40 protein-coding genes, 3 tRNA genes, 1 riboswitch and 1 other annotated feature (2 of these 45 only partly in view) are annotated in these 57,671 nt (G+C 44.4%); of the genes, 39 read left to right on the top strand and 4 right to left on the bottom strand.

Annotated elements, in window-relative coordinates; translation table 11 throughout:
• The 6 genes from CS898_RS09820 to CS898_RS03645 form a co-directional block, all read left to right on the top strand.
• Positions 1 to 2,007: the final stretch of a hypothetical protein gene (locus CS898_RS09820; RefSeq protein ID WP_099208136.1), read on the top strand. The gene continues 5,475 nt to the left of window position 1, outside the view; 2,007 of the gene's 7,482 nt are visible here — the last part of the coding sequence; its start codon lies beyond the left edge, outside the window; the stop codon is at positions 2,005 to 2,007.
• 11 nt (positions 2,008 to 2,018) lie between these two features.
• Positions 2,019 to 2,732 carry a class B sortase gene (locus CS898_RS03665; RefSeq protein ID WP_099208135.1) on the top strand — a complete coding sequence of 238 codons (714 nt, stop codon included), beginning with the start codon at positions 2,019 to 2,021 and terminating at the stop codon, positions 2,730 to 2,732.
• Positions 2,733 to 2,870: 138 nt separating this feature from the next.
• Positions 2,871 to 3,842, top strand: coding sequence for a phosphate acetyltransferase (gene pta / locus CS898_RS03660; protein ID WP_099208134.1), 972 nt, complete (start codon positions 2,871 to 2,873; stop codon positions 3,840 to 3,842).
• A gap of 63 nt (positions 3,843 to 3,905) precedes the next feature.
• A complete protein-coding gene (larE, locus tag CS898_RS03655) occupies positions 3,906 to 4,694 on the top strand; it encodes an ATP-dependent sacrificial sulfur transferase LarE (protein ID WP_099208133.1) in 789 nt (262 codons plus the stop codon).
• Positions 4,691 to 5,860, top strand: a complete 1,170-nt coding sequence (gene larC / locus CS898_RS03650) for a nickel pincer cofactor biosynthesis protein LarC (protein WP_099208132.1) — start codon at positions 4,691 to 4,693, stop codon at positions 5,858 to 5,860. The genes larE and larC overlap by 4 nt, the downstream gene beginning before the upstream one ends.
• Positions 5,853 to 6,482, top strand: a complete 630-nt coding sequence (locus tag CS898_RS03645) for a ribonuclease H1 domain-containing protein (protein WP_099208131.1) — start codon at positions 5,853 to 5,855, stop codon at positions 6,480 to 6,482. Before larC ends, CS898_RS03645 begins: the two co-directional genes overlap by 8 nt.
• Here the strand turns inward: CS898_RS03645 and CS898_RS03640 are convergent.
• Complete coding sequence (locus CS898_RS03640; RefSeq protein WP_034437570.1) at positions 6,460 to 6,897, bottom strand: deoxycytidylate deaminase; 438 nt, start codon at positions 6,895 to 6,897, stop codon at positions 6,460 to 6,462. The two genes, CS898_RS03645 and CS898_RS03640, sit on opposite strands and share 23 nt — an antisense overlap.
• A gap of 78 nt (positions 6,898 to 6,975) precedes the next feature.
• Here CS898_RS03640 and mscL point away from each other — a divergent pair, with 78 nt between their 5' ends.
• The 4 genes from mscL to CS898_RS03620 all read left to right on the top strand — a co-directional run bounded on the left by mscL (position 6,976) and on the right by CS898_RS03620 (position 9,807).
• Complete coding sequence (mscL, locus tag CS898_RS03635; RefSeq protein ID WP_099208130.1) at positions 6,976 to 7,443, top strand: large-conductance mechanosensitive channel protein MscL; 468 nt, start codon at positions 6,976 to 6,978, stop codon at positions 7,441 to 7,443.
• A 37-nt stretch (positions 7,444 to 7,480) separates the two neighbouring features.
• Entirely contained in the window at positions 7,481 to 8,068 is a 588-nt protein-coding gene (locus tag CS898_RS03630; RefSeq protein ID WP_159459115.1) for an NUDIX hydrolase, read from the top strand.
• Positions 8,069 to 8,267: 199 nt separating this feature from the next.
• Complete coding sequence (locus tag CS898_RS03625; RefSeq protein ID WP_234976013.1) at positions 8,268 to 9,269, top strand: resuscitation-promoting factor; 1,002 nt, start codon at positions 8,268 to 8,270, stop codon at positions 9,267 to 9,269.
• A gap of 94 nt (positions 9,270 to 9,363) precedes the next feature.
• Positions 9,364 to 9,807, top strand: coding sequence for a universal stress protein (locus tag CS898_RS03620; RefSeq protein WP_009430124.1), 444 nt, complete (start codon positions 9,364 to 9,366; stop codon positions 9,805 to 9,807).
• A gap of 85 nt (positions 9,808 to 9,892) precedes the next feature.
• On the opposite strand, the gene rpsD is transcribed toward CS898_RS03620, so the two are convergent.
• The gene (gene rpsD, locus CS898_RS03615) at positions 9,893 to 10,489 is read right to left on the bottom strand and encodes a 30S ribosomal protein S4 (protein ID WP_009431533.1); all 597 of its coding nucleotides are present in this window, start codon (positions 10,487 to 10,489) and stop codon (positions 9,893 to 9,895) included.
• Positions 10,490 to 10,663: 174 nt separating this feature from the next.
• On the opposite strand from rpsD, the gene CS898_RS03610 reads away from it, so the two are divergent.
• On the top strand, positions 10,664 to 11,944 hold the full coding sequence (locus CS898_RS03610) for an amidohydrolase (RefSeq protein WP_099208128.1): 1,281 nt from the start codon (positions 10,664 to 10,666) through the stop codon (positions 11,942 to 11,944).
• On the opposite strand, the gene CS898_RS03605 is transcribed toward CS898_RS03610, so the two are convergent.
• Positions 11,930 to 12,925: a P1 family peptidase gene (locus CS898_RS03605; protein WP_009430814.1), complete on the bottom strand. Its 996-nt coding sequence runs from the start codon at positions 12,923 to 12,925 to the stop codon at positions 11,930 to 11,932. The two genes, CS898_RS03610 and CS898_RS03605, sit on opposite strands and share 15 nt — an antisense overlap.
• An 84-nt stretch (positions 12,926 to 13,009) precedes the next feature.
• Here CS898_RS03605 and trpS point away from each other — a divergent pair, with 84 nt between their 5' ends.
• The 7 genes from trpS to CS898_RS09815 all read left to right on the top strand — a co-directional run bounded on the left by trpS (position 13,010) and on the right by CS898_RS09815 (position 23,636).
• The gene (trpS, locus tag CS898_RS03600) at positions 13,010 to 13,999 is read left to right on the top strand and encodes a tryptophan--tRNA ligase (protein ID WP_009431795.1); all 990 of its coding nucleotides are present in this window, start codon (positions 13,010 to 13,012) and stop codon (positions 13,997 to 13,999) included.
• 118 nt (positions 14,000 to 14,117) lie between these two features.
• Positions 14,118 to 14,306 (top strand) — a binding site (T-box leader).
• A gap of 39 nt (positions 14,307 to 14,345) precedes the next feature.
• Positions 14,346 to 16,985 (top strand): valine--tRNA ligase, encoded by a 2,640-nt coding sequence (locus CS898_RS03595; protein ID WP_099208126.1) that lies wholly within the window; start codon positions 14,346 to 14,348, stop codon positions 16,983 to 16,985.
• A gap of 53 nt (positions 16,986 to 17,038) precedes the next feature.
• Positions 17,039 to 17,566 (top strand): hypothetical protein, encoded by a 528-nt coding sequence (locus tag CS898_RS03590; RefSeq protein WP_099208125.1) that lies wholly within the window; start codon positions 17,039 to 17,041, stop codon positions 17,564 to 17,566.
• A 195-nt stretch (positions 17,567 to 17,761) separates the two neighbouring features.
• Positions 17,762 to 19,228 (top strand): MBOAT family O-acyltransferase, encoded by a 1,467-nt coding sequence (locus tag CS898_RS03585; protein WP_200807605.1) that lies wholly within the window; start codon positions 17,762 to 17,764, stop codon positions 19,226 to 19,228.
• A gap of 11 nt (positions 19,229 to 19,239) precedes the next feature.
• Positions 19,240 to 20,253 (top strand): hypothetical protein, encoded by a 1,014-nt coding sequence (locus CS898_RS03580; protein WP_099208124.1) that lies wholly within the window; start codon positions 19,240 to 19,242, stop codon positions 20,251 to 20,253.
• Positions 20,254 to 20,262: 9 nt separating this feature from the next.
• Positions 20,263 to 20,991, top strand: coding sequence for a class B sortase (gene srtB, locus CS898_RS03575; protein WP_009430306.1), 729 nt, complete (start codon positions 20,263 to 20,265; stop codon positions 20,989 to 20,991).
• A 239-nt stretch (positions 20,992 to 21,230) separates the two neighbouring features.
• The gene (locus CS898_RS09815; RefSeq protein WP_159459114.1) at positions 21,231 to 23,636 is read left to right on the top strand and encodes a VaFE repeat-containing surface-anchored protein; all 2,406 of its coding nucleotides are present in this window, start codon (positions 21,231 to 21,233) and stop codon (positions 23,634 to 23,636) included.
• 96 nt (positions 23,637 to 23,732) lie between these two features.
• Here CS898_RS09815 and CS898_RS03565 read toward each other — a convergent pair whose 3' ends face one another.
• Positions 23,733 to 24,248, bottom strand: a complete 516-nt coding sequence (locus CS898_RS03565) for a DUF4364 family protein (protein ID WP_009431674.1) — start codon at positions 24,246 to 24,248, stop codon at positions 23,733 to 23,735.
• Positions 24,249 to 24,372: 124 nt separating this feature from the next.
• Between CS898_RS03565 and hpt the strand changes: the two genes are divergently transcribed.
• The 21 genes from hpt to CS898_RS03460 form a co-directional block, all read left to right on the top strand.
• On the top strand, positions 24,373 to 24,891 hold the full coding sequence (gene hpt / locus CS898_RS03560) for a hypoxanthine phosphoribosyltransferase (protein ID WP_099208123.1): 519 nt from the start codon (positions 24,373 to 24,375) through the stop codon (positions 24,889 to 24,891).
• The gene (locus CS898_RS03555) at positions 24,881 to 25,747 is read left to right on the top strand and encodes a CPBP family glutamic-type intramembrane protease (RefSeq protein ID WP_159459113.1); all 867 of its coding nucleotides are present in this window, start codon (positions 24,881 to 24,883) and stop codon (positions 25,745 to 25,747) included. The genes hpt and CS898_RS03555 overlap by 11 nt, the downstream gene beginning before the upstream one ends.
• Before the next feature lie 9 nt (positions 25,748 to 25,756).
• The gene (locus CS898_RS03550) at positions 25,757 to 26,500 is read left to right on the top strand and encodes an SIR2 family NAD-dependent protein deacylase (RefSeq protein ID WP_099208121.1); all 744 of its coding nucleotides are present in this window, start codon (positions 25,757 to 25,759) and stop codon (positions 26,498 to 26,500) included.
• Positions 26,497 to 27,225 (top strand): class I SAM-dependent DNA methyltransferase, encoded by a 729-nt coding sequence (locus CS898_RS03545; protein ID WP_099208120.1) that lies wholly within the window; start codon positions 26,497 to 26,499, stop codon positions 27,223 to 27,225. Before CS898_RS03550 ends, CS898_RS03545 begins: the two co-directional genes overlap by 4 nt.
• Before the next feature lies 1 nt (position 27,226).
• Positions 27,227 to 28,123, top strand: a complete 897-nt coding sequence (gene hslO, locus CS898_RS03540; RefSeq protein WP_099208119.1) for an Hsp33 family molecular chaperone HslO — start codon at positions 27,227 to 27,229, stop codon at positions 28,121 to 28,123.
• A 103-nt stretch (positions 28,124 to 28,226) separates the two neighbouring features.
• Positions 28,227 to 28,302: transfer RNA gene (locus CS898_RS03535), tRNA-Phe, on the top strand.
• A 49-nt stretch (positions 28,303 to 28,351) separates the two neighbouring features.
• Positions 28,352 to 28,442 (top strand) — tRNA-Ser (locus CS898_RS03530).
• Positions 28,443 to 28,453: 11 nt separating this feature from the next.
• Positions 28,454 to 28,527, top strand: a tRNA-Cys gene (locus CS898_RS03525).
• A 113-nt stretch (positions 28,528 to 28,640) separates the two neighbouring features.
• On the top strand, positions 28,641 to 29,663 hold the full coding sequence (gene pheS, locus CS898_RS03520; protein WP_099208118.1) for a phenylalanine--tRNA ligase subunit alpha: 1,023 nt from the start codon (positions 28,641 to 28,643) through the stop codon (positions 29,661 to 29,663).
• A gap of 13 nt (positions 29,664 to 29,676) precedes the next feature.
• A complete protein-coding gene (pheT, locus tag CS898_RS03515; RefSeq protein ID WP_099208117.1) occupies positions 29,677 to 32,067 on the top strand; it encodes a phenylalanine--tRNA ligase subunit beta in 2,391 nt (796 codons plus the stop codon).
• 21 nt (positions 32,068 to 32,088) lie between these two features.
• Positions 32,089 to 32,637 carry a cell division protein ZapA gene (locus CS898_RS03510; protein WP_099208116.1) on the top strand — a complete coding sequence of 183 codons (549 nt, stop codon included), beginning with the start codon at positions 32,089 to 32,091 and terminating at the stop codon, positions 32,635 to 32,637.
• The gene (locus tag CS898_RS03505; protein WP_099208115.1) at positions 32,634 to 34,952 is read left to right on the top strand and encodes a peptidase U32 family protein; all 2,319 of its coding nucleotides are present in this window, start codon (positions 32,634 to 32,636) and stop codon (positions 34,950 to 34,952) included. The genes CS898_RS03510 and CS898_RS03505 overlap by 4 nt, the downstream gene beginning before the upstream one ends.
• Positions 34,949 to 37,309, top strand: a complete 2,361-nt coding sequence (locus CS898_RS03500) for an endonuclease MutS2 (RefSeq protein ID WP_099208114.1) — start codon at positions 34,949 to 34,951, stop codon at positions 37,307 to 37,309. Before CS898_RS03505 ends, CS898_RS03500 begins: the two co-directional genes overlap by 4 nt.
• 11 nt (positions 37,310 to 37,320) lie before the next feature.
• On the top strand, positions 37,321 to 39,027 hold the full coding sequence (gene argS / locus CS898_RS03495) for an arginine--tRNA ligase (RefSeq protein WP_099208113.1): 1,707 nt from the start codon (positions 37,321 to 37,323) through the stop codon (positions 39,025 to 39,027).
• Positions 39,027 to 40,700 (top strand): B12-binding domain-containing radical SAM protein, encoded by a 1,674-nt coding sequence (locus tag CS898_RS03490; protein WP_099208112.1) that lies wholly within the window; start codon positions 39,027 to 39,029, stop codon positions 40,698 to 40,700. Before argS ends, CS898_RS03490 begins: the two co-directional genes overlap by 1 nt.
• Positions 40,693 to 41,460: a hypothetical protein gene (locus CS898_RS03485; protein ID WP_009431049.1), complete on the top strand. Its 768-nt coding sequence runs from the start codon at positions 40,693 to 40,695 to the stop codon at positions 41,458 to 41,460. The genes CS898_RS03490 and CS898_RS03485 overlap by 8 nt, the downstream gene beginning before the upstream one ends.
• Positions 41,444 to 42,544: a hypothetical protein gene (locus tag CS898_RS03480; RefSeq protein ID WP_159459112.1), complete on the top strand. Its 1,101-nt coding sequence runs from the start codon at positions 41,444 to 41,446 to the stop codon at positions 42,542 to 42,544. Before CS898_RS03485 ends, CS898_RS03480 begins: the two co-directional genes overlap by 17 nt.
• A gap of 291 nt (positions 42,545 to 42,835) precedes the next feature.
• Entirely contained in the window at positions 42,836 to 43,066 is a 231-nt protein-coding gene (locus CS898_RS10090; protein ID WP_099208111.1) for an S-layer homology domain-containing protein, read from the top strand.
• A 65-nt stretch (positions 43,067 to 43,131) separates the two neighbouring features.
• Complete coding sequence (locus CS898_RS03470) at positions 43,132 to 47,496, top strand: S-layer homology domain-containing protein (RefSeq protein ID WP_099208110.1); 4,365 nt, start codon at positions 43,132 to 43,134, stop codon at positions 47,494 to 47,496.
• Between the two features lie 65 nt (positions 47,497 to 47,561).
• Positions 47,562 to 52,247, top strand: coding sequence for an S-layer homology domain-containing protein (locus tag CS898_RS03465; RefSeq protein WP_099208109.1), 4,686 nt, complete (start codon positions 47,562 to 47,564; stop codon positions 52,245 to 52,247).
• A 393-nt stretch (positions 52,248 to 52,640) separates the two neighbouring features.
• Positions 52,641 to 52,823: riboswitch (cobalamin riboswitch) on the top strand.
• A gap of 155 nt (positions 52,824 to 52,978) precedes the next feature.
• On the top strand, positions 52,979 to 57,671 hold the 5' portion of the coding sequence (locus CS898_RS03460) for an S-layer homology domain-containing protein (protein ID WP_099208108.1). 293 nt of this gene lie beyond the right edge of the window; only the first 4,693 of its 4,986 coding nucleotides appear in the window; the start codon lies at positions 52,979 to 52,981; the stop codon falls past the right edge of the window.

Raw genomic sequence — 57,671 nt, 5'->3', positions numbered from 1 at the left:
GATAAGAATTCTAACAAGGATGATGCTATTGATATTAGTGAAAAAGATAAAGATGGTAAGGAAAAAGATCAAAAGATTGATTTCACAATTGATGTCAGCGTCAACCAAATGACAAAGACAGATAAGGATCTTTATGATATCAAGCAAGGTAAAACACCTAGTACTAAACCAGAGGACTATGAAAACGGTCACTATAAGTACAAGAAAGATACCTTGATTATGGATATTCTGCCAAATATCTTTAAGCTAGCTGGTGGTACAAAACTTAATCTAACAGTTAATGCAGAAGCCTTAAAGAAGGGCGGAGTCAACGCTGAAATCTTTAAAGATGAAAATGCTGTTAATGCATGGAAAAAAGGCATTGAATACAAGTATGTTGAAGACTTAGAAGCTTATCTAAAAACTTTAACTGGCGACAGACAAAAAGTTTTACAAAAAGCATATGATGAAGCTCTTAAAGAAGGCAGAATTAAAAAAGGCGAAAAGGTTCAAGCTGTTCTTGCTTGGCTACCAGAATTCCTTGCTCCAAGGGGAAGTGCAAAACATTTCACATTTGAACTAAAAGATGTTTTAGTTGACAAGAAAGAATTTAAAGACTACCTTGACAATGGTCACGGTGAAACTTACACCAACCATGCTGTCTTTGGGGACAAGGGAAAAGTTTACTTTGCAAGTACCAATGTTACTATCAAAAAAGACAAGAGTGGTAAAGTTGATAAATTCTTAAGAATCTATGATAAAGATGGCAAACCTGTTAACGAAGGTAATGCAAAAGAATGGTTTGAAGGTAATGCAGAGCTTAAGTTTGGTGACAAATTTGATTATAAGTTAAGATACAATAATCATATTCCAACCCAAGAAACAGGTAAAACAGGCTTGATGGTTTCAGAATTTAGTATTGCTGACCAATTTGCTGGAGTAGAAAAAGGTTTAAGGCCCGTGTTAAATGGTTTTGTTCAAGTACAAAAAGGTTATGAAGGTAAATACACCATCAAGTACACTATAAACGGAGAAGATTATACGAAAGAGCAAATCGAGCAACAAGGACTTAAACTAAAAGACGTTACTAAGATTAGTATTGAAACTGATAAGGATCGTTTGGCTAGTGGTGATCATCGTGACTTTATTCTACCAATGATGATTCCAGAACTTGATGCAAAAATCAAAGATGGAAAAGTTGTTTATATTGGCACAGATGGTAAAGAACATGAGCTTGGGGATGCAGATAAATTCTTTAATTTAAAGAGTTTAGTCGACCCAAGTGCAGAAATGGCTTTTGAAAACAAGGTTGGAGATTCTAACACAGTTACTGTCTATCTTGAAAAGAACCGTTTCATCAGATTATTCAAAGAATTCTTTGATGCCAATGGTGAGGAAATCAAGAAAGACCGGCCTGAAATGAAGTTTGACATCTATCAATATCAAACAGATAAAGATGGCAATCCGATAAAGGATGAAAATGGAAATATCATAAAGGTAAAGGTTCTTGACAAAGACGGCAAACCTCTACAACTTGTGGTCAATGAAAAGAACAATTTTACAGATATGAAGAGTAACCTACCATTATTCAAGAAAACAATAAGTTTTAATGAAAATGGAGAGGCCATCGAAACAGTTACAAACTACAAGTATGAACTGGTAGAAAATGATGCTAGTGGTTATGATGTTAAATTTGAAGTTCTTGACAATGGTAAGGATCAATTAGGTTTTGTCATCAAGGCTAAGAATACTGAAAAGCCTGAAAGACCACCCCACAATCCACCGGAAGAACCGGAAACTCCACCGGAAACACCACCGGAAGAACCGGAAACTCCACCAGAAACTCCACCAGAAAGGCCTGAAAAGCCAGATTATCCTCAAGATAATCCACCCCATAGTCCTAACAAACCTTGGGGTCCCAACAACCTGCCCAAGACAGGTCTTGTGGAAGATTTAGGCCTTGTATACTTGAGTGGACTGGCTCTTGTGGGTCTAGTTCTCTTGAGAAAAAGATATTTTCTAGACTAGGAGGATGAGCTATGAAAGGGAAAAGACTGATAATCAATAGTTTAATCATTCTTGTGGCGATCTTTTTTGCCTACAAGACCCTTTCCTACCTGCGACTCCAAGTAGATGAAAAAAAGTCAATGGAGGCCTATTCTGGTCTTCGGACCCAAGCTCTTTCCAAGGGCTCGGGATCTCAAGACGGGGGCTTGGACTTAACCAGCCTCCGGGCCATAAATCCAGACATTTTTGCCTGGATCCGGTCCCAGGATGGGGCCATTGACTATCCCCTGGTCCAAGCTGGAGATAACGACCGTTACCTCCACACTGGGGCCAACGGGGAGAGAAATGCCCTAGGGGCGATTTTTATGGACTATCGGAATGGGTCTTTAGAGGATCCCTTTATTCTGATCTATGGCCATATGATGAAAAATGACTTGATGTTTGGGTCCTTGAAGTCTTTCAAGACCCAGCCCAAGAGTCTGGAATTTTACCTGGACACGGGGGACAAGACCATCAAGACCAGGGCGGTTTTGGCCGGGATTCTTTCCGGGGAAACCATCCTGGACCCCAGGGATTTCTCTACATATGAAAAAAGACAAGATTTTTACCGGCTCTTGCAAAAAGAAGCGGTCTATGACCCGGGCTATGACTTGCAGCCCCAGGACCAAATCATCAACCTGGTAACCTGCACCTATGAAAGGGCCAACCTCCGGCTTTTTATCTTGACGGTAGTGGAGGAATCTTAAACCATCCCTTGAGGGATGGTTTTCTTTTGCCTTTGGGGGCCTTGAAAATATGTGGATTAAGTGGTAGTATTATTAGTGGTTTAAAGACTGGCCCCTAGGGGGCCTTGTATGAAACGATAGAAAAAAATGGAGGGAAAAATGGGTTTTATTGAAGAATTAAAAAGTAAAGTTTCTGCACAATGTCCAAGCATTGTCTTCCCAGAAGGTGAAGATGAACGGATTTTAGGTGCTTGTGTTCGTTTAAAAGAAGAAAAAATTCTGGCACCTGTTGTTTTAGGAAACATTGACGAAATTAAAAAAACAGCCCAAGAAAAGGGCTTAAACATTGATGACCTTGCTGTGATTGATCCCCTAAACTATGACGACATTGACGCCTTGGCAGATGCCTTTGTAGAACGTCGTAAGGGAAAAATCGACAAGGAAGGCGCCTTGGAAATGTTAAAGAATCCAAACTATTTTGGAACTCTTTTGGTTTACACTGGCCGGGCTGCCGGTATGGTTTCCGGTGCTGTTCACACAACTGGGGAAACAGTAAAACCTGCCCTTCAAATTATTAAGACCAAGGAAGGTTTTAAACGGACCAGCGGTCTTTTCGTCATGCTTAGAGGGGACGAACAATACCTGATGAGTGACTGTGCCATCAACCTGGAAATGGATGCTCCAACCATGGCTGAAGTGGCTGTCATTACAGACATGACTGGAAAACAATTTGGCATGGATCCCCATGTTGCTATGTTGTCTTTCTCCACTAAGGGATCTGCTAAGTCAGATGAAGTAACTATGGTTCAAGAAGCAACTGCCCTAGTGAAAGAAAACCATCCTGAAATCAAGATTGATGGGGAACTTCAATTTGATGCAGCTTTTGTTGATACAGTTGCCAAGAAAAAAGCACCGGGCAGCCCAGTTGCAGGCCGTGCAAATACCTTTATTTTCCCAAATCTTGCAGCTGGAAACATTGGCTACAAAATCGCCCAAAGATTTGGTGGATTTGAAGCCATTGGGCCAATCCTTCAAGGTTTGAACCATCCTGTAAATGACTTGTCCAGAGGATGTAACGAAGACGAAGTTTACTCCTTAAGTATTATTACAGCTGCCCAAGCAATCCTATAAGTATTTGCGATTGAAAAGGCCTTCAGCTTTCTGAAGGTCTTTTTTTAATAGAAGGGAGGATCAATGGAAAAGATAGTGGATTATTTAAGGGGGTATCCCTCTGTCCTGGTGGCTTTTTCCGGGGGAGTGGATTCCAGCCTTTTGATGGACCTGGCTGTAGAGGCCCTGGGCCGGGACCGGGTCCTGGGGGTTTTTATGGAGATGGCCTTCCAAAGTCAAGAGGACAGGCACTTTGTCCTGGAGGAGGCGAAAAAAAGACAGTGGCCCCTGGAAGTGGTCCAAGTGGATTTTCAGGACCTTCCAGACCGGGTCTTGGCCAATCCGGAAAATCGCTGCTATTGGTGCAAAAAAATGATCTTCGAGAAGTTTTTGGACTTGGCCCGGGAAAGGAATCTGGCCCTTGTATGTGACGGGAGCAACCTGGATGACTTGGGAGACTACCGACCTGGCCGCCAAGCCTTAAAAGAACTAGGGGTGGTCAGTCCCTTTTTGGCCTGTGGCTGGACCAAGGCCCAAATCAGGCAAGAGGCCAAGGCCCGGGGGCTGGTGGCTTGGAACCGGCCCAGCGATGCCTGCCTGGCCAGTCGGATCTATCCCAACCAGCCCATTAAAGCTGGGGACCTAAGACGGATTGAAGCCGGGGAGGCTTATTTAAGGGGCCTGGGTTTTAACCATGTCCGGCTCAGGACTTTAGGGGCCAAGGCTTCTTTGGAAGTGGAGGCCAGTCAAGTGGCCCGGGCCCAGGACTTATTGGGCTCCATCAGGGAAGACTTAAAAAAGTATGGCTATGACCAAGTGGATATCGACCCCAGGGGTTACCGGCAGGGGTCTTTAAACAAGGAGAAGAAATGAACTTACAATTGGAAGCTTTTGCGGGAATTAGTGGAAATATGTTTTTGGCCCTGCTCTTGGACCTAGGCGCCCGGGAGGAGGTCCTTCGGCAGGAATTGGCCAAGGTGGACTTTGACGGCTATGACATCCGGGTCAGCCACTTGGAAAAAAAGGGGATTTATTCCTGCTATCTAGATGTGGTCTGCTTAGACCAGCACCATGACCACCATCACGACCATGACCACCACCATGGTCATCGGAGCCTAAAAACCATCCTGGACCTAATTGACCGGTCGGACCTTAAGGACCGGGTCAAGGAGGATGCCAAAAACCTCTTTATCCTTTTAGGGAAAAGTGAGGCCAAGATCCACCACAAGCCCTTGGAGGAGGTCCACTTCCATGAAGTGGGGGCCACGGATTCTTTGGTGGATATGATTGGGGCGGCTATTTTAATGGATGACCTGGGTCTTGAGTCTTTTTCCTTTACCAAGCCCAATGTAGGGGATGGTTTTGTTCCCTGTGCCCATGGCCTCTATCCTGTGCCAGCTCCAGCCACCCAAGATATTCTCTTACAGGCCGGCATTCCCTTTCAAAAGGGGCCTGTAGAGGCTGAGTTGGTGACGCCTACTGGAGCCTGTATCCTGGCCTACTATGGCCGCTATAGGTCCTCTGGGTCCTTTCAAGGGGGCCGGGTGGGCTATGGAGCCGGTAGCCGGGACCTGGACATCCCCAATGTTTTAAGGGGGATCTTGGGGGCCCAAGAAGGGTCTGGGACCATCTACCAGCTGGACTGTAACCTGGATGATATGATGGGAGAGGACCTGGCCTATTGTATGGACAAGCTCTTTGACTTGGGGGCCTTGGATGTTTGGTTTAGCCCCATCTATATGAAGAAAAACCGGCCGGGCCATTTGCTTTCTGTCTTGGTGAAGGAGGACCTCTTAGAGGGGGCCCGGGACCTGGTCTGGACCCACACCACCAGCCTGGGTTTGCGCTACTATCCTGTGGACCGCTATGAGAGGGAAAGAAAGCTGGAGACTTTTGCCAGTTCTTTTGGTCCTTTAGGGGTCAAGGTCTTTGACGGGGGCTATAGTTTCGAGTATGAGGATTTGAAGAAAATTGCAGACCGGGAGGGCATGAGTCTTTTGGACCTGCGAAAGAGAGTGGAAAGGGAATACCATGGCTAAATATTATGCAGTACGCCAGGGCCGGGTCCCTGGGATTTACAGGTCTTGGCCTGACTGCCAGGACCAGGTCCGGGGCTTTAAGGGGGCCCAGTTTAAGAGTTTTAAAACAGAGGAGGATGCCCAGGCCTACCTGGCTGGGGGGCCCCAGGGCAATCCAGGCCGGGAGGCTCTGACCCAGGCTCCAGATCCGGACACCCTAGTGGCCTATGTAGACGGGTCCTACCGTCAGGAGGATGCCTCCTATTCTTTTGGGGTCTATTGCCTTTTCGGAGATGGGGACCAGGCGGAGTGGTCTGGACGTTTTCACAAGGACGAGGCATCTTCTATGCGGAATGTGGCTGGAGAAATTTACGGGGCCATGGAGGCCATGAAGTTTGCACAAAAAAAGGGGATGAGTAAACTCATCCTCCATTATGACTATGCCGGGATTTGCCATTGGGCCCTGGGAGATTGGAAAAGGAACAAGGTCCAAACCCAGGCCTACCACGATTTTTACCAGTCCATCAAGGACCAGGTCCAGGTGGACTTTGTCAAGGTAGAGGCCCATACCGGGGTAGCCGGCAATGAACGAGCCGACCAATTGGCCAAGGAAGCGGACTTTATCCTTCCTGACCAGGATTGATTTGTTCCAAGTGGACCCCATTTTTTTCAAAAAGGTCCAGGGCGTAGTCGTCCACCCGGTAGGCATTTTTATAGTAAATTTTTTCGATGCCAGCCTGGATTAGGGCCTTGGAACAGTTGAGACAGGGGAAGTGGGTGACATAGGCGGTGCAACCCTTGACGGGGATTCCCTCCTTGGCACAGTACAAGAGGGCATTCATTTCTGCGTGGATGGTGGCAATACAGTGACCATCTCGCATGGTATGGCCCACTTCGGAGCAGTGGGGGTTGCCGGCAACAGACCCGTTATAGCCTGTAGAGACAATCCGGTGGTCCTTGTTGACCAAGACGCAGCCCACAAAGGCTCGGTCACAGGTGGACCGACTGGCCACCATTTCGGTAATTTCCATAAAATATTCATTCCAACTCTTACGCATAATATCCTCTCCTTTTAGGAATATTATAACAGAAAATGGGTATGATTATAGGGAAAGAAAGAATAGAAAGGAGACAAAATGAAAAAAACAATGCAAGAATTTAAAGAGTTTATTGCTCAAGGCAATGTCATAGACATGGCCATCGGGGTTATCATAGGAGGGGCCTTTGGTAAGATTGTGGCCTCTTTAGTTGATGACATTATCATGCCTCTAGTGGGCTTGCTTATTGGAGGGATTGACTTTAGCAATCTCTATGTGGCTTTAGACGGGAAGTCCTATCCAAATATTGAAGCTGCCAAGGAGGCTACAGCAGTCTTGGCCTATGGAAGTTTCATCCAAAATATTGTCAACTTCCTTATTATTGCCTTTGTTATCTTTATTACCTTAAAGAAAATCCTGGCTGCACCGAAACGCTTTAAAAAGGAAGAAGTGGCAGAGCCTACAACAAAAACCTGTCCTTATTGCTTAAGCGAAGTCCCCTTAAAAGCTAGCCGTTGTCCCCACTGTACCAGCCAATTAACAGCTGATGAGGTCCATGAGGGCTAGGGATATTTTTCAAAATCGGCAGGCGGAGCCCCTATTTTTGGAAAACCGACATGCCGTTTTGATTCCCATCATCCAGGTCCAGGGGGAACCCCGGATCTTATTTGAAAAAAGGGCGGCAAGCTTAAAGACCCAACCTGGAGAAATTTCCTTTCCCGGTGGCTCCATCGAAGAAGGGGAAAGTGCCCAAGAGGCTGCCCTAAGAGAATGTATGGAGGAGTTAAACCTGGATGAGTCCCACTTGGAAATTTACGGAGAAACAGACTATGTCATCCGGCGGGATGGTCGGTCTGTTCGGGCTTTTGTAGGGGAAATCCAAGGGATTGACCTAGAGGATATTCGGCCCAATCCCCGGGAGGTGGACCATGTTTTTGCGGTTCCTCTGGACTTTTTCTTCAAGGAAAAACCCCGGGCCTATGACCTGGGAACTTACTTGGAAGTTCCGGAATCCTTTCCCTTCCAGGCCATTCCAGGAGGTAGGGACTATCCCTGGACCTTGACTAAGGAGAGGATTTATTTTTACTATTGGCAGGACTATGTCATCTGGGGGATGACGGCGGGCCTAACCCTAGGTCTTGTGCAAATCTTAAAAGCCAATGGAAATATAGGGTCTGTCACTAAATTGTAATAATTAAATAAGAAGCTTCAAATCTGCATGGATACTAGGTTTAGCCATGCAGATTTTCTTTTTCATCTTAAAAAATAGATCTTTCATTGACAAAAAGAAACAAAAAGGTTACAATAAGACTTGTGAAAATTACAAAAGTAACAAATTAGTAACAAATTATACAAGATTGTAATCAAATTATTGGAGGTGTCTATAAAACATGAATTGGCGCAAAAGACTCAGCCTGGTATCCATGGCTGGCCTATTAACTGTTACGCCATTGTTAACAGGTTTTATTGATGAAAAAGTAAATATACAATTTAACGGAAGCCAAAAAGAAATTAGCCTAAAGGGCCAAACTTTGGCAGATGCTTTAAAAGAAGAGGGAATTCTAGTAGATGACAAGACTTGGGTAAGTCCTGAACTTACAACTTCTCTGGAAGACCTAGACGACAAGGAAATTGTGGTTTCTCAAGAAAGAGACCGGGTTTTAATTGTCGACGGACAAATTAAACGAGTTCGGGTTGCTGGAGATACAGCTCTAGGAATTTTAGGTGCAGCAGGTGTCTACATAGAAGACCAAGACCAAGTTCTTCCAGCAAGAGACCAAGTGGTTCCCCTGGGAACAGTGATCCAAGTCACTACCCACCGGACCAGCAAGAGTGTCCAAACTAGAGAAATTCCTTTCACTAAGGAAACAGTGGAAACCGACCAACTCTACAAGGGAGAAAGCAAGGTCATCCAAAAGGGGATTAACGGAATCATTAATGACCAAGTGGAAGTGACAAAAATTGCTGGTCAAGTTACAGGAACCATGGTAACAGCTAGTCAAGTGGTTCAAGAAATGCGTCCTGAAATTAGCCAAGTAGGGACCAAGGAAAGACCAAAAACATCCACTTATTCCAAGGTGAATTTTGAAGGAAAAAAAGTCCTTAAGAAGATAGTTATGCAGGCAACAGCCTATGACCCTACAGCTGGTTCTAAAACAGCCATGGGAACCCGGGCAAGAATTGGTGCCGTAGCTGTAGACCCCAGAGTGATTCCTCTTGGAAGCAAGCTCTACATTGAAAGTGCTGATGGTTTTCCAACCTACGGTTATGCTGTAGCAGAAGATACTGGTGGAGCCATTAAGGGAAGAAGAATCGACCTTTTCTACGGGTCCAATGCTGAGGCTAGACGCTTCGGTCGTAGAAATGTTGTTGTTTATGTATTAGAAAATTAAGAAGCGGTGGGAAACCACCGTTTTTTTTATGGAAAGATTTTACCTATTGAAATCTAGGAAATGGGGTATAAGTAGACTAGAAAGAGGTGAGTCTATGTTTAAACGTATTTTGATTCCCATCGATGGGTCTAAGGCATCTGAAAAGAGCATCCAGGCGGCTCGGGAACTAGGGGAAAAGTTCCAGTCCGACCTTATTGTCCTGACGGTTATTCCGGAAGTCAGTATTTTTGAGCAATATCCATCTAACTTTCCCTATAGCATGGAAGTGTCCAAGGCCAACCAGGAAAGGGCAGACTTTATCCTTGAAGATGTGGAAAAAAGCTTAAAGGACTACCCCTATGGTCTTGAAACCCTCTACACCACCGGTAGTGCCTCTCAAGAAATTGAAGAAGTGGCCATGGAAAAAGAAGTGGACTTGATTGTCATGGGGAACCGGGGCCTAGGGGCCTTTTCCAGGACCCTCCTGGGCAGTGTTTCCTCCAAGGTTCTGAACCAATCCAAGGTTTCTGTCCTGGTGGTTAAGTCAAAAGAAGATTAAATGAAAAAAGTGCTGGATTCAGATCCAAGCACTTTTTTAATGGGCGGGCATAAAAAAAGAGAGCCCATGGGCTCTCTTTGCCGAATTACATATTCTTAGAATAGAATTCAACGATTAATTGGTCTTCAATTTCTACTGGAATGTCTTCACGGTTGATTTCAGCAGAGAAGGTTGCTTTTAGGTCCTTGTCCTTGCTGATGTAAGGATAGGAAGTTACGAAGTTAGTTTCGTAGTTGTCTTTAAATAAGTCAACTTTTTTTCCTCTTGGTGCTAAAGCAACTTCGTCGCCAACGCTTAAACGGTAGGATGGAATATCTACTTTTTTACCATTTACAAGCATGTGTCCATGAGTTACCATTTGACGAGCTTGACGGATGGAAGAAGCAAATCCCATGCGGTAGGTCATGTTGTCTAAACGAGTTTCAAGGATTTTAACCAGGGCTGGACCTGTTTGTTCCTTGGATTTCTTTGCTTCTAGGAAGTAGTTAACAAATTGTTTTTCCATAACGCCGTAGTAAGCACGAAGACGTTGTTTTTCTAGTAATTGCTTACCATATTCAGTTAATTTCTTGTCTGAACGAGCAGTTCCCTTTACGGCACGTTTCATAGCCTTTGGATGCCCGCATACATTTAACCCCAATCTTCTAGATTCTTTAAAACGGGGTCCCATCATCTTTGCCATTAAATTTTCATCTCCTATAAATTTTCTGCCGCGATAATTTATAAGCCATGAAGCATTATACACTATTTGGGGCCTGGGGTAAAGGGTTTAGGGAAATTTTTGCCAAAAAGACCGGAAAAATCTTTATGTAAAAGGCCCCATCTTTTGATATACTAGAAGAAAAGGGGGATGACTATGTCACTATTGATTAAAAATACACGCTTTTTAGATGTAATTGGAGAAAAAATCCAGGAGGATATGGACATCTATATTGAAGGAAGCCGGATTGCCAAGATTGGGAAAAATTTAGATATCCAGGCAGACGAGGTCTTGGACGGCCGGAGAAAATTAGTGACTCCGGGCTTTATCAACGGCCACACTCACCTGGGCATGAGCCTTTTACGGAACTATGCCGACGATTTGGAATTGCAAACTTGGTTGGAAGATGCTATTTGGCCTATTGAAGCCAAGTTGGACCGGGAGGACATCTACTGGGGGTCTCTCTTGTCTATGGCTGAAATGATCCGGTCTGGGGCCACTTGTTTTTGTGACCAATACTATGAAATGGACCGGGTGGGAGATGCCGCCTTGGAAATTGGGATGAGGGGTATCTTGACCCGGGGCTTGATTGAAGACGGGGATAAGGACTTGAAGTTGGACCAAACCCGGGCCCTTTATCAAAAATACCACAAAAAAGGCAATGGCCGTCTCCGGGTGGTGCCTTCCCCCCATGCCATCTACACCTGTGGCGAGGACTATTTAAAGGAAATTATTGACCTGGCCAAGGAAATGGACGGGGTCATTAACATCCACATGTCCGAAACCATCAAGGAAGTGGAAGACTGTAAACGGGACCACTACATGACCCCCATTCAATATATTGAATCTTTGGGCATGCTGGATCTCCATGTCATTGCGGCCCACTGTGTCCACATTACTGAGGAAGAGATGGACCTGGTAAAGAATCGACGCTTTTATCCCATCTACAACCCCTCCAGCAACCTAAAATTGGCTTCGGGCTTTACCCCGGTGCAAAAGATGCTGGACAAGGGGATTGTTATGGGGATTGGAACCGATGGAGATTCCTCCAACAACAATCAAAATATATTGGAAGAAATCCATATTGGATCCATTGTCAACAAGGCTGTCAACATGGACCCCAAGGCCCTACCGGCTATGGAAATCTTAAAGATGGCTACCATTAACGGGGCCAAGGCCCTGGGCTTGGAGGACCAAGTAGGGTCCATTGAAGAGGGCAAGGCGGCCGATTTAACCATCTTCAACTTAAATTCAGCCTCCTTTACCCCCAAGAACAACCTAATCTCCGCCCTTTGCTATTCGGCCCAGGCGGAAGATGTGGAATCAGTTTTAATTGATGGGGAATTTGTCTTAAGGGACCGTCAATTGACTAAGATTGACTATGACAATCTTTTAAAAACAGTCCAAGACCGGATGGACCAACTAGTCCGCCGCTAGGTCTGGTAGGGTGACTCCATGGTCCCGGGCCCGGTCCTTTAAGGACTGGAAGACCTTGCCTGAATAGGCCCTCTTGGACTGGTTGAGGTAGAGGCTCTTTAGGATGCTTTCCTCCACCACTTCCACAGTGGCTCGAAAGATGGGGTTTAGGTCTGGGTCTTGGATGGAAGGATTAGGGCAGGTGCTAAAGGCCAGGGCGAATTCTCCACTGCCGTGACCGCTAAAGGACCCGGTTCGGGCGATGCCGGATTGGACCCGTTTACAAAGGCGGAGGAGCTGGCGGGAATCCAAGGGAAGGTCTGTGGCCAGGATGGTGACAATGGATCCCTGGTCTTCCGTTTCCTCTTGGACCAGGTCAGGACCCAGCTTTTGACCCAGGATGCAAAGGTCTTGGGTAGAACCAAAATTGGCCAAAACCAAGGCTCCCAGGGTGTAGGTCTTCCCTTGGACTTCCAGGACCCGGGAAGCAGACCCGATGCCTCCCTTGAGGCCATAGCAAACCATGCCGGTTCCGGCTCCTAGGGATCCCTGGTCAAAATCTTCTCTGGCAGACCGGATGGCCTCCAGGGCATGGCCAGGCTCCAGAGCCATGAGGCGGATGTCATTGATATTCCCATCATTACACTCCAAAACCAGGGGGTTGATGGTGGTGGGACGGCCAATGCTTTGGTCCAAGTCTACCATGTAGTCCAAAAGTCCCCGACAGGCATCCCCAATGGATAGGGTGTTGGTTAAGAGGATGGGGGATTCAATTTCTCCCAGCTCCCGAACCTGGTCCAGGCCCAGGGGTTTGCCAAAGCCGTTGATCCGGTGGGCGGCGGCAATGAATTTATCCCGATAGGGGTTATCTCCTGGGGGCAGGATGGCTGTAATCCCGGTGTGGATTCCCCGGCCAGAATCTTCCAGGGTCAAGTGGCCTACCCGGACTCCCGGGACATCGCATAAGTTATTTTTCGGACCTTTTTTATAAAACCAATACATAGATTTCCTCCTTAAGTCTTTGTTTTTTATTGTAACATAGGGAGAATTCTTTTGTAAGAAATCAATCATTTGAAAGGAAGCAGTATGGATAAAAAAATCGTATATAGTGGGATTCAACCTTCAGGGAACCTAACCCTGGGAAATTATATAGGGGCCTTACGGAATTTTCCGCCCCTCCAAGAAGACTATGACTGTATTTATTGTATAGCCGACATGCACGCCATAACCGTCCCTCAAGAGCCCAAGGTCTTAAGGGCTCATAGTTTGGACATCCTGGCCCTCTACCTGGCCGTAGGGATTGACCCAGACAAGTCTACCATCTATATCCAGTCCCACGTTCCGGCTCATGTGGAATTAATGTGGCTCTTAAATACCATGACAGGCCTGGGTCAATTGCAAAGGATGACCCAGTTTAAGTCCAAGGCGGAAAAAACCAATGAAGTCAATGCCGGCCTCTTAAATTATCCTGTCCTCATGGCTTCAGACATCCTCCTATATGGAACCCACTATGTCCCAGTAGGAGATGACCAAAAGCAACATATTGAAATTACAAGAGACCTGGCAGAACGCTTCAACTCTCGCTATTCTGAAACCTTTGTCTTGCCAGAAATGCTCAAGGCCAAGGTGGGAGGTCGGGTTATGAGCCTCCAAGATCCTACAAAGAAGATGTCCAAGTCCGATGCGGATGAAAACTCCTTTATCTTGATTTTGGACCAAGACGATGTCATCCGTCGGAAGTTCAAACGGGCTGTGACGGATTCAGAAGGCCATATTGCCTACAATGACCAGCAAGCCGGGGTGAAAAACCTCCTGGATATTTATTCTGCTTGCTCCGGTCGGACCATTGAAGACCTTTTAAAGGACTATGATGGCAAGGGCTATGGAGTCTTAAAGGAAGACGTGGCGGAAGCTGTCATTGGAGAAATTGGACCCATTCGGGACCGCTTCCATGAAATTCGCAGCGACAAGGCCTACTTGGAAGAAGTCTACCGACAAGGGGCAGAAAAGGCCTCAAGACGGGCTAGTAAGATTTTACGGAAGGTCTACAAGAAAATGGGCTTTATCCCTCGTTAAGTCTTTAAAAATTTTGGACCCCACCCGGTTTGACAGGCCGGGCTGGGGTCTTTTTTCTTTTGGGGAAAGGGCCAGGAAGTTTCTTGACAGGCCGGGCCCCAGCTCTTATAATGAATGTATATACCGTATAAGAAAGAGGAGTAGCTGGTGGAAGCTTACAGAGAGTCAATGCTTGCTGGAAATTGACAGGGGAAGCCGGTGAAGGTTGCTTTTTGTTGGAAACCAAGGGTTTCGGGTGACTCCGTTATGGGTTAAAAGTGTCGTATAATTACGAAATTAAGGTGGTACCGCGTTCCTCGTCCTTTTGGATGGGGACTTTTTTTATGGATATATTGAGGAGGTCAGAGTGAAAGAATTAGCAAAAACATATGATCCCAAGGATTTTGAGGATCGAATTTATGGGGAGTGGATGGAGGACCATGCCTTTCATCCGGAAGTAGACCGGTCAAAGGAACCCTACACCATCGTCATGCCCCCACCAAATGTAACGGGAAATTTACACATGGGTCATGCCCTAAACAACACCATTCAAGATATTTTAATCCGCTTTAAACGTCTTAAGGGTTACCAAGCCCTCTTCCTGCCAGGGACAGACCATGCGTCCATTTCCACCGAAGCCAAGGTCGTGGAAAAACTTAAAAGCCAAGGCAAGTCCAAGGAAGACCTGGGCCGGGAAGAGTTTTTGAAGGAAGCCTGGGCCTGGACAGAAGAATATGGTGGTAATATCAAGAACCAGTTGAAGAAACTGGGAGTGTCCTGTGACTGGGACCGGGAGGCCTTTACCCTGGATGACAACCTATCCAAGGCCGTAGAAGAGGTCTTTATGGAACTCTATGAAAAGGACCTAATCTACCGGGGAGACCGGATCATCAACTGGTGTCCCCACTGCCATACAGCTATTTCTGATGCAGAAGTAGAGCATATTGAGCACGATGGAAAGATTTGGACCTTTAAATATCCCTTGACAGACGGGTCAGGTTATTTACAAATAGCCACTACTAGACCGGAAACCATTCCAGGCGACTTGGCTGTGGCTGTCAACCCAGAAGATGACCGTTATACAGACCTAGTGGGTAAGGCCATCCAACTGCCCTTTATGGACCGGGAAATTCCCATTATTGCTGACAGCTATGTAGAAATGGAATTTGGAACAGGGGCTGTAAAGATTACCCCCTCCCATGACCCCAACGACTTTGAAGTTGGAGCACGTCATGACCTGGGCCAATGTATTGTCATTGACCAAAAGGGTTATCTAAATGAAAATGCAGGGCCCTATGCTGGTCTGGAACGGTTTGAAGCCCGGAAGAAAATCGTAGAAGACTTTGATCAAAAGGGTCTTTTAGTCAAGGTTGACAACCACCACAATGCAGTGGGCCATTGCGAGCGTTGTAAGACTGTCATTGAACCATTGATTTCCAAGCAATGGTTTGTCAAGATGGAACCCCTGGCCAAGCCTGCTTTGGAAGCCTACCAAAAGGGAGACCTCCACTTTATTCCCGACCGTTTTGGAAAGATTTACAGCCATTGGTTGGAAAATATCCGGGACTGGTGTATTTCCCGTCAACTTTGGTGGGGCCACCAAATGCCTGTCTACTATTGCGACCATTGTGACCATGTAGAGGTTACGACAGAGGAAATTGACAAGTGCCCCGCTTGCGGCGGGTCAGTCCACCGGGATCCCGACACCCTGGATACCTGGTTCTCCTCAGCCCTTTGGCCCTTCTCCACCCTGGGATGGCCCAATAAGACCGAGGACCTGGACTATTTCTATCCCACCAATGTCCTGTGTACAGGTTATGACATTATCTTTTTCTGGGTGGTTCGGATGGTTTTCTCTGCCTTGGAACAAACCGGCCAATTGCCCTTTAAGGATGTCTTTTTAACGGGTCTGGTTCTGGATGAGCAAGGCCGGAAGATGTCCAAGTCCTTGGGCAATGGAATTGACCCCTTGGAAATTATCGACCAATATGGAGCAGATGCCCTGCGCTTTACCCTAATTACAGGAAATAGCCCTGGCAACGACATGCGGTTTTCCATTGACCGGGTGGAAGCCAACCGGAACTTTGCCAATAAGCTTTGGAACGCTTCTCGCTTTGTCTTTATGCACATGACTGACGACCTCTATGACCTAAAAGACATCAAAGACTTGCAGCTAGAGGACCGGTGGATTCTTTCCAAGGGCCAAAGAGTGGCCCGGGAAGTGGCAGAAAAATTAGACCACTATGACCTGGGACTGGCTGCAGATGCTGTTTTAAACTATATTTGGTCCGACTTCTGTGACTGGTATATTGAACTGGTAAAACCCCGTCTCTTTAGCCAAGATGCAGAAGATAAGAAAGTGGCTGTGAGCGTTTTGGCTGCTGTCTTAAAAGACATCCTCCGCCTGCTCCATCCCTTTATGCCCTTTATTACAGAAGAAATTTGGTCAAAGCTTCCTGACAGCCAAGACTTCTTAATGGTCAACCATTGGCCAGAAGAAGACGACAGTTACCTGGATCCTGAGGCAGAAGACAAGTTGGAAAGAGTCCAAGAAGCCATTCGGGCCATCCGGAATGCCCGGGCAGAAATGAACATTGCCCCCAACAAAAAATCCAAGACCCTCCTTTACAGCCAAGACGCCAAGGCTAAAGAAGCCTTGGAAGGGACTGAAGGATTTTTCAAAACCCAAGGCTTCTCCACAGGTTTTGAATGGATTGAAAATCCCAAAGACCTGGAAGGAGACCACCTATCTGTTGTATCCCAAGGGGTAGAATACTACATGCCCTTGGAAGACCTGGTAGACTATGAAAAAGAACTTCAAAGATTGAAGAAAGAATTGGGCACAGCCGAGTCCGAACTGGACCGGGTGGTGAAAAAATTAGCCAACCAAGGCTTTGTAAGTAAAGCACCCGAAGCTCTAGTAGCCAAGGAAAGAGAAAAAGAAGGGCAATTTAAGACCCAAATCGACCAATTGAAAAAACGGATTGAGAGCATTGAAAATCGCTAAAAAGAACCTATCCTAAGACAAGGGCATAGAGCCCTTTTGAAAGGAGTCAAGCCATGGCCAGCTACAAAAAGACCTTACTAAGTAAACTTTTCCTAGTCTTGGTCTTATCCGTATTTTTGCTAAGTGCTTGTAGTCATAAAAATGAGCTAGCTTCCGGGGAAGGCCTAGACTTTCCCCTGGATGACAAGGGCTATCCCAAAAATAATCTAGCCTTGGTGAATAGTAAGACCTACCCCATGGACCTAGCAGGGGGAGTCCACACAGGCTCTGAAATAGAGGTAAAAATAGACAAGGGAAGGGAAGACCTTGAAATTAGTCTTCCCCAGTACCTCCCTATAAATACCTGGAGTCTTGAGGAAGGGACTTATCTGGACCTAACTTCCTATAGCAAGATAGCCTATCCCATAAAGAAAGAAAATATGTTGGAAGGGCTATCGCCAAATGTGCAAAATTTCAAGATCCAGCTGCCAGAGGGGGAAGGGACAGACCTAGTCTTTAAGTGGGCCAATGTCAATGAAGCCGACAAGCTCTTTAAGGACAAAGAGGAAGATTATCTCTTGAAGATCATCCTGTTAGACTAAAAAATAAGTTAAAAAAGCGATTAGGGACAAAAAATTCCTAGTCGCTTTTTTTAAAAAGACTTGTCTCTTTCACCAGGATCATTGGCTAGAATTTTTAAAAAAGTAAGGGGCAAAAGCCATGGTCCTTCTGCAAATATCTTTTGAAATCTCTTTCGTGATATACTATGATAGAAGTAAAGATTTCAGGGAGGACCTATGCTTTTTAATTCCATTTCTTATTTGCTTTTCTTTCCCCTGGTGGTGGTTTTTTACTTCCTCTTGCCAGGAAAACTAAAAAAATCTTTTTTGCTGGCAGCAAGTTTATTTTTCTATTCTTGCTGGAATGTAAAATACACCCTCCTGATGGTCCTATCGATTTTGGTGACTTATGCCACAGGACTCTTACTGGATAAGAGTCAGGATGAGACCCGGAGGAAGGTCTTTGTCTTTTTTTGTTTTCTCATTAACCTGGGGATTTTATTTCTTTTTAAATATGCAAACTTTGCCATCCAGAGCCTAAACTTTTTTGCTGGGGTCTTCCACATGAGTCCCTTAAAGAGGACAGTGGACTTTCTCTTGCCTGTGGGGATTTCTTTTTACACCTTCCAGGCCCTGGGCTATACACTAGATGTCTACCGGAGAGAACTGCCGGCAGAGAAAAACCTCATCCAATACGGTCTTTTTGTGTCCTTTTTCCCCCAATTGGTGGCGGGGCCCATTGAGCGGTCTGTAAACCTCTTGCCCCAACTAAAAAGGGGTGGGACCTTTGCCTATGAAAACCTGGTCTTAGGAGGTCTGGACCTGGTCTGGGGCTATTTTCTTAAATTAGTCCTGGCTGACCGGGTGGCGATTTTTGTCAACGAGGTCTTTGGCAACCTGGAAAGTTTTTCGGGCTTTAGCCTCTTGATGGGGGCGGTCTTTTTTACCCTACAAATCTATTGCGATTTTTATTCCTACTCCCTTATAGCCAAGGGGTCGGCCAAGATCCTGGGTATTGACCTGATGGACAACTTTAAGGAGCCTCTTTTGTCCAAGTCCGTTGTGGAATTTTGGCGGCGTTGGCATATTTCTCTCTCCAGCTGGTTTAGGGACTATCTCTACATCCCCTTGGGAGGTAGCCGGGTGAGCTTGGGAAGGAACCTGGTCAATATCCTCATTGTCTTTGGAGTTTCGGGCCTTTGGCACGGGGCAGAGATGAGCTTTGTTCTATGGGGGCTCATCCATGGATTTTTTAACAGCTTGGAGGTTTGGTTGAAAAAGACAAGGGCTGGAAGAAAGAGCCAGATAGAAGGGGGATCTTTCATCCTGTCGGGTCTCAAAAGGATTTATACTTTTTCCATTGTCGTCCTGGCCTTTGTTTTTTTCAGGGCAGATAATATCTCCCAGGGCCTGGCCTATATTGGTCAATTTTTCCGGGCCCATTGGGGAGTCCGGACCTGGCTTGGGGAAGTTTCTGCCAGTCAATTGGGCATGACGGGACTCTATCCCATCCTAGGGAGCTTGCTGGTCTTGACCCTGGTGGATGGAATCAAGTACCGGAGCTATCCTTTGAGAGAATCTTTGGCCAAGGGGCCCTTTGTCCTACGCTGGGTCCTGGTCTTGCTCTTAATCGTGGCCACCTTGATTTTCGGGGTCTATGGCCCGGGATATTCGGAATCTCAATTTATTTATTTTCAATTTTAGGAGTTGTTGTCATGGGGAAAAAATGTCTTAGGGCAGGGCAGGTCTTGGTCTTCCTGGTTCTGGTCCTCTGGACCCTATCCCAGTTAAATCAAATTTTTATTCGTAAGTCTTTGGATAAGCCCTGGGATATGTCCAATAAAATCGGGGGTTTTTACAATAGCCAAGAGGACTATGACCTGTATTTTCTAGGGACCAGTCACAGCTATTGTTCCTTTTCGCCCCTGGAAATTTATAGGGAAACAGGCCTCAAGTCCTATGTCTTGGCCAGCCAGCAGCAGCCCCTGGATGTAACCTACTATTACATGAAGGATGCTGTGAAAAAACACAAGCCCCAGGCAATTGTCCTGGATATTTTTGCCTGTCTTCTCCAGGAAGATTCGGAGGATCCGGGGATTGTCCATTCCTATAGTGACGACATGCCCATGAGCTTAAACAAGCTGGAGATGGTCTACCGGGTAGTTCCCAAGGATATGAAGGCCCAGGTGGTTTTTCCTCTGATTAAGTACCATGACCGCTGGCCTGACCTGGAAGAGAGAGACTACCAGGTCAAGTACCGGGACTACCATGACCCCTACCGGGGCTATGTGGCCTTGGAGGGGCAAAGTCAAAAGTTTAAGACAGACCTGGAGGGGGGCTTAAGGGGCAAAATTGCTACAAAAGTCTCCCCTGAAAACAAGGAAACCCTCTTAAGAATTGGGAACTATTGTGCAAAGAGGGGGATTGACCTGGTTTTGGTCAAGACGCCCACCTTTGAAGACCAAAGCTATGCAAAAGCCTTGGATGATTTGGAAAAATTTATGCAAGTACAGGGCATGGACTACATCAACTACAACCTAGAAAAAGAAGCCATGGGCCTGTCTGTCCAAGACTACTATGACGGCTACCATATGAACCAACAGGGGGTTGACAAGTTTAGCAAGACCCTGGTCCGGGACCTAGAAAAGTTTGTAGACCTTAAAAAGGACCAGGATCAAGACCCTGATTGGGTCCGGGACCTGGCCTTGCTTGAGAAAAACAAAGGATAGAAAAAAGATATGAAAGATAAAACAAGAAAGCTTATACAAGTTATTTTACTTTTGATTTTGGTCTTTAGCCTTTATAAGATCGGGGCCTACTACAAGGCCGGTCGGTCCTATGACCAGGGGGTCCAAAAGATTCAAGCCCAGGTCCAGGACCAGGAAAGGGAGGAGAAGACTCCCAACCAGTCCCTGGACCAAAAGTCCCGGGAAAAAATCCTGGCCCTGGAAAAGACTTATCCTGACATCCAAGCCTGGATCTCTCTGGATCAAACCGAGATCAACTATCCTGTGGTCCAAGGAAAGGACAACGACTACTACCTCTACCACAGCTATGAAAAAGAATCCAATCCCTTTGGAGCCATCTTCATGGACTACCGCAACCAGGTCGACTTTTCCGACCAAAACACCATCATCTATGGCCACAATGCCAAGAGGGGAGGCTGCTTCAAGGACCTCCACCAATACGAAGACCCTGACTTTGTCAGCCAGGCCCCCTATATAGAAATTGATAGCCTGGTGGGCCACAAGCGCTATGAAATTTTTGCTGTCTACAAGGCAGACCCCATGGACCCCTTCCGTCATACCAGCTACCAAGGCCAGGACCTGGAAAACTTTCGGGCCTATGTCCAAAAAAGAAACATTCTCAAAAAACCCCTGCCGGAAAAGCTGGACCACTTTATTACCCTCCAAACCTGCTCTCCAGGAGATAGGCGTCTAGTAATCCAGGCAGTAGAAGTGAAGTAGATAGGAAACTCCCCTAGGGGAGTTTTTTCTATTTATAGAGTAGGTTTAAAAAATTAAAAACAAGGATTTTTAAGAAAACCTAATCAGTGGGAAATTTAAGGGGGAAGTTAAAAGGATATTGAATATTTCTTGTCTATAGTCTATAATATACATAGACTTTATATTAAATAATTATTTAATATAAAGGAAAACAATTTCTGACCATGGGTCATTGAATTCCAAGAAAGGAGAGAAGAAAGATGAAGTTGAAATTCGGAAGAATTCTTTTACTTTCTCTTTTTTTATTTCTGCTTCCCTTTAGTGTCTTTGCTAGATCTTCCCCCAAAGAAGAAACTATAGCACAAAAAAATGACACAGTAGTAGAGGAAAAAGCACCAGTGGAAAAAGAGCTGGCAAAAGAAACTGAGGCTTCAAACCCTGTAAACATCAGAAAAATTGAGGGGGGGGGTACTACAGAAGAGCCTGTAGATAAGCCCCAAGAAAAAGAAGCCCAAGAAGAAATTACCCAAACGAAAACGACAACAAAGGCAGAAACAGTAGCTAGAGAAGAAACAGAAAAACCTCTAGAAAAAATAGAGGAGGGTTCCAAAGAAATAGAAAAACCTGAAGTAGGAGACCCCCTTGTTTCTGATTCCGTCACAGGAGGAGGAAGCGGATGTGGAGGCGGATCTAGCGGCGGCAGTGGAAGTGGCTATGTTTCTACTTATGAAGGAGGCACCATTATCATTGAAAAGGTGGATGAGAATGGAAAGCCTATGGGAGTTGCCTTTAAGGTAACCAACCTAGAAACTGGAGAAACCCATATTGTCGTTACCAATAAAGAAGGGAAAAGTGGAGAGATCCATTTGGCGCCAGGTACTTTTTTACCTCCTCCAAACGGTGACTTCGAACAACTAAGTAGAGAAGAAATAGAAAAACTTATTCAACTCATTGAAGAGAAGGGCTTCCCTGTAGAAAATGAAAAAGACAGTAAGAACCCAGATATCTTTAAAAAAGAAGGCAAAGGAGGACCTGTAGAACCTCCGATTCCACCAGGAGGTAATCCAATTCCACCAGAAGGTGACGGGGGGATTCCAGTAGATCCTGAAGAGCCCGAAGAGCCTAAAGGGGAAGTCAATCAAAATGATAAATATGTAGTGGAAAAAGATGATAAATATGTAGTGGAAAAAGATGATAAATATGAAGTAAAAGGCCTGTATAAATATGAAGATTTGACTCCTGGAGGGGTTGTGAAATTTAAAAAAAGATACAACTCTCAAAAGAAAGGCACCATAAGACTTGTTGTGAATTATGGGCGCCCACTTCCTCCCAGCAAACCACCTGTTGATGGACAAATACCACCGCCTCAACCTCAATATGAAAAGACAGAGACCTATACCTATGAGGATAAAACATTTGAGGATTATAACAAAATTGACCACAGGAAGGTAGCACAATTTGCCATAGCTAGATTGGCTATCCTAGTAAAGGAAGGTAAAGTAAAGCCAGAAGACCTTAACAACGTTAACTGGTCCCTTGTTTTTGAAGACAAGAGGGCGATTTATAAGTTCGAGGAATTAAGAACAGACACCAATAAAAACTACAGCTTAAAGACTTTTTATATTCAAGATTCACAAAATGGACCTATTTTAATGGGAGATAGCGAGGATAAAATCGATACTCCAGCTACTCGCTTGGAATACCCTAAGCTTCCCGAAGGTCCAATTGCTCCTGACAACCCACAACCACAACCAAACCCAGATACTGATGTCGATGTTGTACCGCCTAAAGCAGACTTAGATGTTTCTGGACCTAAAGAGGATACTACAGGACCTGACGTAGATATTTCTGGACCAATGATTCCAGCACCTGTTCGTGGTGGAAGCTCTGGCGGTGGAGGTGGCGGTTCTAGCGTTGGAGGATCTGGTTCTGGAAAAGGAGTACCGATTATAACACGACCTACCTTTATTTTTAAAGTGACCAACGAAAAGTTTGTATTCGAAACCTTGGCTACAAACAAGGAAACAGGAGAAAAAACCGTTAAACGTGGAACTTCTACTACAGTAGAGGATAAAATTACGTTTGATAAACTAAGCCAAAAAAAAGCATACAAATTTGTGGGGAAACTGATCCATAAGAAAACTGGCCAAGTAGTGAAAACAGTTGAATATGAAACAGGAAAACTTGCCAAAGCAGATGGAGAAGCAAGGTTAGAATTCACTTTTGATTCTAGTAAGTATGCAGTTGGCGATGAATTTGTTATTGTATATGACATCTATGAAGATGGACAATTGGCTGGAGATGAAAAAGACCTAGATAACAAAGCACAATCCTTTACCATAAAGGATAAGACAACACCTCCACCCAAGGAAGAGACACCTCCACCAAAAGAGGAAACTCCTCCACCCAAGGAAGAGACTCCTCCACCAAAAGAGGAAACTCCTCCACCCAAGGAAGAGACTCCTCCGCCAAAAGAGGAAACTCCTCCACCCAAGGAAGAGACTCCTCCGCCAAAAGAGGAAACTCCTCCACCCAAGGTGCCTGAAAAATTAACGAAAAGGCCACCCTTTGAAGCACCTAAGACTTTTGATCCAGGAATTGGATTTAGCTTAATGAGTGCAATTACTAGTGGCATGGCCCTTACTTTCTTAAAGAAAAGAAGATAAATTGAAGTAAAATAAGCCTCCGAATGAAAAGTTTGGAGGCTTATTTCTTTGATAAGCCAGCAGAAGTCCAATAAAAAAACTCCCTCAAGGGGAGTTTTATTTTTGTAGGGATTTTAGGACGTCTTGGTAGACCTGGGCTGGGCTTTTCTTAAAGGTTTCCATCATTTTTTCCCCTTCTTCCACAGAAGAAACGGTAAGCTCGATGTTTAAAATAGGAGCCTGGTGTTCAATAATCTGTAGGACAATGTTGTAGGTGCCGTTGGAATTTGGGTAGAGGTTGGTTAGGATGGAATTTTCCTGTTGGACCCGGACCTTGGCATCTTCTAGGAGGCTGTCCAGGGTTTGGGTGGTTTCCTGGCTCAAGCTTTCCAAAAATAAGTGGAAGGCCTCGTCTCCGGCCTGGGAGGGATAGAGGAGGTTGTTTTGGCTATAGATTAGCCCCACTTGGACCAACTCTAGGCTGTATTGGTTGACCAGGAAGTAGTTCATCAGGCCATGGGAAAGGACGAAGTCCACCAGGCTTGTTTTTGTGAATTTTCCCGGGAGTTTATGAATAATGTATAGTAGAATTAACTTTTGATTGAGTAAGTTTGACCATGCCTTGGTATCCATTGTTCACCTCTTTTTCCTATAGTATACCAGGTCTGGAGAAAAGATGGTAGTTGTCTGGAAATAAAATTGGGTAAAGGGCCCATCCATGGTATAATAGGGATAAGTTTTAAGAAGGAGGACCTAGATGGCAAAAGAACGTGTACTCATTAGTCGTGAAGAACTAAGAGAAAGAATAGAAGACTTAGGAAGACAAATCACCCAGGACTACCAGGGCAAGGACCTGGTCTGTATTGGACTACTTAGGGGAGGATTTATTTTTCTAGCAGACTTGATTCGGGAAATTCCCCTGGAAATGGATGTGGATTTTATGAGGACGGCTTCCTATGGACACGGGGAAGAATCTTCCGGAATTGTGGAAATTTTAGACCGTCACAAGGTGGATATCCGGGGCAAGGAGGTCCTCTTGGTGGACGATATTATTGATTCCGGCCGGACCATTTCCACTGTTGTAGACCTCTTGAAAAAGGAAGAACCTGCCAGCATCAAGACTTGTCTGATGTTGGACAAGCCTTCTAGGAGGGAAGTGGATTTTACTCCGGACTATGTGGCTTTTGAGATTCCTGATGTCTTTATTGTAGGTTGTGGCCTAAACTATGGGGATTACTGCCGGAACATTCCCTACATCTATACCTATGACGATTAAGAAGTTACCCCTGGGCCTTTTTCAATTGGGCCTGTGTATTTTTTATTTAATTTTTTACTATTTTACCCAGGCTATTGATTCCTGGGCCATGGTGGGCTTGACCCTGATGGAGCTGGTCCTCTTGATTATTGGGGGAAGTATTTACTTGGCTTGTGGGGGACCGGGCCAGCTGGGTCACCGCTATCAAAAACAGGACCTGGCCCTTGCCCTCTTGGTTCCACTTTTAATCTACCCCATCCTTCTCTTGTGTAACGGTTTGTTTTTAAGTCTCTTAAGTAAGTTTATTGACCTGGAGGATGCTTCGGCAGGCTTTGTGGGCAATGGCATGGGACTTTCGGTTTACTTTTTTTATGGTCTCCTACCGGCTATTTGTGAAGAGGCCTTTTTCCGGGGTGGGCTTTTTTCCTACTACCGACAATTTGACGAAAGATACAGTTTGTGGATGACTAGCCTTCTTTTTGCCCTCTTTCATTTCCACATTCAAAATTTTGTGGTGCCCTTTTTACTGGGCCTGGGTCTGGGGCTTTTAGTCTTACGGACCGGTAAGGTCATGTATGCCATGATTGGCCATTTTGTAGCAAATACGGCGGGGATCCTCTTTCGCCGGAGCCTATCGACAGAAAATATTGCCTGGCTCAGGTCCTTGGGCCTGGTCCAAGCCATAGGGTCCTTTGAAAAAACTCTGATTCTTGTCTTGGTCTTGGCCAGTATTCTGTCTATGGTGGTTTTAAAGCTTTGGCTGGGGCGCCAGATTAGGACGGAAAGAGTCGTGGGAAGGGGAAACCGGGAGGTCCTCCTCTTTGGGTCTCTTCCCCTGTTAGTGGTTGTGGTCTTTTATTGTGTAAAAGTTTTTTAGGAGGAAAAGATGGAATACCAAGAAGCTGCAAATTTAATTCTACAAGCAAAAAATATGTATGCTTTAACGGGAGCAGGGATTTCAACGGAATCTGGCATTCCGGACTTCCGGTCAGATAGGGGATATTACAAGGAGTTTGACGGGGCGACAGCCCTTTCCAGAGATGTCCTTTTAGGGGATCCAGACCGTTTTTACCACGAGGGTTTTGTCATGCTCAAGGATCTTTTTGCTAAAAAACCCAATGCCGGCCACAAGGCCCTGAAAAAAATGGAAGACCTGGGCTATTTAAAGGGAATCATCACCCAAAACATTGACAACCTCCATAGCCTGGCTGGGTCCAAAAAGGTCTATGAGGTCCATGGTCATACCCGGACAGTCCACTGTATGTCCTGTAGCAAGACCTACCCCTTCCAAGACTATGTGGACTTGGTTACTGTGGAGGAGGAAATTCCACCCCGCTGTCCAGCTTGCCAGGGAGTATTAAGGCCGGATGTGGTCATGTTTGGTGATATGATGCCCCAAGACTTTCAGGATGCCTATGGGGCCATGGAGACTTGCGACCTGCTCTTGGTGGCAGGATCTTCCCTGGTGGTGGCTCCTGTAAGCTATCTACCAGGTATGGCTAAGAAGTTGATTATCATCAACAAGGAAGCAACTCCCTATGACCACAAGGCCGATGTGGTTATCCATGAGGGGATTGGCCAAGCTCTGACAAAAATCTTAAGCCTGGTGGAAGAAGGAGCTGGCCAGTGACCTATGAGTATTTAGCCTCTGTCTATGACGATTTAATGACAGACTACGACTATGATGCCTGCCTGGCCTGGTTAGAGGCCCAGGAGCCAGGCTATAGGAATATCTTGGAAATGGCCTGTGGCACAGGGACCTTGACGGAGAAATTGGCCAAAAAGGGACCGGTGACGGCTTTTGATGGATCTGAGGCCATGTTGGAATGGGCCCAGAAAAAGATTGGCTACAATCCCAGGGTCCGGCTCTTGCACCAAGACCTAGCTTCCTTTCAATTGCCGGAAAGCTATGACACCATTGTCTGCTTTTGCGACAGCCTAAACTACCTCTTGGACCCCCAAGACCTGGAGGCCTGTTTTAGCCGGGTGGCTCAGGTTTTAAGTCCGGGAGGGACCTTTTACTTTGACGTCAACACTTCCTACAAGTACCAACAAATGGGGACAAACTTATTTATGCAAGAAAGTCCTGGGGCCCTGGCCCTTTGGCAAAATAATTATTCTAAAGAAGATAAAATAAATGACTACAACCTGACCATCTTTCGGGAGACTTCTGACCAGGAGGACCTCTACCAACGCTTTGATGAAATTCACAAGCAAAGGGCCTACGATCAAGAAGACTTGGAAGTCCTCTTAAAGGACCTGGGTTTTAAGGACTTGGCCTTTTACCATGGCTATAGCCAGACCCCGGCAGGACCTCAAACCCAAAGACTAGTGGTCAGGGCAAAAAGGAGATAGAATGGAAAATAAATTAGTTCGAGGAATCAATGGAAATAAAACCATAAAAGTTGCAGCGGTCTATGCTCCAGAGGTGGTGGAAGAGGCAAGAAGGATCCACCAAACCACCCCAACGGCGACAGCAGCCTTGGGTCGGACCCTAATGGCAGGCCTTATGATGGCTGCTGGTATGAAAAACCAAAAGGATGCCCTTACCATCCACATTGATGGAGACGGTCCCTTGGGAAAAATCCTGGTAACAGGGAAAAATGATGGTCAGATCAAGGGCTATGTCCAAAATCCCCAAGCTGACCACGACCTCAAGGCCAATGGGAAATTGGATGTGTCGGGTATTGTAGGATCCCAAGGGGTCATGACAGTGGTCATGGACCTGGGTCTCAAGGAACCCTATGTGGGGCGAGTTTCTCTCTTGTCGGGAGAAATTGCCGATGATTTTGCCAACTACTTTGTCCAATCTGACCAAGTTCCCTCGGCTGTGGCTCTGGGAGTCCTAGTGGAAAAGGACCGGACGGTAAAAACTGCCGGAGGCTTTATTGTGCAAATGATGCCGGGAGTTGCAGACCAAGAAATGGACCAGGTGGAAGAAGCGGTGAAAAAAATTGGGTCTGTAACAGACTACTTTAAGACTGGCAAGGGACCAGAAGACTTGATTCGGGACCTTTTAGAGGGGCAAGATCCAGAAATTTTAGAAAGTCGCCCCATTGCCTATGTTTGTGATTGCTCCAAGGAAAAGGTGGAGGACTCCCTCTTGTCCCTGGGTCACAAGGAATTGGAAGAAATCCAAGACCAAGACGGCCAAGCTGAAATCACCTGTTATTTTTGCAATGAAGCCTACCACTTTGATGGGGAAGATTTAGACCGACTGATTAAAAAATCCAAAGACCTTGATAAGGAATAGGGTCCTTGGGCCCTTTTCCCCTTACGGGGGGAAGTTTTAAAAATCAACTTGACTTTTTGTTTACAATCCGTTAAGATAGTAAAAGTAACGAGTGGGAATACTGGCCCAGATAGCTCAGTCGGTAGAGCAGTGGACTGAAAATCCACGTGTCGCTGGTTCGATTCCGGCTCTGGGCACCAACTTTACTATTGAGTATCGCCAGACATGTCATTCTTTGATCCAATAAATGGAGGGGTATCGAAGTGGTCATAACGAGGCGGTCTCGAAAACCGTTCGGGTCTTCGGGCCCACGTGGGTTCAAATCCCACCCTCTCCGCCAAAATTTAATAGGGCGACATAGCCAAGTGGTAAGGCACGGGTCTGCAACACCCTCATCCCCAGTTCAAGTCTGGGTGTCGCCTCCAAAATGAAAAGCCTTCCGGGAATCCGGAGGGCTTTTTAGCTTGCTTTCATTGAAAGAAAGCCACTTAAATGGTATAATAAAAGAATTGAAATTACTTAATTAAAGGGGAGAATCATGAGAGAAAAACTGGAATTGATCGAAAAGGAATCTTTGGACCAAATTGCAAATTGCCAGTCCTTAGAAGCATTAGATAAAATACGGGTGGCCACCCTGGGTAAAAAAGGCCAACTAACAGGGATTTTAAAGGGCATGGGAAAGCTCAGCCCGGAAGAAAGACCCAAGATGGGAGCCTTGGCCAATGAAGTGCGGGCTCGAATAGAAGAGGCCCTGACTGGAAAAAAAGAAAAGTTGGAAGATGACCAATTAAACCAACAACTGGACAAGGAATGGATTGACATCAGCTTGGATAAAAAGCAAGCCCGTCGAGGCCACATCCACCCCTTGAGTCAAACCAAGGAAGAGCTGGAAGACCTCTTTGTTCAAATGGGCTTTATTGTCTATGAAGGACCTGAAATTGAGTCTGTTGCCAACAACTTTGACGCCTTAAATGCTCCGATGAGCCATCCTTCTCGAGATAAGACAGATACTTTTTATATCGATGATACCACCCTTTTAAGGACCCAAACCTCTCCGGTTCAAATTCGGGCCATGAAGGAATTGGGGGCTCCACTTAGGATGGTTTGTAGTGGACGAGTTTTTCGTCCTGACGATGTAGACGACACACACAGCCCCATGTTCCACCAATTGGAAGGCCTGGTCGTGGATGAAAAAGTTTCTATGGCCAACCTCATCCATACCCTGGATGTCTTTATCCATGAAATGTTCGGCCAAGACATGCAAACTCGCTACCGTCCCCACTACTTCCCCTTTACGGAACCAAGTACTGAAGTGGACGTAACCTGCCATGCCTGCCATGGAGCTGGTTGTAAGGCCTGCCATGGAACTGGCTGGTCCATGGAACTTTTAGGGGCCGGTATGGTTCATCCCAATGTTTTAAGAAACTGTGGCATTGACCCTGAAAAATATTCCGGCTTTGCCTTTGGAATGGGGATTGACCGGATTGCCATGGTCAAATATGGAATTTCCGACATCCGCCTACTCTTTGACAACGATGAACGTTTCTTGAATCAATTTTAGGAGGTCCTAGCCAATGTATTTACCAATTGCTTGGTTGAAGCAATATTGCCCAATCAATAAAGATATAAAAGAACTTGCTGACGAAATTACCCTGACAGGATCCCATGTGGAATCCATCTTAAAAACTGGTCAAGATATTGACCGGGTTGTAGTAGGGAAGATTTTGTCTATTGAAAAGCACCCCGATGCCGACAAGCTTGTGGTTTGTCAGGTAGATGTGGGTCAAGAAGAAATCCAAATTGTAACAGGAGCCCCCAATGTCTTTGAAGGGGCCTACCTGCCTGTAGCCCTGGACAAGTCCAGCCTGGCTGGGGGAGAAAAAATCAAGAAATCAAAACTTAGAGGAGTCCTATCCCAAGGAATGTTTTGTTCCTACCAAGAATTGGGCTACGATGTCTCTGTGATTCCCATGGCTTTTCGAGATGGGGTCTTGATTTTAGATGAGTCCATAGAAGTGGGCCGTCCCATCCAAGAAGTATTGGACATGGACCAGGCTGTCTTGGAACTAGAGATTACCCCCAACCGGCCTGACTGCTTAAGCGTTTTGGGAATGGCTCGGGAAACAGCTGCAACCTTTGACCTGGACCTAAATCTCCCTGAGTTGGAGGTTGAAGAAGATGAAAAGTCCATCCAAGACTTTGCCCAAGGGATTGATATTCAAAGTCCGGATTGTCACCGTTATTATTCCAGGGTTCTTTATGATGTAAAAATCCAACCCTCTCCCCAATGGATGCAAAATGCCCTGATGCAAAGTGGCGTTCGGCCCATTAATAATATCGTAGACCTGACCAACTTTGTCATGTTGGAATTGGGTCAACCCCTTCATGCTTTTGACCTAGACAAGGTCAAGGACAAGAAAATCATTGTCCGAAACGGACGGGAAGGGGAAGTTCTGACAACCCTGGACAAGCAAGAAAGAAGGGTCAATGAAAAAGACATCCTGATTTGCGACGGCCAAGAAGCCATTGGTTTAGCGGGAGTTATGGGGGGCTTGGATAGTGAAGTAACAGAGTCCACCAAGACCATCCTTTTGGAAGGGGCCCTTTTTGACGCCTACACTGTTCGTCAAACTTCCAAAAAGTTTGCCTTGAGAACAGAAGCTTCTACCCGCTTTGAAAAGGGGATGGATCCCAACTCTTGCAAGGAAGCTGTAGACCGTCTTTGCGTCCTGGCCAAGGACCTGGGAGCTGCCAAGGTGGCCAAGGGATTCTATGACCAAAAGACAAAAGACTTCCCGGAAAAGACCATCCACTTGCGCCAAGAAAAGGCCAATGACCTTTTGGGAACCGACCTTAGCCTGGACCAAATGGCCCACTACTTAAAAGGCTTGGGTATCGAAACGAAAGAAAGTCCAGAAGGACTTGAGGCCAAGATTCCATCCTTCCGCCAAGACTTAACCATTGAAGAAGACTTGGTTGAAGAAGTGGGACGGCTTTTTGGTTTCCACAATATTACCCCCCAACCCCTTAAGGGAAAATTAACCAGAGGGGGCAAGCCAGCCAGTCGGAACCTGGAAGCCAAGCTGAAGGAAGTCCTGGCTGCCCTGGGCTACAACGAATGGATGACTTTTTCCTTTATGAGCCCCAAGGCCTATGACCGCCTCAACCTGGCAGAAGATTCCCCCCTACGTAAAAATGTAGAGCTCCTGGACCCACTAGGAGAAGAATATTCTGTTATGAGGACCACTCTTTTGGCGGACACCCTGGAAGTTTTGTCCAAAAATATGAACCGGAAAAATCCAGAAGCCTTTGGTTATGAGTTTGGCAATACCTTTAGTCTGGACCAAGACCAAGACCACCTGCCAACAGAACACAAGAGACTGTCCATTGGTTTTTACGGGGACCAAGATTTTTATTTCTTAAAGCACACCATCCAAAGACTCTTTGACCGGGCTGGCATTGGGGAAATCACCCTGAAGAGGGCCAGCCAAGGCTATCTCCATCCGGGTCGGAGTGCAGAAATTTTTGTAGACGGCCAATCCTATGGTTTCTTTGGAGAAGTCCACCCTCGAGTTTTAGGCAACTTCAAGATGAAGAAGAGGGCCTATGTGGCCGAAGTGGACTTCCAAAAGATGGTGGAAGCAGAAAAGACGGCCATCCTCTACCAAGATCCTGGAAAATATCCCAGCATCGGTCGAGACCTGGCCTTTATCCTAGATGAAAAAACAGAAATTGGCCAAGTCAAGGCCATTGTCTTGGAAGAAGGGGGAGACCTTCTAGACCATTTTGAAGTCTTTGACATCTACCGAGGAGACTCCATTGACCAAGACAAGAAAAGTGTGGCCTTTAACATGCAGTTCAAGAGCAAGGACCATACGCTGAAGGATGAAGAAATCAACCCAAGTGTTGAAAGCATGATTCAAAGAATCCAAGAAGAACTCAAGGGTCAATTAAGAGACCAATAAAAATGGAATGGGGGAATTCTCATGGACCGGATAAAAGTTGATATTGATGGAATGAACTTCTATGTTGTTGGAAGTGATGACCAAGAAAAAATTCAAAAAATGGCTGGGGAGTTGACCCAAAAAATTCAGGAAACAGCCAAGGCCAACTATCGTTTAAACCAAGTGCAAGGTCTAGTCCTAACGGCCCTGAACCTCTTAAACGACCTCCACCAGGCCCAAGAAAATTTAGATGATCTGGCTTCTGAAAATCCTGAAAATGAAAAAATTCAAAAGTCCCAAGAGGAAAACCAGGCCCTGAAAAAACAGGAACAAAAGTTGCTGGAAGAAAAAAGAAGTCTCGACCAAAAGGTCCAAGACCTGACCCAAAAGAAAAAAGACCTGGAAGGACAAGTAAAAGACCTCAAGAGTCATTTAGACCTGGCCAAGAGGGACTTGAAGTCTGCCCAAGACCAAGTGGCTCTTTTTGACCAAAAGGAAAAGGCCTATGAGGACAAGGTCTACCAAGACCAATTGACCATTGTGGACCTGCAAAAAGAACTGTCCCTTTTAAAGGGGAGTGAAGAAGAGTGAAGCAAGTAGAAGTCTTAGCTCCGGCAGGTTCCGTGGAGGCCTTTAAGGCGGCCTTGTCCTACGGGGCCCAGGCCATCTACCTGGGAGAAAAAAAGTTTTCAGCCCGGGCCCATGCCCAAAACTTTAGTCTGGAGGAAGTCCAGGAGGCAGTGAGACTGGCCCATCTACAGGGGACCAAGGTCCACGTAACCCTAAACACTCTCTTGGCAGACCAAGAGTTGATGGAGGCTGTGGAAACGGCGAAAAAATTAGCAAAAATCGGAGTGGATGCATTGATTGTACAAGACCTGGGCTTGATACGGATGCTTCGCTCCGTTTTGCCCTATATGGACCTTCATGGGTCAACCCAAATGACCATCCACAATGTCCAAGGGGCCAAGCTTTGTAAGGACCTGGGCCTGACCCGGGTGGTCCTGAGTCGGGAGACCCCCTTTGAAGAAATTAAACGGATCAAGGATATGGTGGATATTGAAGTGGAGGTCTTCGTCCATGGGGCTCTTTGTGTTTGCTATTCAGGCCAGTGCACCATGTCTTCTTATATTGGTGGTCGGTCAGGAAACCGAGGAGACTGTGCCCAGCCCTGCCGGAAACAATACCAAATTATCCGGGGCAAGGAGCTGTTAAAGTCCGGCTATCTTTTAAGTCCCAAAGACCTTTGGACCCTGGACCAAATCCAAGACCTGGTGGATTTGGGAGTGGATTCCTTTAAGATTGAGGGGAGGATGAAAAAGCCCTCCTATGTAGCCTATGTCACGGAAATGATTAGCAAGGCCTGCCAGGGCCAGCGGGACTGGGACCTGGAGCTAAGGGCTCGAGAGACCTTTAACCGGGGCTTTACCCGGGGGCGGACCTTCGGGGCCTTTGGCCAAGACTTTATTACCCAGGGCCATGGGAAAAACAAGGGGATCTACCTGGGACAGGTGGATGCCAAGGACCCGGGTCTGGTTCAGCTCCAAGAGGGGCTAAGAGAAGGAGACGGGATATCCTACCTGGACCAGGAAGGTTTTTTAAGGGGCTTTGAAGTAGCCCAAGACCTTCCGCCGGGACAATCTCATTTGACCTTTCCCTATCCGGCCAAGAAGGGATCGGACATCTACCGGACCTTTAATAGCCACCTGGCTAACTTTCAACTAAGAGACTTGGAAAAAACTGGCCTAAGGGGGCGGCTAAGCCTTAAAAAGGGTCAACCTGTATCTCTAGACCTGGATAAGCCCATAAAAGTTTCCATCCAGGGAGCCCTGGTGGAAGAAGCCCAGAAACGAGGTTTGGACCAAGACCGAGTCCGGAGTCAAATGGATAAGTTGGGGGATACTCCCTTTTACTGGGAAGACCTAGACTTGGACTTAGACCCTAATTGCTTCCTATCCATTAAAGACTTAAATGCCCTGAGAAGGGATTTGGTGGAAGAAATTTTTCGGTCCTACCAAGGGGGAGAGGACCGGCTCGGAAAGCTGCCTCCCTTGAGACTGGAAGGACCAGTGGAGGGCAAACGGACCCTCTATATTGAAAACCAGGAAATTGCAAGGGGTCTAAAGAGACAAGACCTGGAAGCTATGGACCGGATTATGACAAGAGACCTGGACCTCATTGAAGACCTCCAGGGTCCGGGCCGGGAAGTCTACTATGTCTTGCCTCCTATTGTGGATTATGACCTGGGTCAAGAAGAAAAACAAAGAGCCCTGGACCTCTATAGGCAGGGAAAGATTGTGGGAGTAGAGGCTACCAGCCTTTGGCCCTTTGCCTATCAAAAAGATTTGAGTCCCATGAAAATCCATGCTGGCATGGGAACGGGAGCCTTTAATAGCCAAAGCATATCCATGCTCCGGGACCTGGGAGCCAGTTCTATCGACATTTCCTATGAGGCAACCTACAAGCAAGCCCAGGTCATGGCCAGGAATTGTGGTGGAGACTTGTCCACCCTCTATTATGGATTTTTAACAGGGATGATTACGGACCATTGTCCAAACTCCCTGGTTAAGGGGTGTAAGGATTCCAGCCAGTGTGAGACCTGCTCACTCAATGGGGTCTTTGCCCTAAGAGACGAAAGAAATATGGACTTTCCCTTTCGGAGACAGGGGAAGATTACAAGAATTTACAACAGTCTCCCCTTGTATTTGGACGGGAAAAAGAAAAACTACCTGGAGGAGAAGATTGGCTTGAGGATTGATGCTCAATTTTCCTCGGAACCCATTTCAAAAATTATCCAAAGCCTAGACCACAGGGATGTGGATTGTAAGAAAATCTTAAAAGAAAGCTTTAATGGTTGGACCTATGGTCACTACCAAAGGGGTATTTTAAGGAAGGATTCTCTATGAACCAACGTGTTTTAGACATTTTAGAATTTCAAAAAATTAAGGACAAGCTGGCTAGTTTTGCTGCTTCTGAACCCGGCAAGGCCCGGGCTAGGGAAATTACACCTTCTTACCATGAAGCCAAGGTGGAAAGAGGCCTGGCAGAAACCCAAGAAGCCGTCCAAGTCCTAACCAAAAGGTCTCGACCCGCCCTGGTGGGGATTCGGGACCAGGAAAAAGACTTTAAGCGTCTGGCCCTGGGAGGAACCCTGACCATTGAACAAATCGTCTACCTGGGAGATAGCCTTAGAGGAGTCCAATATCTGAAGGATTATTTTTCTGAGGAGGCGCCACCAGCCCTGATGGGGGCCTTGGTGGACAAGCTAACCCCCCTAAGGGGACTAAGGGAAAGAATTGAACGGACCTTTGAATCGGACCAGGAAGTTTCAGACCAAGCTAGTCCGGCCCTGGCCCAAATCCGCCAGAGCATGGTTCAAAAGAAAGAGGAGGTCCGCCGGAAACTCAATTCCTTCGTAACAGGAGATAGTCAAAAGTACCTCCAAGACAACCTGGTGACCATCCGGGCTGGCCGCTATGTTATCCCGGTTAAGCAGGAAAATAAGTCTTCCATCAAGGGGTTAATCCATGACACCTCCTCTTCAGGGGCCACTGTCTTTATTGAGCCCCTGGCTGTGGTGGAATTAAACAACCAACTTAGGGAATTGGAGAACAAGGAAAGACAAGAAATCCATCGAATCCTTCAAGAATTATCTGACCAATTGGCAGAAAACTTACCGGCCTTAAAACAAAATAACTATGCCATGGTGGAATTGGACTTTATCTTTGCCAAGGGACGATTGGCCTTGGAAGAAAAGGCCATCAAGCCCAGGATTAGCCAGGAAAAGAAACTCAAGATTGACCAGGGCCGCCACCCCCTCCTGGACCCCGGGAAGGTGGTTCCCATTGACCTGGACCTAGGTTATGAATTTAAGTCTCTGATTATTACTGGCCCCAACACGGGAGGAAAGACGGTCAGCCTAAAGACTACAGGACTCTTAATCCTCATGGCCCAAGCAGGTCTTTTTGTGCCAGCAGGGCCCAATACCGTAATCCCCTTGGTCCATGAAATCTATGCAGATATTGGAGATGAGCAGAGTATTGAGCAGAACCTGTCTACTTTTTCTTCCCATATGGTCAACATCGTAGACATCCTGTCCAAGATTACAGACCAGGACCTGGTCCTCTTTGACGAACTGGGAGCTGGAACAGATCCTACAGAAGGGGCCGCCTTGGCCATGACCATTATTGACAAAATGAGGGAGCGGGGGATCTTAACCATGGCCACCACCCACTACAACCAGCTCAAGGTCTATGCTCTAGAAACCCCCGGCGTGGCCAATGCTGGCATGGAATTTGACCTGGAGACCCTGAGTCCCACCTATCGTTTGCGGATTGGAACACCGGGCAAGTCCAATGCCTTTGAAATTTCTAGACGTCTGGGCCTGGGTGAAGACTATATCCAGGCAGCCAAGTCCTTTATCCATTCAGATTCCTTGAAATTTGAAGATGTCCTAGAGGGACTGGAAAGAGAGCGACAAGACCTGAGTCGGAAAAATCAGGCAGAAGAAGCCAAGCAAAGAGAAATTGAGGCCCTAAAGGCCAGGCTCCAAAGGGAAGTAGAGAAGTCTGAAAGACAAAGAGACCGGATTCTAGACCAGGCCAATGAAAAGGCAGAAAAGATTTTAAGGGAAGCCAAAGAACAGGCAGACCTGGCCCTTTTAGAATTAAAGGACATCCAAGCCTCTGTGGCCAGCCAGGAGGAAAAAAGACTCCAACAAACCCGAAACTATCTTGGGGAAAACCTAAGAAGCCTTTCCAAGAAGAACAAAAAGGGCTTGGTCATTGAAAAGGTAGCCCGGCCCATTGAAGATGTTAAGGTTGGAGATACGGTCTTTTCCAAGAGCCTGCAACAAAAGGGACAGGTCCTGGAACTGCCAGATAAACAGGGAAATGTCCTGGTTCAATTGGGCATCTTAAAGATGTCCCTTCCCGTGAATTCCTTGACCTATGCAGAAAGCCAAGAAGAAGCCAGGGGAAGGGTTCAAACCAAGTCCATGATCTCCAAAAAATCCAAGAACTTTAAGACTGAATTGGACCTTAGGGGACAAACTTTTGAAGAAGCCAAGAGCCAGTTGGAAAAATATATTGACGATGCCTACCTTTCTGGGATGTCTTCGGTGCGAATCATCCATGGAAAGGGAACAGGTGCCTTAAGGGAAAAGGTACGAAACTTTTTACAGCACTACCAACCTGTTAAGAAGATTGAAGACGCAAAAATGAACGAAGGTGGCTATGGGGTCACCATTGCATACTTAAATTAAAGGAGGATACCTTGCATAATTATCGTAATGAAGTTATTGAAGCCATCCATGGCCAATGTCCAGACTTAGATTTGGACCAAATAGACCAACTTATTGAACTGCCACCAAGTTCAGACCTAGGAGACTTTGCCTTTCCTTGTTTTTCCCTAGCCAAGACCTATCGGAAAAACCCGGCTATGATTGCCCAAGAAATGGCAGAAAAAATAGACAACCCTCTTTTTGACAAGGTTGAAAACAAGGGGCCCTACCTAAACTTTTTTATCAATAAAGAAGCCTTTACCAAGGATATCTTCCAAGACCTTCAAGAGAAGAGGGAAGACTTTGGCAAGACCAACTATGGGGACCAAAGAACTATTGTCTTGGAATACTCTTCTCCTAATATTGCAAAACCCTTCCACATTGGCCACATTCGGACCACAGTCATTGGGGATTCCCTAAAGAGAATTTCAAACTTCCTGGGCTTTAAGACCATAGCCGTCAACCACCTGGGAGACTATGGAACCCAATTCGGCATGATGATTGAGGCCTATCTAAGATGGGGAGACCATGATGTTATTGAAAAAAACCCCATTCCCGAATTGGTCAAGCTCTATGTGCGAATTAATGAAGAAGCCAAGGACCAACCAGAACTCTTGGACAATGCAAGAAACTGGTTTGTCAAATTGGAAAACCAAGACCCCAAGGCAGTAGAACTTTGGGAGTGGTTCCGCAAGGTCAGCCTGGAAGAATTCCAAAGGGTTTATAAGCTCCTGGACATTAAATTTGATTACTATACAGGAGAATCCTTCTATTCTCCCATGCTCAAGGATACAGTGGACTTAATGGAAGAAAAGGGCGTCCTAACAGACTCCCAAGGGGCAAGGATTGTAGACTTTGGTGACGAACTCCCCCCGGCTATTATCATTAAAAAGGATGGTTCTTCCATCTACCTGACCCGGGACATGGCTACAGCCCTCTACCGGAAGAAGGAATTTGACTTCTATAAGAGCATCTATGTTGTGGGAAGCCAACAAAGTCTCCACTTCCAACAATTAAAGGCCATCCTAAAGAAGATGGGCTATGATTGGGAAGAAGACATGGTCCATGTGGCCTTTGGAATGGTCTCTCTAAAGGAAGGAACCATGTCCACCCGTAAGGGCAAGGTAGTCTACCTGGAAGATGTCTTAAACAAGGCCATCAACAAGGTGGATGACATCTTAAAGGAAAGAGAAGAATCTCGAGGGGAAAAAATGGAAGACCGGGAAAAATTGGCCCGGGAAGTGGGTATTGGAGCCGTTAAGTTCCAAGAACTCTTTAACCAAAGAATCAAGGACTATGTCTTTGACTGGGACCAAACCTTGAGTTTTGAGGGAGAAACCGGGCCCTATGTTCAATACACCCATGCTCGAATTTGCTCCCTATTAAAGAAGGGGGAATTTTCTATCCAAGACCCTGTATATGAAAAAGCCCTAAGCCTTCCAGAGGAGCAAGAAATCTTAATGAAGTTGTCTCGCTTCACAGACGTTGTCATTGATGCCCATGAAAAACATGAGCCCTATTTCATTACTCGTTACATTACAGACCTGGCCAAGACCTTCAACAAGTACTACACCCACAACCAAATCAACATTGAAGATGACAAGGTCAAAAAAGCCAGACTCCTCTTGTCCTATGGGGTCAAGGTGGTCTTGTCCCAAGGCCTAAACCTCTTGGGAATCCATGCACCGGAAAAAATGTAATGAGGTTCCTCCTAGTTGGAATTAATTCCAAGTTTATCCACACCAACCTGGCCATCCGCTATCTAAAAGAAGTGTCCAGGGAGGAGACCTCTTTTTTAGAATTTACCATCAACCAGCCCCTGGATACCATCTATGGGGCTTTGTTGGAAGAGGAGGCTCAGGTGTATGGATTTTCCACCTATATTTGGAATATTCAAGAATGCCTAGACTTGGCCAGAGACTTAAAGGCAGTCCGGCCCCAGACTCGGATTGTCTTTGGGGGGCCTGAAGTTTCCTATGAATCCGAAACTTTCTTACAAGACCATCCCTATGTAGATGAAATTTTACGGGGAGAAGGAGAAAGGGCTTGGCCTATCTACCAAGAGAAGATAAGCCAGGGAGGGGACTTAAAAGATGTCCCCAACCTGGTCTACAGGCAAGGGAATCAAATTTGTCAAAATCCCCTGGCTCCCTATTTGGACCTTAAGGACCTGCCAGATCCTTATTTGGAAAAAGAGGACCTAACCAATAAGATTGCCTACCTGGAATCTTCCCGGGGCTGTCCCTTTCACTGTGCCTTTTGCCTGTCTTCCGTTCTAGGACCAGTACGATTTGTAGATATGGACCGGATTTTTAGTCAAATTCAAAGGCTTCTTTCCTATGGAGCAGTTCAAATTAAGTTTATTGATCGAACCTTTAATGCCAGTGAAAAAAGAGCCTTTGCCCTGATGGACTTTATCCAGTCCTTGAAGCTAAAAGACTTTAACTTCCACTTTGAAGCCACAGCCCACCTTATGAGCGAGAAGATGATTGACTATTTTTCAAAAAGCCCTCGGGGACTTTTCCAACTGGAATTGGGCATCCAATCCACCAATGAGAAAACCCTTAAGGCCATAAATCGGACCATGGATTGGCCCCGTTTAAAAGAAGTAGTAGAAAAAATCCGTAACCAGGGTCGGACCCACCAACATGTGGACCTAATCATTGGCCTGCCCTATGAGGGGGTGGACCAATTTAAAAAGAGCTTTAATGACACCTATTCTCTGGGAGCGGAAAAAATTCAAGTGGGCTTTTTAAAAGTCCTCAAGGGGTCTCTTTTAAAAAACAAGGCCCAGGACTATGGCCTGGTCTATAGCCTTAGGCCTCCCTATGAAATCTTAGAAACCCCCTGGTTGTCGGCCTTGGAAATTCGGCAATTAAAAGTTTTTGAAGACCTGGTAGATAAGTTTCACAATGAAGGCTACTTTGAAAGAAGCAACAACCATCTTATGAAAAAGTTGGACCAGGACCCTTTTTCCTATTTTTACAATTTCAGCTTATATTATAAGAAGGAAGGGCTCCACCTGGACCAACACCAAAGAAAGAAACTCTATCAAATATTGACCTCCTATGCCCAGTTCTTGGGCCAAGGAGATTCCGATTTTTACCGGGCCCTCTTCTTGGACTATGTCCAAAACAACCAGGGACCCCTGCCAGACTATTTTCCCCAAAGACAGAAGGCCTATATGGAAAAAAGTAAAATCCATGACCTCTTCCGGCAAAGTCGGGTCCAAGACCTTTTGGGAGTTCAAGACCCCCATATTAAAGACCTGATGAAAAAAGTCCACCCCTATCAGTTGGATGGAAAAATAATCTTAGTAGACCGACGGGACAATCCTGTTAAAATATATGAAATGGAGGAAATTGATGACTGACCTAATCCAAGTTTACCAAGAGGCCCTGCTAGGCCTAGTGGGAAATATTAAAAAGAGACCCCTGGACCACCTAGTGGGATTTCTCTTTCCCCTGGTAACTTTTTTTATCGTTAATTATATTTTTTCTTTAAACTATATGGCCAATGACAATATCGTGGTGGGGGTCGCCCGCTTTATAGTCTATGTGGTTCTTTTATCTTTTTACCTGGGAGTTCTATCCCTTATATTAGAAGGAAACTCCATCACTATGACAAGTTTTAAGTCCAGTGGACTTAGAATTCTCAACGATGTTTGGACAATTTACTTTGTCTTTTCCCTATTTGACCTCTTTGCCGGCAACCTCCTTTCTGGAGGGTTTTTAACCATTGGTCTCTTTCTTGCCTTTAATCCATTTATTGAAATGATCTATGTGGATAAAAAACCGGCGGGCCATCTCTTGGGAGACCTGGCAAGCTTTTACAAGACCAACATCCTCCATTGGCTCTTGCCTCTTTTGATTTATCTTTTGATTTTGGTGGCCCTGGCCCCAAGCTCCATGATGGCCTATGTCTTAGTAGGAGCCAATCCCATGGACTTTGCCTTTGGTCCGGCTCGGCTCTTTAGTCAATTTATCCTGGAAGAACCCCTGGTCCTCCTTTTGAGCCAGGCCTTCCACTATTTTTACCTCCTTTATCGGGGACAGGTCTATAAAATTATTGCCCATTCCAATCCCAGGAAGCGGGCCTATATGAGGGAGTATAATGATGGATTATCAAGATGAACTTGTATTTTTAACCATAAATCGTAAATTGGACCTGGCGGGAGTGGAAATAAAAGAAGGCCAAGACCTCCCTTTAATAAAAAGCTCCATGGTTCAGAACTTAAAAGATAAAAACTGGCAAGAAAGCATTCCCTTTATAGACTTTCTTTTGGGAATGGTCCTTTGCCAAACAGTGGACCCTGCTCTAGCTCAAAGTCAGGGCTATGACAAGATTTTACAAAAAAGCCCCTACCAGGGACAAGTCATTAGCCGGATTATGACAGGAGACTTTGACCGTCAGGCCAAGATGGATTTTTTAACCAGCCTGGAAAAACTTCATATTAAGGAAGAAGATATCACTTATCTCAAAACCACCTTAAAAGAAGAAGAAATCCGCCAAGGCAAGGAAGAAGGCCAGGACCTGGAGCGAAGCTTGATTCCCATCATCAAAAGCTATGGGAAAATTTCAGAAGAATCCCCCTTCTTTGGCCAGGCTCTTTTGCGCCTAAGTGGAATCTATGCCGGTCTGGGTCACTATATCAAGGCAAGGCACTATGCTCGGGAGGCCCTTTTAAAAGATATGCCAGAAGAAGTGAAAAACCAAGCTCGACTGGCCATTGAAGAATTAGAAGACTATGCCAACATGGAAGCTGTGGAATCCTACTTAAACCTTCAAGACCTGGAAAAGGCAAAAAAACATTTAAATAAAGTATCCCAGCAATACCCCAATCCAGATCATGTTCATTACTTTCTGGCCAGCATAGCCCTGGCAGAAAATGACTTGGAAGCCAGCAAGAGCCACTATCAAGAAGCCTTGAAACTGGCAGACCAAGGCCTCTACCATGAACGCCTAGCCTTTGTAAACAGTCAACTGGGTTTGATTCAAGAAGCCATTGACCACTATGAAAAGGCCTTGGAAAAGGGAAGTGATCCCTATACCATCCACCATAACTTGGCCTACCTCTACCTGGAGAGAAAGCCTGAAGAGGCCCTCTACCATGCCAAGGCAGCCTATAACCTCAACAACAGCCAAGAACTCGAGGATTTAATAAAAACTTTAGAAAAAGATGAAAAAGACCTTGACAGGGAAGATGAATTTAAGTAAACTATAAAAGCTGCTAAAAACAAGGCTAAGGTCCTTTGAAAAAGCAGCAAAAGAAAAACCAAAAATCCCCTTGACAAAGACAGGGAGACTTGGTAAACTAATACATGTTGTTTTCCACAAGTAAAAAGCTTTTTAAGAAATTGTAAAAAAGTTCTTGACAAAGACCTTTTACCGGTGGTAAAATAATTAAGCTATCTCGTAAAGAGATTAGTTTAAACAGAACCAAAAAAACTAAACAGTGTAAGAGAATGAACACACAAGCAAAAGCAAAAAGCGGAACTTCAGTGAAGAATCCGGAGTCAGTCTAAAGACGATANCCTGGAAAAACAAGGAAAACTGGAAGATAAAAACCAGGCACAAACCTATAAAGACCAAGAACAAATTAGCCCATGGGCCAAAGAAGCCGTAAGAAAAATGACAGAAGCCGGCATCTTTAAAGGACAAGACAAGGGAAAATTTGCACCGAAGAAGTCCTTAACACGGGCAGAATTTGCTCAAGTGATTTATAAAATTGTAGACTAATCCTATCCATGTAGGGAGTTTTCCTAGGAAAGCTCTCTACATGGAAAAATACGAAAGGAAAGGTTATGAAAAAGAGAATCCTCAGTTTAGTTCTAGCTGTATTGATGTTATTTACCATGTTGCCATGTAATCTATGGGCTGAGGGACCATCTCAAAGCACTTCAACTCAGTCTACAGCAAGGAGCGGAGATGACCCGACTGCCAACGAGAGCAAGTTAGACATCTTGAACGGCTTATATATGGAAGCAACATGGGGGATAGAGGAAGCAGATGTAATCAGTCCAGATGGAAAAGATGTAGACCCAAGTCAAACTTGGGTGACAAAAGAAGTACAAGATGCTCTAGATGAAGCAAAAGAAGAGGCAGATACGCTTATTTCTGAAGACAGTCAGGATCAGGCTAAATTAGAAGCAGCCATCAAAAAATTGCAAAAGGCACTAGATGACTATAATCCTATGCCTGGCAAAAAGCAGGCTTTGGATGCAGACTTTAATCTAGTAATAGAAGGTTTAGAAAATGCCTACTATGCCGAAAATGGAGAGGAAGAAAAAGAAGTCTCCTTTAAGGTTTCTACCACAAAACAAATTCCAGAAGGAATGAAAATCCAAGTCACTTGTGGAGGAGATGAAGTTGAAGGGAAAGACGGAGTCTATAAAGTCAAAATTAAGAGTAAGCAGATGAATATCATTGACATCCGTGTAGTTGATGAAAATGGAAAGACAGTAAAAAAGGCGGATGGAAATGAAGTAAAAGAACGCTTTGTCATTAATCTGCACACCATTAAGGTCATTGACTTCAAACCAGCACCAGGACAATTTGTCAATACAAGCTGGACAGACTACAAAGACCCCAATAAGATAAAGGAAAATAGCGTAGGTTCAGGATTAACCCTGGGATCTTTTGGCGGTCACCTTATTGTGGACATGCTTCAACCAGTTAAGAATGATCCCAAGAACCCCTATGGAGTGGATTTTACAGTCTTTGGAAATGCCTTTGAAATCAATGGAAAGCGAAATAAATACAATCAAGAACCGGCCGCTGTCTATGTTATGAAGGATGAAAATGGGAACGGCCTGCCTGATGACACCTGGTATGAACTGGCTGGATCTGAACATGGAAAAGAAACCACTATTCGGGACTATAAGGTCACTTATACCAACCCCAAAGGAGCTGGAAAAAATATTCCTTGGAAAGATTCTCTTGGAGACAGTGGTTTTGTCTATGCCAATAATTATCACAAGCAAGAGTATTACCCTCTTCATGCAAATTTCTCCAATATCAATCCAGACCAAGAAAGCTACCGAGGAACCCTAATCTTAAAAGGCATGGATCCAAGTGATATTACTGTGAATGGAAAACATCAACTGCGTTTTGGGTATGCGGAATCAAGGAAAACTCAGCTTAAGGGAGATTTAACAAGTCCAGATAATCCCTATACACCAGATGCCTTAGAAGGAAGTGGTGGAGATGCTTTTGATATTTCCTGGGCTATTGATAAGGCGGGAAATCCAGTCCAATTAGACGAAATTCGTTTTATCAAAATTGTATCCGCTACCAATGCCAACCAAGAGGGGGGAACAGGGGAAATTTCTCCTGAAATAACAGGTGTAACACGGACAAAAGCCATTGCAGAAGATATTGATGCATTAAAGATTTCTTCAGAGATTAAACGGGATTATTTAGAAATAGGGTCTAGTGAGTATCTCATCGCCCAAGCTTATAAGGATGGAAAAGAGGCTCCTCATGGAGATTTAGTATGGACGACTTCAGATCCAAGCCGTGCTAAAATCAACCCTGTAACAGGTCTTGTTGAAGGGCTTGCTCCTGGAGAGGTAGATGCTATTGTAAGTAGTAAAGCAAACCCAAGTATTCAGGCCAAATACCATTTTACAGTGGGACAACCTATTGAGATTCAAGAAATTCTTGGCTTCCAATACCCAGGAGATAAAAAGAATATAACAGCTCAAGGGATAGTCTTTATGGAGCCCTTGGTACAAAATCAATTTGGTGAAAAAATAGAGGTAGGCAAGGAAGACATTCAATGGGAAAGCTTAACACCAGATAAGCTTATCATGAAGCCTGGATTTAGTGAGAAGGGTTATGTCGACGCTAGTGGTAAAGGGACAGGGGTAGGTCGCTTAAAATACAGCTACCATAACAAGTCTGTAGAAGTTCCCCTGCTGGTTTATCCTGAAGATTCTGTAGTAGATAATGTTTATGGAAAGACTCCTAGAATCAATGATTTAGATAAGGCATTAAGCTTAAGCTATGACTCGGTAGTCCTATCCTCAGGAACGACAAAAGAAAAACCCTATGATGAGTTTGTTAAATTAGACCAAGCAGCCAGTCAAAAATTGGCTCAAAGTAATAAAAACCTGATTATTCAAGGCAAGTTCTTTGAAGTTCAAGAAGGAAATGCAGGTTTAAAGGCACCTGACTTAAAGGAAATTAGTTTTAAGGCAGATGAAGTCACTGGTGATGAAAGTCTAAGTCAAGCTTTAGGAACAGCAAAACCAGAAATGCCCTTGTATGACTTTACAGCAAATATTGGGTCTGGTCCGATTAAAATGGGATTAAAACTTGTTCAAGGACAATTTAAAGCAGAGGATGCAGACCAATATAAGGTAGGGCATTATAATAAGGATACAGGAACCTGGGAAGAAGTAGAATCTACCTTAGACGCAGAACGAATGACCCTGTATTTTAACTATGACAAAGATGGTATCTATACCGTGGTTAAGGGAGATTTAAAGAAACCAATAGACAAAAAAGATTTACAAGAAATAATTAAAAAGGCTGAAAAAGTTAAACAAGCAGACGAAACAAGTGCAGACGGAAAAGATATCGACAAGGATAAGACTTGGGTAACCTCCGAAATTCAAGAAGCCTTCAACCAAGCCTTGGAAAAAGCAAAAGAAGTTAACGAAAGAACTGATGCAAACCAAGACGAAGTCAACCAAGCAGCAAAAGCACTCGAAGATGCCATAAAAGTTTACAAACCACAAGAAGGGAAAAAAGAAGCTGTCCTTCCTGTAGATAAAGCGAAGTTAAAAGAAGCCTTAAGTCAAGCGGAAGCAATGAAGAAGGCAGATGCAACGAGTGAAGATGGAAAAGATGTGGACACAGGCAAGACTTGGGTTACTCCAGAAGTGAAAGCTACCTTCGACCAAGCCTTGGAAAAAGCAAAAGCAGTTGACGCAAAAGCTGATGCAAATCAAGACGAAGTCAACCAAGCAGCAAAAGCACTCGAAGATGCTATGGACAACTACACTCCAGAAAATGGGACAAAAGATATCCAAAAACCAGTGGATAAAAAAGCCTTAAAGACCGCTTTAGAAGAAGCCAAAGCAGTAAAACAAGCAGATACAACCAGTTCAGACGGAAAAGATGTAGCTAAAGACAAGACCTGGGTTACTCCAGAAGTTCAAAGGGCTTTAGACCAAGCAAAAGCAAAGGCCCAAGCACTTTTAGAAGAGGCAGAAGCTACAAAAGACGACGTCAACCAAGCCACAAAAGATCTAGAAAAAGCCATCAAGGCCTACAAACCACAAGAAGGAAGCAAAGAAAAAGATAAACCAGTGGAACCAGACAAACCAGTGGAACCGGGCAAAACAAACCCATCCCACAGGAGAAAAGACAAACCAAGCCCATGGACAATCTTCCCAAGCACCCCCAATTATTGGACAAGTCAAGTAGAAAAAACCCCGGAAGAAACTCAAGTCAAAGAAGAAGCGGCCAAAGAAAGGCCAGCAAGAAGTCACTTCCTAGACATTCAAGGCCATTGGGCAGAAAAAGTCATCCAAGAAGTTGCAAAGAAAGGCTACTTTAAAGGTACAAGCGCCACAACCTTCTCTCCCAATAAAACCACAACAAGAGCAGAATTTGTGACCGTCCTGGGAAGACTGGCAAATATCAACCCAAGCCAGTATCCCAAGGCCCAACAAGTAGACATCCAAGAAGGATCCTATTATCAAGCCTATGTCAACTGGGCCATTGCAGAAGGCATTGTAAAAGGCACGGATGCAAACCACTTTAGTCCAGACCAAAAAATCACAAGAGAAGAAGTCGCCACTATCCTTGCCAGATACCTGGAAAAACAAGGAAAACTGGAAGATAAAAACCAGGCACAAACCTATAAAGACCAAGAACAAATTAGCCCATGGGCCAAAGAAGCCGTAAGAAAAATGACAGAAGCCGGCATCTTTAAAGGACAAGACAAGGGGANCCTGGAAAAACAAGGAAAACTGGAAGATAAAAACCAGGCACAAACCTATAAAGACCAAGAACAAATTAGCCCATGGGCCAAAGAAGCCGTAAGAAAAATGACAGAAGCCGGCATCTTTAAAGGACAAGACAAGGGAAAATTTGCACCGAAGAAGTCCTTAACACGGGCAGAATTTGCTCAAGTGATTTATAAAATTGTAGACTAATCCTATCCATGTAGGGAGTTTTCCTAGGAAAGCTCTCTACATGGAAAAATACGAAAGGAAAGGTTATGAAAAAGAGAATCCTCAGTTTAGTTCTAGCTGTATTGATGTTATTTACCATGTTGCCATGTAATCTATGGGCTGAGGGACCATCTCAAAGCACTTCAACTCAGTCTACAGCAAGGAGCGGAGATGACCCGACTGCCAACGAGAGCAAGTTAGACATCTTGAACGGCTTATATATGGAAGCAACATGGGGGATAGAGGAAGCAGATGTAATCAGTCCAGATGGAAAAGATGTAGACCCAAGTCAAACTTGGGTGACAAAAGAAGTACAAGATGCTCTAGATGAAGCAAAAGAAGAGGCAGATACGCTTATTTCTGAAGACAGTCAGGATCAGGCTAAATTAGAAGCAGCCATCAAAAAATTGCAAAAGGCACTAGATGACTATAATCCTATGCCTGGCAAAAAGCAGGCTTTGGATGCAGACTTTAATCTAGTAATAGAAGGTTTAGAAAATGCCTACTATGCCGAAAATGGAGAGGAAGAAAAAGAAGTCTCCTTTAAGGTTTCTACCACAAAACAAATTCCAGAAGGAATGAAAATCCAAGTCACTTGTGGAGGAGATGAAGTTGAAGGGAAAGACGGAGTCTATAAAGTCAAAATTAAGAGTAAGCAGATGAATATCATTGACATCCGTGTAGTTGATGAAAATGGAAAGACAGTAAAAAAGGCGGATGGAAATGAAGTAAAAGAACGCTTTGTCATTAATCTGCACACCATTAAGGTCATTGACTTCAAACCAGCACCAGGACAATTTGTCAATACAAGCTGGACAGACTACAAAGACCCCAATAAGATAAAGGAAAATAGCGTAGGTTCAGGATTAACCCTGGGATCTTTTGGCGGTCACCTTATTGTGGACATGCTTCAACCAGTTAAGAATGATCCCAAGAACCCCTATGGAGTGGATTTTACAGTCTTTGGAAATGCCTTTGAAATCAATGGAAAGCGAAATAAATACAATCAAGAACCGGCCGCTGTCTATGTTATGAAGGATGAAAATGGGAACGGCCTGCCTGATGACACCTGGTATGAACTGGCTGGATCTGAACATGGAAAAGAAACCACTATTCGGGACTATAAGGTCACTTATACCAACCCCAAAGGAGCTGGAAAAAATATTCCTTGGAAAGATTCTCTTGGAGACAGTGGTTTTGTCTATGCCAATAATTATCACAAGCAAGAGTATTACCCTCTTCATGCAAATTTCTCCAATATCAATCCAGACCAAGAAAGCTACCGAGGAACCCTAATCTTAAAAGGCATGGATCCAAGTGATATTACTGTGAATGGAAAACATCAACTGCGTTTTGGGTATGCGGAATCAAGGAAAACTCAGCTTAAGGGAGATTTAACAAGTCCAGATAATCCCTATACACCAGATGCCTTAGAAGGAAGTGGTGGAGATGCTTTTGATATTTCCTGGGCTATTGATAAGGCGGGAAATCCAGTCCAATTAGACGAAATTCGTTTTATCAAAATTGTATCCGCTACCAATGCCAACCAAGAGGGGGGAACAGGGGAAATTTCTCCTGAAATAACAGGTGTAACACGGACAAAAGCCATTGCAGAAGATATTGATGCATTAAAGATTTCTTCAGAGATTAAACGGGATTATTTAGAAATAGGGTCTAGTGAGTATCTCATCGCCCAAGCTTATAAGGATGGAAAAGAGGCTCCTCATGGAGATTTAGTATGGACGACTTCAGATCCAAGCCGTGCTAAAATCAACCCTGTAACAGGTCTTGTTGAAGGGCTTGCTCCTGGAGAGGTAGATGCTATTGTAAGTAGTAAAGCAAACCCAAGTATTCAGGCCAAATACCATTTTACAGTGGGACAACCTATTGAGATTCAAGAAATTCTTGGCTTCCAATACCCAGGAGATAAAAAGAATATAACAGCTCAAGGGATAGTCTTTATGGAGCCCTTGGTACAAAATCAATTTGGTGAAAAAATAGAGGTAGGCAAGGAAGACATTCAATGGGAAAGCTTAACACCAGATAAGCTTATCATGAAGCCTGGATTTAGTGAGAAGGGTTATGTCGACGCTAGTGGTAAAGGGACAGGGGTAGGTCGCTTAAAATACAGCTACCATAACAAGTCTGTAGAAGTTCCCCTGCTGGTTTATCCTGAAGATTCTGTAGTAGATAATGTTTATGGAAAGACTCCTAGAATCAATGATTTAGATAAGGCATTAAGCTTAAGCTATGACTCGGTAGTCCTATCCTCAGGAACGACAAAAGAAAAACCCTATGATGAGTTTGTTAAATTAGACCAAGCAGCCAGTCAAAAATTGGCTCAAAGTAATAAAAACCTGATTATTCAAGGCAAGTTCTTTGAAGTTCAAGAAGGAAATGCAGGTTTAAAGGCACCTGACTTAAAGGAAATTAGTTTTAAGGCAGATGAAGTCACTGGTGATGAAAGTCTAAGTCAAGCTTTAGGAACAGCAAAACCAGAAATGCCCTTGTATGACTTTACAGCAAATATTGGGTCTGGTCCGATTAAAATGGGATTAAAACTTGTTCAAGGACAATTTAAAGCAGAGGATGCAGACCAATATAAGGTAGGGCATTATAATAAGGATACAGGAACCTGGGAAGAAGTAGAATCTACCTTAGACGCAGAACGAATGACCCTGTATTTTAACTATGACAAAGATGGTATCTATACCGTGGTTAAGGGAGATTTAAAGAAACCAATAGACAAAAAAGATTTACAAGAAATAATTAAAAAGGCTGAAAAAGTTAAACAAGCAGACGAAACAAGTGCAGACGGAAAAGATATCGACAAGGATAAGACTTGGGTAACCTCCGAAATTCAAGAAGCCTTCAACCAAGCCTTGGAAAAAGCAAAAGAAGTTAACGAAAGAACTGATGCAAACCAAGACGAAGTCAACCAAGCAGCAAAAGCACTCGAAGATGCCATAAAAGTTTACAAACCACAAGAAGGGAAAAAAGAAGCTGTCCTTCCTGTAGATAAAGCGAAGTTAAAAGAAGCCTTAAGTCAAGCGGAAGCAATGAAGAAGGCAGATGCAACGAGTGAAGATGGAAAAGACGTGGACACAGGCAAGACTTGGGTTACTCCAGAAGTGAAAGCTACCTTCGACCAAGCCTTGGAAAAAGCAAAAGAAGTTAACGAAAGAACTGATGCAAACCAAGACGAAGTCAACCAAGCAGCAAAAGCACTCGAAGATGCCATAAAAGTTTACAAACCACAAGAAGGGAAAAAAGAAGCTGTCCTTCCTGTAGATAAAGCGAAGTTAAAAGAAGCCTTAAGTCAGGCGGAAGCAATGAAGAAGGCAGATGCAACAAGTGCAGATGGAAAAGACGTGGACACAGGCAAGACCTGGGTTACTCCAGAAGTGAAAGCTACCTTCGACCAAGCCTTGGAAAAAGCAAAAGAAGTTAACGAAAGAACTGATGCAAACCAAGACGAAGTCAACCAAGCAGCAAAAGCACTCGAAGATGCCATAAAAGTTTACAAACCACAAGAAGGGAAAAAAGAAGCTGTCCTTCCTGTAGATAAAGCGAAGCTAAAAGAAATCTTAGATCAAGCGGAAGCAATGAAGAAGGCAGACACAACAAGTGCAGATGGAAAAGACGTGGACACAGGCAAGACCTGGGTAACCCCAGCAGTCCAAACCGCCTTCGATCAAGCCTTGAAGAAGGCAAAAGCAGTTAACGAAAAAACTGATGCAAGCCAAGACGACGTCAACCAAGCTGCAACGGTCCTAGAGAAAGCTATCAAGGACTACCAACCTACAAATGGTCGCCAAACAATTGAGAAAAGAACAGAAGTAAAAACAGAGGTTATACCCTTTGAAAAGAAAGTAGTGAAAGATTCTTCCCAATATGAAGATTACAAGCAACTGGTACAAAAAGGGAAAAACGGGGAAAGAAAAATTACTGAAGAAGTCACCTATGTAAATGGAAAAGAAACGGCAAGAAAGGAACTTTCTAGTGAAGTAACAATAAAGCCGGTAGATGAAATTGTTCGTGTGGGAACAAAGAGGGCAACAGAACCAAGTCCGTCGACTAGGCCCCGCAAGCCAAGGCCATCCCAAAAACCAACAATAATTCAACCCATTCAAGATATAAGGACAGAAGGAAAGAAAGAGGACGATATCACTGTAAAAGCAGGAAGTCCTTTTGATAAGATGACAGACCTTGTAAACCATTGGGCAAAAAACGTCATTAAGTATGTCATGGATCAAGGCTACTTTACTGGAACAAGTGAAACAACTTTTTCTCCAGATCGGCCCATCACTCGTGGAGAATTTGTTACCGTTTTAGGTCGTAGGGCAAAAATTGATGCAAACAAATATCCAAAGAGTGGAATGCTTGATATGGAACCAGGAGCCTATTATGAGCCCTATATTAACTGGGCCCTATCGGAAGGTATCCTTCAAGGAGTAGGAGGACAAAAGGTAGAACCGAATCGAAGGATTACAAGAGAAGAAATGGCCACAATACTCAATCGATACCTGGAAAAACAAAATAAAACCTATACAAGACAAAAATTCACTATTTATGTAGATCACAAGAAAATATCCTCTTGGGCAGTAGAAGCTGTAAATAAACTGGGTCAAGAAGGCTTATTATCCGGACGAGACAACCATTATTTTGCTCCTAAAGAAAACTTTACTAGAGGAGAAGCGGCTCAAGTTTTATATAACTTGGATAATAAGTAAATTTAAAAGAAGGTTTCCTAGGAATAGGGATTTAATAGTGTTGGCGATAAAATGCCAACACTATTTTAGTGCAAAAAAATGGAGCAAACTGGATATTACATTTTTATCGGGGCAATGAATAGTGATTTTATAGTAGTCTTGGTTTTGATAAATTCAGCAAGCATAAATTACTAGAGAGTAAACTTAACAACTGATGATACTAAGAAAGAATTAAATTTAATATGTCAGAATGAAAAGATTTAAACTTTACCTCTTATAAATAAGCTATGAAAAATTCGGGGAACTAACACTGTCTAAAAAATTAAAATAAGTTTGGAAAACCTTAGAAGGAACAGGCAACAGAAAGTATTTGCAATTTAAAAAAATTGAAGATATAATAAAGTTATATAAACTAAATATTTAACCCTATTGTGTTCTTACAAATTGTAAGCTAAGATGGAACTTGGTGAAAATCCAAGACGGACCCGCCGCTGTAAATGATGAGTTTATCCTAAGAAGTCACTGTGAAAGTTCATGGGAAGACAGGATAGATGAAGATTCATGAGTCAGAAGACATGCGCATAGGAGCTTCTTTATGGCGAGGTACCAAGAGAGAAAGGTGATAGGAAAATAGTGCAAATTCGGGCATTAGCGAAAGCTGATGTCTTTTTTATTGCCTTCAAAAGAAGATCAGCAGGGTGGATATGTAAGGAAGATGTTTGCATTTTAAAATCAATTACTAGGAGGCACAGATGAAATTTAAGAAGTGGTTAGTTCGGATTTTAGTCATTTGCATGCTGGCTACCAGTATGCCTTTTCCAAGCTTTGCCAAGAGTGAAGCTGAAAGAACAGAAAGCTTGAAAGAAAGTACTGTATCTATCGATGAGCAATGGGTTAATGCAAAGATAGATGAGATTGCTAAAATCTACCAAGACCAGCAAAAAAAGGAAGGCAAGCTCAAGGACTGGTGGGCCATTATAGAACTGGCCAAATATGAACAAATCAAGGGAACCTTTGGGCCCAACACCTTCACAGAAGGAACAAAGCAATGGGTTAAAAAACAGGCTTTTGATGAGGACACACAAAAGCCCAACAGTGATGTGAATAGCCTGACCAAAAATATTTTAGCTATTCGGAGTATGGGATATGACCCAGAAAACTACTACGGCGTCAACTTGGTAGAACTTTTGGCAAATCGTGCAGATTTTGGAAAGGATGTCAATGCTCTGGGGCCTGCCTTAAATGCCTTAATATCAGATAATTATACAAATTCACCGAGCCTTAACACGGCAACAGAACAATTAAAGCAAAAAATTTTACAAGCACAAGGCAGTGATGGTTTATGGCAAGGCTACAGTCTTCCATGGGACATTACTGGTTTTGCCCTTTATGCCTTGGCTCCTTATTATGGGGAAGCAGAGGTTAAGACGAGCCTGGACAGGGCCTTCAAAGCCATAGGAAACAAAATGTTATCCAATGGAGATCTAACACAAAGTCCGGGAAATGCAAACTCATTAGAAATGGTTTTAGGCGGGGTTGCTGCCTGTGATCCAGGGCTTTTAACCAAAGACTACATGGTAAGAAACAATAAGACCTTAGTTGATGGCTTAAAGGCCTATGCGATAAAGGATGGCTTTGCATGGATTATCGGACAAGATGGTGGCAAGGAGATGGCGACAGAGCAAGGTTTTCGAGCCCTGCTTTCCTATATAGGCATGGTAAAAGGCAAGGGCGGAGTCTTTGATTTTCGCGGAGTTGATAAGCAAGAAGCCAAGGATAAGGACAACCGGGTTGAGGCCTACAAGGATTGGCTTGCAAGAAAGTATAAAGAATGTAGCGATAAGACCAAGAAAAGACCAGATGATCAATCTCCCATGCTCTATCCGGGTATGGTTCGAAATAAGATTCAAGTTCCAGAGCAAAAAATTCTTCAACTGGCAGACCAACAAAAAGGACAGGATGAAAATCGCAGAGATGCAAAAGACCTGGCCCAAGTCATTTTAAACTTACGGGTCCTTGGAAAGGATCCAGAAAATTATAAGGAAACAAATTTTGTTGCCCAACTCGTGGGTCTTCGAATGGATAAATTTCGACGGGTTGATGAGATAGAAGCGGCCATCTATGCCCTGACATCAGACGACTACAAGACACCGAAGAAAGATGAACGACTCAAGGAACTGATAGAAGCTCTTTTAAACAAGAGAAATGGATCCAGTAAGCTCTGGGAAAGTTATGGAGACTGGCAGGAGGATACAGGCAATGCCCTGGGAGCCCTAGCAGCTATCGTTCGTACAAATCCAAATGGCGAACTGGCTGAAAATGCAAAGAAGGCCCTAGAGGAAACCATAAAATTAGTAGCAGGCAAACAACTGGCCAATGGAGACTTTACTAAAAATGACTGGGCCGATGGGAGCATTGGGAACCTAGGAGCCATTTTAAAGGGTCTAGCCCAAAAGGACCCTAAGCTTTTAATGGATGAACAATTTCAAAAATCCGGAGACAACCTCCTGGATGTTTTAAAGGCTTATGATGTGCCTGGAGGGTTGTTTTCAGAAGCTAGAAATGAAAACGAGACAGGATTTGACCTTAAGGGAGTAGAACAAGCTCTGTCAATTATTCTTTGGAGCATGGACCACAAGGAATTCATCTATGATTTTCGGTCTATTCCTAAAGAAGGGGGAGAAAGTGTAGATAAGACTCCTTTGATTGAAAAAATTAAAGAAGGGCTCAAAGAAGAGGCAAGACTTTCCGTTTCTCAAGACGGAAAAGATGTCTTGACCAAAGACTTCTATATTACACCAGAAGAAAGTAAGGCCTTTAAAGGTGCCATTAAAGAAGCAGAAGCTCTTGTAGAGAAGAATCAAGCAACCAAAGAAGATGTTCAGCGGCAAATAGAAAAATTAGACCAAGCAATTCAAACCTTAAAAGGACAGAAAAAACCTGGTTTAAAGGTACCTGTAAATAAGGCCAAACTGCAAGAGGCAATCCAAGAAGCTAAAGAAGCAAAGAAAAACATACCTGTGGGCGAGGACCCGGCTAAATTTTTAAAGGGTGTAAAATTTGTTTCTCAAACTACTTTAGATGCCTTTAATCAAGTCCTTGCCCAAGGGGAAGCCCTTGAAAAAAGGGAAGATGCCAAGCAAGAAGAAGTCAACCAAATGGTTGAGACCTTAAAGAAAGCCATAGAAAGCTTTAAGTTGGCAATGCAAACAGGAACAAAAGATGCTGTAGATCAAGCAAAATTAAAAGCCATCTTAGAAAAAGGGAAAAGGGAAAGTCAAGCCTACCAAGTAGCGGAAGACCCACAAGAAGTTCCTGTCAACCAATTATTTACGACTGCTGCCAATAAAGAAGCCCTGGATAAACTTCTTACAAAAGCCCAAAAATTATTAGAAAATTCTGATGCTAGCAAGGCAGATGGAGATGCAATGATCCAGGAACTAGAGACAGGTATAAAGAAGTTTACAGATGGGCTTAAAGAGGGAAAACAGCTAAAAGATGGCGTTTATTTCCAAAAAGACTCAGGCGAAATAATCTTAATGGATGACAATAAGACCTTCCAACTGAGTGCCTTGGACCAAGGTCGATTCATATTAAAGGCGAAAAATTCCAATCCAGACTGGCAAGCTAATGAGCAAATGAAACTTGATGAATATGCTCGCAAGACCCACTACTGGATTAGCACAGATGGTCGCTTTAATCCAAGAGTGGCAAAAACCATGGATGCAAAAGTTATCAATATGGCAGATGGAAAAGCTTATACCTTTAAAATCCAACAAGTACCTTCAAATATTGAAGAACTAAAAATATTGGTAGATGGAAGGGAAGTTTCTACCACGAATCCAATACAAATGCAAGGAAGTGCACCCAAGCATATTGTCGTTCAAGGACGAAGAAAGGGCAGTCAAAACTTCCAAAGCATCCCATATCAAGCCCTAAGCCACGATGCAACAGGACAAGGAGGAAATACAGGAGGACAATTTGGAAAGAGAATTACCCCAAATTGGGATTTCCAAATATCATCTGAGCCAATTACCTATGAAATTTATTTAAAGGAAGATGAAAAGGTCAAGGCTTCTTTCACGGCAGTACCATCCCATGTTGCAGTTCAAGATTTTAATATCAGGGTGCCGAAAAAAGCCTATATCCATGCTTGGAATGGAATTTTTGGAGATTATTTTGTTGGCATCCAAAGAGGGCCTGCAGCAAATGAATATATGGAAACTTTTACGCCAAGTAATGCTACAAATAGAGGGCTAACTTGGGAAGCCTTAACACCAGACATTGCCGAATTTATGGAAGTTCACAAAAATGGAATTGTCCCGAAAAAAGCAGGTCTAGCCAAATTTAAGGTAACCAGTGAAGACAACCCCCAAATTTCAAAAATTGTTGAAATAGAATTTGCCTATAAAGAGCCCTTAAAGAAGGCAAGTATTAAAGAAGATGTTATTCGGATGAAGAAGGGAGATAATTTAAGTCTTGAGATTGAAACCCTCCCTCAAGAAGCATCTGAAAAAAGATTCTACTGGTCTTTTGATCAAGATGGAATCGTAAAAATAAAGGATAGCGTAACTAATGATCCGACAAATATCAATATTCCTAAAAAAACGAGTCATGGGGTAACAGCCTATAAAGATGGGATTGTCAAAGTAAAGGGAATCCCCTATGACCAAACAGGAGGAGCTCAAGCTCTAGAATTTACGATTATTGTAGGAGATGCAAAACTTCCAGAAGACAAGAGCCCGCTAAAAGAAGCCTTAAGTCAAGCGGAAGCAATGAAGAAGGCAGACACAACAAGCCCGGATGGGAAAAATGTAGACAAAGATAAGACCTGGGTCACACCAGAAGTGAAAGCTGCTTTCGACCAAGCCTTGGAAAAAGCAAAGACAGTAGACCAAAAACCAGGAGCAGACCAAGAAGAAGTCAAACAAGCTATCCAAGACTTAAAAGAAGCCATGGCAAACTACAAACTACAAAATGGAACAAAAGAAGCAAGCCAACCTGCAGAACCAGGCAAACCAGTAGAACCAGGCAGACCCAATCCACCCCACGAAGAAAAAGAAAAGCCAAGCCCCAGTCCAAGCCCAAGACTTAGCTTCCCAGGTTTCTTCGCTTGGACAAGTCAACCTGAAAAAACCCCAGAAAAAATCCAAGTAAAAGAAGAAAACAAAGAACCACAAGTCCAAGCCCAACCACAAAACCACTTCCTAGACATCCAAGGCCACTGGGCAGAAAAAGTCATCCAAGAAGTTGCAAACAAAGGCTACTTTAAAGGGACAAGCGCTACAACCTTCTCTCCCAATAAAACCACAACAAGAGCAGAATTTGTGACCGTCCTAGGAAGACTGGCAAAGATCAACCCAAGCCAGTACCCCAAGGCAAAACAAGTAGATATTCAAGAAGGATCCTACTACCAAGCCTATGTCAACTGGGCCATTGCAGAAG

Origin of the sequence: Urinicoccus timonensis, from assembly GCF_900232945.1 — a bacterium.
Lineage (GTDB): Bacteria > Bacillota > Clostridia > Tissierellales > Peptoniphilaceae > Urinicoccus > Urinicoccus timonensis.
This window is presented reverse-complemented; position numbering and strand designations above follow the sequence as displayed.

What these genes read in the sequence shown, in the direction of transcription:
- CS898_RS03665 (WP_099208135.1), top strand. Translation starts at nt 2,019, where the DNA reads ATGAAAGGGAAAAGACTGATAATCAATAGTTTAATCATTCTTGTGGCG.
- pta (WP_099208134.1), top strand. Translation starts at nt 2,871, where the DNA reads ATGGGTTTTATTGAAGAATTAAAAAGTAAAGTTTCTGCACAATGTCCA.
- larE (WP_099208133.1), top strand. Translation starts at nt 3,906, where the DNA reads ATGGAAAAGATAGTGGATTATTTAAGGGGGTATCCCTCTGTCCTGGTG.
- larC (WP_099208132.1), top strand. Translation starts at nt 4,691, where the DNA reads ATGAACTTACAATTGGAAGCTTTTGCGGGAATTAGTGGAAATATGTTT.
- CS898_RS03645 (WP_099208131.1), top strand. Translation starts at nt 5,853, where the DNA reads ATGGCTAAATATTATGCAGTACGCCAGGGCCGGGTCCCTGGGATTTAC.
- CS898_RS03640 (WP_034437570.1), bottom strand. Translation starts at nt 6,897, where the DNA reads ATGCGTAAGAGTTGGAATGAATATTTTATGGAAATTACCGAAATGGTG.
- mscL (WP_099208130.1), top strand. Translation starts at nt 6,976, where the DNA reads ATGAAAAAAACAATGCAAGAATTTAAAGAGTTTATTGCTCAAGGCAAT.
- CS898_RS03625 (WP_234976013.1), top strand. Translation starts at nt 8,268, where the DNA reads ATGAATTGGCGCAAAAGACTCAGCCTGGTATCCATGGCTGGCCTATTA.
- CS898_RS03620 (WP_009430124.1), top strand. Translation starts at nt 9,364, where the DNA reads ATGTTTAAACGTATTTTGATTCCCATCGATGGGTCTAAGGCATCTGAA.
- rpsD (WP_009431533.1), bottom strand. Translation starts at nt 10,489, where the DNA reads ATGGCAAAGATGATGGGACCCCGTTTTAAAGAATCTAGAAGATTGGGG.
- CS898_RS03610 (WP_099208128.1), top strand. Translation starts at nt 10,664, where the DNA reads ATGTCACTATTGATTAAAAATACACGCTTTTTAGATGTAATTGGAGAA.
- CS898_RS03605 (WP_009430814.1), bottom strand. Translation starts at nt 12,925, where the DNA reads ATGTATTGGTTTTATAAAAAAGGTCCGAAAAATAACTTATGCGATGTC.
- trpS (WP_009431795.1), top strand. Translation starts at nt 13,010, where the DNA reads ATGGATAAAAAAATCGTATATAGTGGGATTCAACCTTCAGGGAACCTA.
- CS898_RS03590 (WP_099208125.1), top strand. Translation starts at nt 17,039, where the DNA reads ATGGCCAGCTACAAAAAGACCTTACTAAGTAAACTTTTCCTAGTCTTG.
- CS898_RS03585 (WP_200807605.1), top strand. Translation starts at nt 17,762, where the DNA reads ATGCTTTTTAATTCCATTTCTTATTTGCTTTTCTTTCCCCTGGTGGTG.
- CS898_RS03580 (WP_099208124.1), top strand. Translation starts at nt 19,240, where the DNA reads ATGGGGAAAAAATGTCTTAGGGCAGGGCAGGTCTTGGTCTTCCTGGTT.
- srtB (WP_009430306.1), top strand. Translation starts at nt 20,263, where the DNA reads ATGAAAGATAAAACAAGAAAGCTTATACAAGTTATTTTACTTTTGATT.
- CS898_RS09815 (WP_159459114.1), top strand. Translation starts at nt 21,231, where the DNA reads ATGAAGTTGAAATTCGGAAGAATTCTTTTACTTTCTCTTTTTTTATTT.
- CS898_RS03565 (WP_009431674.1), bottom strand. Translation starts at nt 24,248, where the DNA reads ATGGATACCAAGGCATGGTCAAACTTACTCAATCAAAAGTTAATTCTA.
- hpt (WP_099208123.1), top strand. Translation starts at nt 24,373, where the DNA reads ATGGCAAAAGAACGTGTACTCATTAGTCGTGAAGAACTAAGAGAAAGA.
- CS898_RS03555 (WP_159459113.1), top strand. Translation starts at nt 24,881, where the DNA reads ATGACGATTAAGAAGTTACCCCTGGGCCTTTTTCAATTGGGCCTGTGT.
- CS898_RS03550 (WP_099208121.1), top strand. Translation starts at nt 25,757, where the DNA reads ATGGAATACCAAGAAGCTGCAAATTTAATTCTACAAGCAAAAAATATG.
- hslO (WP_099208119.1), top strand. Translation starts at nt 27,227, where the DNA reads ATGGAAAATAAATTAGTTCGAGGAATCAATGGAAATAAAACCATAAAA.
- pheS (WP_099208118.1), top strand. Translation starts at nt 28,641, where the DNA reads ATGAGAGAAAAACTGGAATTGATCGAAAAGGAATCTTTGGACCAAATT.
- pheT (WP_099208117.1), top strand. Translation starts at nt 29,677, where the DNA reads ATGTATTTACCAATTGCTTGGTTGAAGCAATATTGCCCAATCAATAAA.
- CS898_RS03510 (WP_099208116.1), top strand. Translation starts at nt 32,089, where the DNA reads ATGGACCGGATAAAAGTTGATATTGATGGAATGAACTTCTATGTTGTT.
- CS898_RS03500 (WP_099208114.1), top strand. Translation starts at nt 34,949, where the DNA reads ATGAACCAACGTGTTTTAGACATTTTAGAATTTCAAAAAATTAAGGAC.
- CS898_RS03490 (WP_099208112.1), top strand. Translation starts at nt 39,027, where the DNA reads ATGAGGTTCCTCCTAGTTGGAATTAATTCCAAGTTTATCCACACCAAC.
- CS898_RS03485 (WP_009431049.1), top strand. Translation starts at nt 40,693, where the DNA reads ATGACTGACCTAATCCAAGTTTACCAAGAGGCCCTGCTAGGCCTAGTG.
- CS898_RS03480 (WP_159459112.1), top strand. Translation starts at nt 41,444, where the DNA reads ATGGATTATCAAGATGAACTTGTATTTTTAACCATAAATCGTAAATTG.
- CS898_RS03465 (WP_099208109.1), top strand. Translation starts at nt 47,562, where the DNA reads ATGAAAAAGAGAATCCTCAGTTTAGTTCTAGCTGTATTGATGTTATTT.